Origin of the sequence: Curtobacterium sp. MCLR17_034, assembly GCF_003234485.1 — a bacterium.
In the GTDB taxonomy this organism is placed as follows: Bacteria; Actinomycetota; Actinomycetes; order Actinomycetales; family Microbacteriaceae; genus Curtobacterium; species Curtobacterium flaccumfaciens.
Map to the genome: position 1 here is coordinate 281739 of NZ_QKTH01000001.1, position 56005 is coordinate 337743.

Sequence of the window (56005 nt, forward strand, 5' to 3'; positions counted from 1 at the left end):
CCGTCCGGACCCACCGGACCGTGCAGGTCACGCTGGTGATCAGCTCGTCGGTGTTCGCCGTGTTCACGATGTTCTGGACCGCCCTGACGTTCCTGCTGAGCAGCGACCCCTACGACTTCTCCACCAGCAGCATCGGGTTGGTCGGCCTGGTGGGGCTCGCGGGTGCCGTGGCGGCGCAGCGGGTCGGGCGACTGCACGACCGCGGGCTGTCGGTACCCGTCACCGGGGGAGCGATCGTGCTCCTGCTCGTCTCCCTGGTCGTCGCCGGGATCGGTGCGCACTCGATCGTCGTGGTGCTGCTCGCCGTGCTGCTGCTCGACGTCGCCGTGCAGGCCGCGAACGTGCTCAACCAGACCCGGCTCTTCTCGGTCGACCCGGCCGCGCGGAGCCGGCTCAACACGGCCTTCGTCACCTCGAACTTCATCGGCGGAGCGATCGGCTCCGCGCTGGCGTCGGTGCTGTGGAACGCCGGGGGCTGGACGGCGGTCACGATCGGCGCCGCGGTGCTGGCGGGGTTCGCCGCGACGGTCTGGGTCGTGCACCGGAACCGCGGGCTCGTGGTCGAGCCGGAGCGGGCCTGAGTCAGATCGCCAACTCGACGTCACGGCCGTTGACCGTGACGATGATGCGTGGGTTCTCGGCACCGGTCGCGGTGATGTAGCTCCGGAGGGTGGAGAGCAACATGTCCTCGCGCCGTTCCATCTGCGACACCGCCCCCTGACTGATGCCGAGCTCGTGTGCGATCTCGGCCTGCGTGCGCTTCCCCGCTTCACGCACCATCGCCAGGCTCATCGCGTGGACTCGGTCGAGGTCGTCGGCCTCGGTCTCGAGCACGGCAACGGCGTCCGCGATGTCCGGCTGTCTCAGGAGACGCTCGAGGCGGTCGTTCCCGCGGACGAAGTCCTTCTTGCCCATCATCGTTCCTTCGCTCCGCGTCGTTCCTTCAGCAATATTAGCTGAAGCTGATGCGCAGCCCAGGGCGGGGACCACGGGGCTCAGCGGACCAGGGGGTTCGCGACCTCGAGCTCACCGTGGTCGACGAGCCAGCGCACGGCGTCCAGCACGGTCTCCTCGGCGGTGAACGCCGGCGCGTAGCCGAGCAGACGACGCGCCTTCTCGGTGCTGAAGACCTGGCTGCGGGACAGGTGCTCCCAGCTGGCGTCAGCGTGCTCTGGAGCCGTGGTCTCGCGGAACCGGTCCCACGTGACGGGGTCGAGCCGGGCCTCCTGGCCGAACCACGACGCTGCCAGGTGGGCGTACCCGCGCGCGGTGAGCGCCGTCGGAGCCGTGACGAAGAAGTCCTCACCCGCCGCCGCATCGCGGTGCTCGACCGCGAGCTGGAACGCCTGCGCCACGTCGTCGGCGTGCACGTGGGCCATCGTCTCGGCGCCGAGCCCGGGGACCTCGAGCGGTTCGCCGGCGGACAGCTTCGTCAGCACCGACGTGTCGAGGTTGCCGAGCGGACCGATCGGCGTCCAGCCCGGACCGCTGATGTGCCCGGGGTGCAGCGACGTCGTGACCAAACCGCCTGATGCGGTTTCTTCCTTGAGCATCCGGGCGATGGCGTCCTTCTGGACGCCGTAGTCACCGAACGGCGGGGTCGCGTTCTGCTCGGTGATCGGCAGCACGTGCGACGCCCCCGCACGCCAGATCGAGCCGCAGTGCACCAGGTGCGTACCGGTACCGCGGAGCGCGTCGACCAGCGCTGCGGCGGAGGACTCGGTGAAGCAGACGAGGTCGACGACGGCGTCGGCACCGAGCGCGGCGATGCGGCTGCCGAAGGTGCCGTCGCGGTCCTCCTGCTCGCGGTCGGCGGTGATCCGCTCGACCTGCTGCCACTCCGGGGCGTCGGCGTACGGGGTGCTCGTGCCGCGGGTGACGGCGACGACCCGGTGACCCGAGCGGACGAGACGGGGGACGAGGAACGAGCCGATGTGGCCGGTGGCTCCGATGACGACGATGTGCATGGGGGCCACCGTAGGCCGAGGCGTGCGGATCGTGAGCAGGAATGGTCGGGTGCGGCGGTGCGACCCGACCGTTCCTGCTCACGAAACGCGCCCGCGGCGAGCGCGGCGCCCACGAGCCCGGCCCGCCCGGCGCACGAGCGGAACGCTCAGTCGGCGGTGATGACCTTCACGGAACCGGCGATGGTCGCGGCGTCCTCGGCGAGCGCGACGACGGGGTCGGGCAGGCCCGCACCCCCGAGGGCCTTGCGAGCACCCCAGCCGACGAAGCTGCCGACGAGGGCACCGACGCCACCGAGGATCGCGCCCTCGATGCGCAGGTCGCGCTTGCCGGTGGTGCCGAGGGCGGCACCGGCGAGGGCACCGGACGCGACCCGTCCGAGCAGTGCCGAGGGGGCGATGCGGTTCGGGGTCTTCGGCAGCTTGTCGCCGATGAGCTCACCGATGGCGGAGGCCACGAGCAGCCCACGGCCGACCGGGGTGCTGAAGACCTTCCACTGCTGCCACGAACCCTTCAGCGAAGACCGGTCGTGGTTCAGTGCGAGGACGGCGAGCGGGGTGGCGCTCCGGCCGCCGCTCATGATGCCGAGGACCAGGGTGCGGACCAGGGTGTGCTGCTCGTGCTGCTTGCTCATCGTGACTCCTGTCGTGTTGCCCCCGACGGTACGCACGGTGACCTCGGGTGTTCCGAGCATCGCGGGCGACGGGCGGACGTCGGGCGTTCCCCGGGCGTTCCCCGGGCACGGAGCCGCCCCGAGTAGCGTCCGGCCCATGAGCAACGTCATCGTCTTCGGCGGCCACGGCAAGGTCGCACTCCTCGCCACCCGCATCCTGTCCGAGCGCGGACACACGGTCACCTCCGTCATCCGGAACGCCGACCAGTCCGACGAGATCCGAGCGCACGGCGGCGAACCGCTCGTCGCGGACATCCAGCAGCAGTCCCTGAACGACTTCGCCGAACTCGTCCGCGGGCACGACGCCGTGGTGTGGTCGGCCGGTGCCGGTGGCGGGTCCGTCGACCGGACCTGGGCGATCGACCGCGACGCTGCGGTGCTGTCGATCCAGGGGGCGAAGCAGGCCGGCGTCGACCGGTACGTGATGGTGTCGTTCTCAGGCTCGCAGCTCGACCACGGCGTCCCGCAGGACCAGGACTTCTTCGCGTACGCGCAGTCGAAGATGATCGCCGACGCCGTGCTCCGCGACTCGGGGCTGCAGTGGACGATCGTCGCCCCGAGCACCCTGACCGACGACGAGCCGACCGGCTCCGTCGACTGGGACGGCTCGTCGACCCAGGTGCCGCGCGGTGACGTGGCGCACGTGGTCGCCGACGTGGTCGAGAACCCCGGCACGGCCGGCAACACGTTCCGGTTCAACACGGGGTCGACTCCGGTGGCGGAGTTCCTGCGCGCCGACGCGGACTGACCGAGACCCACAGACGGACGGGGTCGCGGCGGTTCTCCGCCACGACCCCGTCCGTCTCTCTGCAGAACGTCGAGCTCAGTAGAGCGTCGAGATACCCGTCATGTCGCCACGGCCGAGCGTGCGGCCGTCGAGCTCGCAGTAGCCGCCGGACGGCTCCATGACCTGGCCGGTGCCGGTGGCGACGTGGTCGAGGCCGTACAGGTGGCCCCACTCGTGCGTGGCGACGACCTGGGTGTCGAAGCGCGCACCCGAGCAGGTGGCCGTCGAGCTCCACTTGAAGCCGGTGGCGTAGCGCTGGTCGGCCTCGCGGGCGTTGCCGTTGCCGTCGAACCAGACGCACGTGACACCGAGGGTCCCGGTCGGGAGCTTGCCCCAGCCCATCACGTTGTAGCCGTTGTTCCGCGAGCAGCCGCCCTGGTCGGTGAGGTTGGGCTTCTGGGTCGCGAGACGCAGGTAGTCGTTCTTCGCCGTCGACGTGACGGTCCGGTCACACGCCGAGATCGTGCCGTTCCAGGCGTTCGCCCCCTTGCGCAGGGCGTCCTTGGCGTACGTCGACTTCTGCCCGGTCTGGTTGTAGTACCACTTGACCGTGCTCGGCCAGGTGTAGCCGGACGCCTTGTACGCCGTGCTCGTGCACTTCGTGGTCGCAGCGGTCGTCGCGGCGGGGGCGGCCTGTGCCGTCGCGGCCTGGCTCTGCGCACGCTCCTGCTGGACGGCGGGGGCCGAACCGGTCCAGGCCTCGTCGACGCGGACGGCGACACCGGCGGAGCCGTTGTTCGCGATGAGGACGTCGGCGAGCTCGGGCGCCCCGGGGGCGGCCGAGCTGCTCGCCATGACGCTCTCACCCGGCGCGGGGAGCGCGAAGGTGCGTCCGTCCGGCGTCACGACCGTGCCGGACGTCGCCGTGCAGCCGCTCTCGAGCGTCTGCACCGACAGGGTCCCGGGGGCGCAGCTCGCGCCGGCCCCCGGGGTCGCCGCCTGGGCGGGTGCTGCGGTGATGGTGAGGCCGGCGAGGATCGCGACGATCGCCCCGGTGCTCAGCGCGTTCCTGACAGGACGCATGGTTCCCTTCCAGCGGCAGGCGACGTGCCCCCCGCTCCTGATCGGGGTCCATGCTCGCCGATGACCACGCAGCGGGTCCAGGACTGCGCTGCGGGGACACGCCCCCAGTCAGGGGCGGCGGCTCAGGCCATCTGCGCGTAGAAGGGCTCCGGTGCATCAGCGAGCGACGCCTTCACCATCCGGCTCCAGTCGTCGACGAGCACCTCGGCCACGCCACGCTCCACACCGTCGAGTGCCGCACGGGCCACGTCCGTCGGGTCCGTCTTCGGGCCGTCGTAGTCGCCCATCATGTCGGTGTCGGCCGCACCGAGGTGGAGTCCCTGCACGCTGATGCCCCGGTCGGCGAGCTCCAGGCGGACGGCGTTCGTCATGTTCCACTCGGCCGCCTTCGCCGCGGCGTAGCCACCCGCGCCGGGCGCCGCGAACCACGACAGGGCCGACAGCACGTTGACGATCGCGCCGCCGCCGTTCCGCTCGATCACCGGTGCGAAGGCGCGGATCATCGACAGGCTGCCCCAGAAGTGCGTGTCCATGGCCTTCCGGACGATGGTCAGGTCGTCGGTCACCAGGGAGCCCTGCGTCGAGATGCCGGCGTTGTTCACGAGCAGCGTCACGTCCCCCGCGGCTGCGGCCACCGCGTCGACGGAGGCCTGGTCGGTGATGTCGAGGGGCAGCGCGACGACGCCCTCGATGTCCACGAGCTCGGGTCGACGTGCGGTCGCGTAGACCTTCGACGCCCCGCGCTCCAGCAGCTCCAGGGCGAAGCGGCGTCCGATGCCGCGGTTCGAGCCGGTGACGAGTGCGACCGATCCAGCGATGTCCATGGTGTCTCCTCCTGCCGCGCGGGTGTCTCCCGCAGCGGCTCGGCTACGCTAAGACCTCACATCCATGTCAGGGGCAAGCCCGGATCGGAGCACCATGCGCATCGGTGACCTCGCAGCAGAGACCGGCGTCAGCGTCCGCTCGCTGCGGTACTACGAGGAGCAGGGGCTGCTCACCGCGTCGCGCACCGCGAGCGGGCAGCGGGTCTACACGGACGCCGCCGTCGAGCGGGTCCAGCTCGTGCAGCAACTGTTCGCCGCCGGGCTCGCGAGCCGCACGATCGTGCAGCTGCTGCCCTGCGTCGACCGTGGGGAGTCGACGCCGGAGTCGTTCGCGCTCCTCATCGCCGAGCGGGACCGGATCACCGCGCAGCTGGCCGAGCTCGAGGCGGTCCGGGGGCGCCTCGACCAGGTCATCGCGATCACCGAGCACCCCACCGCCGAGCACTGCCCGGCGCTCCGTGACCGGCCTGCGGAGCCGGTCGCGGCCTGAGACGCGACACCGGGACGGACGGGAGGCCCGTGGCGGGTCCGCCACGGGCCTCCCGTCCCTAGCGGGTCGCTGACGACGCCCGCACCACCACCGTGTGGCGCGAGCGCAGCACCCCGGGTGTCGCCGGGGCGCCCTCCTCGAGCTGGGCGACGAGCACTCCGACCGCCGTCGCCGCGACGCGGTCCAGGTCGGCCGACACCGTGGTCAGCGCCGGGGTCGAGTACGCCGACTCCTCGATGTCGTCGAACCCGACGACCGCGACGTCGTCCGGCACGGTCCGGCCCGCGAGCTGCAGGGCACTCATCGCCCCGAGCGCGAGCGCGTCGTTGCAGCAGACGATCCCGTCGACCGGCACGCCGGCGTCGAGGAGCTGCCGCGCAGCCGCCGCCCCCTCGGCCCGGTGCCACAGAGCGGTCGGCACCACCCGCTCGGGCGCGAACGGCAGGCCGTGGTCGTCGAGCGCCTCGCGGTAGCCCCGCAGTCGCTCCTGCGCCGTGCGCACGGGGCCGGACGGGTCGGAGCCGATGAACGCGATCGACCGGCGGCCGGCATCGAGCAGGTGCGCGGTCGCGTCCCGCAGCGCGTCCGCGTTCGACATGGCGATGAACGGCACGGGGGCGTCCGGGATCGGCTCACCGAGCACGATCAGGGGGAACTTCACCTCGAGTGCGGCGGCGTCGCTCGGCCGGACGGTCAGCGGGCTGTAGATGATGCCGTCGATGGAGTGCTCGCGCATCCGGGTGATCGCGTCCGCCTCGCGCACGCCGCTCGCGGTCTGCTCGATGAGCACCGTGTAGCCCACGGCTCCGGCAGCGCGGATGACGGCGTCGGCGAGTTCGGCGAAGTACGCCTGCCGCAGTTCCGGCACCGCGAGCCCGAGCACCTTGGAGCGTCCGGCGCGGAAGTTCCGGGCCGACACGTTGAGCTCGTAGCCGAGCTCGTCGACGGCGGCCATCACGCGATCGCGCGTGCGGACGGAGACGTGTTCGTAGCCGGACAGCACGTTCGAGACGGTCTTCTTCGAGACACCTGCCACGGCGGCGACGTCGCTCATCGTGGGCGGAGAGCGGTGCCCCTGCGCCATCGGGCGCCCCCTCTCACGTGCGGACTGCGTTCGGCAGGAACCTACCGCACCAGCGTGGTGCGGACCGGACGGGAGGCCCGTGGCGGGTCCGCCACGGGCCTCCCGTCCGGTCTCGGCCAGCTCAGGCCCCGGTCTGCTCCGTCGGTGCGGCCACGGGCTTCGACTGGCTCGACCCTCGTTGCCGGAGTGACACGGTGGCGATCACCATCACCGAGATGACCAGGAACTCCGACTGCCAGTTCTGCATCGACTCGAACCAGAACTGGCTCGTGCCGAGGTAGCCCCACCCCGAGACCACGCTGTCGCCGTGCTCGAGCTGCTCCTCGTTGTAGGCCGCAGCGCCACCGATCACGTGCCCCACGACACTGCCGAGGAACAGCACCGCGAACAGGATCAGCAGGGAGTTCTCGTACAGCACGAGCACGATCCCGCCCCGGCGCACCGGCCACGGGGCCTTCGGGTCGTCGGCGTGCTCCCGGGGGTCCTCGTCCTGCGGGCTCTGTTCGTCCAGTGGCTCGGACTCGCTCGACCCCTTCTGGAACAGGAACACCGTGAACACGATGTACGCGCCCATCTGCAGGAACTCGCTCTCCCAGTTCTCGAACGTGGCCTCGGCGAAGTCCCCGCTCGTCAGGAAGCCCCAGAGCGACACGGCTGCCTCACCGTGCTGGAGGGCGTCCGCCGCGGACACCCGCCACCCGGCGAACCCCATGCCGACGAAGCACACGACGAAGACGGCGACGTTCGCGAGGAGCAGGCCGTGCCGTCGCACGCGCTGCCACCCACTCGATCCGTTGTGCAGGCCGAGGGTCACCGGGTCCTCCGTTCGTCGTGTCGAGCCCATCCTGGTCCGGACGCCACGAACGCCTTCGCAGGACCGTCCTGGCCGGATCGCGCTGGTGCGCGAGCCGTTTCCGGACACCTTCCGCACACCGGCTGTCCGACTTTCGCCGTCCGACCCCGGTTCGTCCACGACCGCCGGGGAGCCCGACCTACCGTCGATGCCAGCCCGATCGCCAGGACCGCCGACGCCGGCGAGGACGCAGAGAGGAATGGGCCCGAGCCATGACCACCACGACCACCTTCACCACCGACACCGCACTCGCCCCGAAGCACGCCCACACCGCAGTGGCCCGCCGTGCACGCTGCGTCTCCGAGCGCAGCCCCTTCACCGAGATGCGCGAACAGGCTCGGCTCCGGACGCTCATGGTCGCCGCGACCGCGACCGGGATCGTCTCGGTCACCGCCACGGCATCCGCGGCCGTCGTCGTGATCGGTCTCGGCGCATGAGCCCCGTGGCCCAGCCGTTCGACGACGACGCGATGGACGAACTCCGTGCCCAGCCCCTCGAGTGGCGCCGCCGCGGCCTGACACCCCCCACCGAACTCGAGGCGCTCATCACCCGACGGCTGTCCGGCGTGGTGCGGGGCGTCCCGGCTGACCCGACGTACGCGGACTTCTTCGTGGCAGCGTGAGCAGCACCACCCTCGTGGCCGAACCGACCGCCTCGTCCGGAGCGCCGGTCGGGCTCGGAGCGCTCGATGCGCTCGACACCGTCCGCCACCGGCACGACGAGTGGATGCGCGGGCTGCTGGAGCACGAGGCCGCGTTCGACGACCCCCGGGACCGCTTGCTCGCCGTGTTCACCCACCTGGAGCACCGACTCGTGGCCGACGGGCACCGGGCGTGGTCCGACACGGCCCATGCCGGAGCAGGAGCAGCCGCCGACGGGACCGACCTCGTCGACCTGCTGCACGACCAGCTGCGGCAGGTCGAGGCGCACGTCGCCGAACGCTGCGCGGCCGCCGCGTTGCCGGCGTACCTCGGCCAGGCGCTCACCCTGCTGCTCCACGGAGCCCACGTCGAGGCGACGGTCCACCGCTCGGTGCAACCGGTCCGCACGGCTCGGACCGCTGCGGCGATGTTGCTCGCGGTGCACGAGGGCGACGCCCTGTTCTGACCGCATCTGGACAATCGCACGATGGCCCCGAACCGGGGTGTGAAACTACTGCTCGAGCGACATGAACGACGACACCGAGCAGCCCGCGCGTATCCGGGTCGACGAGCAGGGCACGGACCTCGCAGCCGCGAAGCAGACCCTCGCGACCGCGTACGACGGCATCGAGTGGCACGCCGACACCACGGGTGACGGGTTCGACTACCGGTACACGGCAGCCGGCGACGGCACGATGACGCTCCGCGCCGTGCACTTCGGTGGACGCCTGACGGGCGAGATGCCCGCCGGTGACGACTTCGTCGTGCAGTGGATCACCCGCGGGCTCGGCGTCCTGGGTGACGGCGGCACCGCCATCCACCTGGTGCCGGGACGCCCGCAGATGTGGCCGAACGAGGCGTTCCCGTTCCGCTTCGAGGACTACGACCAGCGGCTCGTCCAGGTGAACCGCGCCGCCGTCGAGGGGGTCGCCGCCGAGCGTGGCCTGTCGCTCCGCCGCTTCGACCACACCGCCCGGATCGACGACGCGGCGATCCGGCAGTGGCGACAGACGGTCCAGCTCATCTCCGCGACGACCCTGGACCGACAGGCGTCCCCGCTGCTGCAGGCCGAGATGGGCCGGCTGGCCGCGGTGTCCCTGCTCGAGCTGTACCCCCGCGCCACCGCCGACCTGCCGCCCGAACTCCTGCTGCCGCAGCACCGTCGGATCCGCCAGGTCGTCGAGTACGTCCACGAGCACGCGCACCTGCCGATCACCAGCACCGACCTGGCCCGGATGGCGCACCTCAGCCTCCGCGCCCTGCAGGCCGCCTTCCAGCGGCTGCTCGGCATGTCGCCGAACGCCTACATCCGCTCGGTGCGGCTCGACCGCATCCGGACCGAGCTGCTGGCGTCCGACCCGGCCACCACGAACGTCGCCGACGTCGCCCGCTACTGGGGCTTCGCCCACGCGGGCCGGTTCTCCGCCGCGTACGCCGACCGGCACGGCGAGTACCCGAGCGAGACGCTCCGCCGCTCCTGACGGCGGTGCGCGCGACTCAGAGTGTGACGCCGGTGGCCGTCGCGAGCGCGTCGAGCAGTTCGGTGCGGAACCGCTGGTCCGCGACCGCCGGGTGCGGTTCCTGCCGCTCCCCGTGGAACCAGTAACCGCCTGTCATGGTTTGGTCTGGGTCGGTCGCGAGCGTCTCCTGCGTGCGGTGTCCGAGCTCGAAGTCGTCCGGAGCGCCGGCCCCGCCCATCTTGGTCGCCACCCAGCCCGGGTCGACGGCGTTGCTCAGCACGCCCGGGCGCCTGAGCGGCACCTCGGCGGCGAGCGCCGTCACGAACAGCTTCGTGTCGGAGTACGAGTTCGTCTCGGAAGCGCCGGTCCAGTCGACGGTGTCCAGGCGCGGACGGCCGCCCCGGTGCATCCCGCTGCTCAGGTACACGTGCCGCTCCGGCGAGCGCAGCAACGCGGTGAACAGGTACGGCGCCACGACGTTGACGGGCACCAGGGAGCGGCCCGAGATCACGCCGGCGTTGTGCACGACGGCGTCGAGCGGGGTGCCGGCGTCGAGTTCCCGGGCGGTGGCGATCACGGCGTCGCGGTCCGCCAGGTCGGCGACGACGAGTTCGGCCCCGCGCTCCACCAGGTCGGCGACCGCCTCGGCGCGGGCCGGGTTGCGTGCGTGGACGACGACGTCGTGTCCGCTGCGGAGCAGCGAGTCGGCGGTTCCCCGCCCGAGGCCGTCGGTGGATCCGGTGACGAGGATGCGTGCCATCCGCCCATCATGCGCCCGACCGCTGCGGCGGGTCCGGCAGGTGGACCGGCAACGGGCGGACTGGAGGCGCGGTGCGGGCCCGCCACGGGCCTCCCGGCTGTTCACGGGCCGGCCACAGGGCCGCGGTACGGTCGCTGCATGAGCAGCTTCCTCGAGCCGATCGACGCCGTCGGCGTCGGTGACGCGACGATCGTGCCGGACGCCACGCGACCGGTCGCGGCGGTCGTCACGGGCGACGACGTGCGGTGGGTGACGTGGCCGGACGCCCCGTTGCCGGACGGTGCGGTCGACGAGGTCGGGGTCCTCGCGACCGACGGGGGCGCCTGGGTCGTCTACGGATCGCTCGAGGAAGTGGGCGACGACCTCGACGAGATGTCCCGGACCGCGGTGCACGTCACGCCGACCGGGGTGACGTGCACGGTCGACCTCGGTGATCGACGCGTGCTCGGGGCGGACGTCGAGGGGCTGTGGATCGGCGACCCGCGTGACGCGTCGATGTGGATGGGTGAGGACGAGGACTCCGAGGACGACGGCCTCGAGGATCCGGAGGACCACGACGGGGACTCGGACGACCCGCTCGACGGCGTCGACCCGGAGACCCTGCCGTGGGCGCCGTCGGAGCCGTTCTGGCCGTCGCCGGAGGAGTGGGCGGCGACGCTGGCGGCCGGCGAGGAGCCGGAGGACGAAGACCCCGAGCTGCTGGACGACGACGACGCGGACGATGACGGCCCCCGCTACTTCTGGAGTGCCGGATCCGACGCCGACGACGAGGACGACTTCCCTCGTCGGTCGGGAGCACCGGCCGTTCCCGCGCCACCCCTGCCGACTCCGCCGACCGAGCTCGTGCTCGTGCGGACCGACGGCAGCCGGACGACGATCGCCGTCGACCACCTGGTCGAGGACGTCCGCCGTACCGGCTCGGTCCTCACCATCCGGTACGCACCGACCGGTCCGCGACTGGAGCCCGACGCGTCCGTGTTCCGGAACGTCGTCTACGTCTCCCGCGAGGTCGACCTCGACGTGACCGGCGGCCTGCCCGCCACCGTGACCACGGGGGACTTGCCGTCCCGCCCCGCGGACGACGAGGACGAGACGTCGTGGGAGGACGAGCAGGACCGACAGGAAACGGCCCTCGCACCGTGGACGGAGCGGTTCGACCTGACCGACGTCGAGGGCGCGCGCTGGCCGCTGCACGACCTGGACGCTGCCGCACGGGAGCGCGCGGTCGCGGACCTCGTGGGCGTGTTCGAGGCACTCGACCAGCCCGACATCCGGTGGACCCGCGACCACCCCGAACCCCGTCGGTCGGTGAGCGACTACCGAGCCGTCGAGGTCACCGTCGAGGGGGAGTGGCCGGCGACCGAGGTCGTGGTGTCGTTCGAGCACCGCACCGTGCCGTACCTGCGGCTCCGTCGGCGCTACCGGGTGTTCGACGACGCCGGGCACGTGCAGGACTGGACGTACGTCGGCGTGCACCTGGACGAGGACATCAGCAGCGGGCACATCGCCGACCGGTCGGACGCGGTGGACGGGGTGCTCGACATCTGAGGGCGCCGCTGCCGGTCAGTGCCTCATCAGACCTCGGCGACGGCCCGCAGCTCGAGCGCCACGGCGTTCAGGTCCTCGATCAGCCCGCCCGCCCGGTCGGCGTACTCGCTCGTCGTACCGGCCGCCGTGCAGCAGGTGTCGGCGCAGCCGTCCCATGCCCCGATGATCCCACCGCACATCGCGGCCCCCTGGTCCTGTACGTTTCCTGTGTAGACATCCCCCTGACCAGAGAGGACGCGGCGCCATGAGTGACGGCACGCCCCAGTACAACCAGCAGAACCCGAACCCCTACGCCGCCGGCGGGCAGCCCTACGGCGCTCCGATGCAGCCGTCGTCCGACCGCTTCAACGTCATGGCGATCGTCGGGTTCGTCCTGGCCTTCGTGGTGAACATCGCCGGCCTCGTGGTGTCGATCATCGCGCTCTCGCAGATCAAGAAGACCGGGGAGCGCGGCCGCGGCCTGGCCCTCGCCGGCATCATCATCAGCGCCCTGTCGCTCGTGTTCGGCATCATCTGGGTGATCTTCGTGATCGCTGTGGTCGCGAACGCTCCGGCGGGCAGCCTGGGCAGTTACTGACACCCAACAGCACCAGACGGGAGGCCCGTGGCAGCTCGCCACGGGCCTCCCGTCTGTCCGGTGTCGGTTCCGACCGCGGCCTCAGCCGATGACGCCGGTGTGCTCCAGCACGATGTTCAGACCGATCAGGATCAGGACGACGCCGCCCGCGATCTCCGCCGGCTTGCCGAAGCGGGCGCCGACACGGCGACCGACCAGGACCCCGACGAACGACAGCACCGCGGTCGTGATCCCGATGAGCAGCACCGCGCCGCCGATCGACACGGGCAGGAACGCCAGGGTGACGCCGACCGCCAGGGCGTCGATGCTGGTCGCGACCGCCAGCACGAGGAGCTCGCGGACCGGCAGCCGATCGGTGTCCTGCTCGGTGTCCTCGTGCTTCGAGAACGCCTCCCACAGCATCTTCCCGCCGATCAGCGCGAGCAGCCCGAACGCGACCCAGTGGTCGAAGGCCGCGATGTACTGCGCGAACGCCGACCCGAGCAGCCAGCCGAGCAACGGCATCACCGCCTGGAACACCCCGAACGTCAGCGCGATCACGATCGCGTGCCGCACGTCGAAGCGCTTCATGTGCAGGCCCTTGCCGAGGGCGACGGCGAAGGCGTCCGCGGAGACGCCGAGCGCGATGAGGAACAGGGCCCAGAACGACATGGGGGCAGCGCCTTTCGAGACGGTCGGATGGAGACTCCGACGTCTCAGGACCTGACGATCCTGGCACGGTCCGGGGCACGAAAAGGCCTGATCAGCGGGATTCGTCGGCCCGAATCCGCGGGTTGGTGGGCCCGGTCCGACAACCCGGCCCACGTCGTCGACGTGACCAGGGGACGCCCTGGAGGCCCGTGGCGGCGCCGCGGTGCGCCTCCAGGCCGTCAGCCAGTCCGTCAGGAACCGGCGGCCGCGTGTGCGGCGACCTGGCTGGCCGTCAGTTCGGTGCCGTAGACGGCGGCGTACCGCATCGACCCGGTGAAGTACGGGTTGTTCGTGGCACCCGGCCACCCGCTCACGACGTCGTAGCCGACGCGGAAGTACCCGGTGAAGTTCTCGGGGCTCTTGAAGGCCGCGTTCGACGTGACGAGCGTGCCGTCGACGTACAGGCGCATCCCGTTGGTGGGCGACATCGTGGCGACGGTGTGGTGCCAGGCGCCGTCGGTGTAGGCCTTCGGCGAGGTGAGGACCTGCGTGGCGCCGTTGTACGTGCCGAACGCGAGCTGGCCGGTCGTGGTCAGGTAGAGCTTCCGGTCGTGCTGGCTCGACGCGCCGGTCTGGCTGCTGCCGAAGCCGATGAGCATGCCGCCGGCGACCGTGGTGCGGAACCAGACCTCCTCGCTGAAGGTCGTGGGGTTGGCGTAGGAGCGCGGGGTGGAGACGTAGCTCGTGGACCCGTTGAGCGCGTAGGCGCTCCCGCTGTCGCGGGGGCAGGCGTTCGGGCTCGGCGTGGTCGCGGTCATGGTGCCCTGGTAGGTGCCGTTCGCGCCACGACCGGACCAGTCGGTGGCCGTCTTCGATCCCGAAGCCTCGGTCAGGCGGTAGGCGAACAGCGCGTTCGCGGTGTCGGCGCCGACGGCACCGGTGCACGTGAAGTACGGGGCGGTCGCCGCCGTGTTCGCGCTGTTGGTCACGCGGGCGGTGTACGCCGAGCGGGTCGGGGCGAACTGGTTCAGCAGGACGACGACGGCCAGGGCGACCACGAGCAGGACGGCGACGACGCGACCGTCGCGCAGGCGACGGAGGATCACGAGGGACGCACCGCCTCGACGCGACCGACCGCCAGGCACGCCACGAGTGGCACGAGGCACACGGCGAACAGGGCGACCCAACCCAGGGGGTCGAGGTCGATGTTCGACATGAGCTGGTAGTGCCCGTTCTTCGTCAGCTCGTGGATGACGACCCGGCCCATCTCGCCGTCGACCAGGTGGACGCTGTTGCCGCCGTGGGCGTCGACGCGGACCGGGAAGATCCCCGACGAGATCACGGTGGCCTCGACGCCGGTCGGGCTCGAGGTGTTCGTGATCGTCGTCACGTTGACGAACGGCTTGAACACGAACGCCGCGTACGCAACGGTGAGGGCGCTGCCCGCGATCCGCAGGCACGTGCGGGTCACCCGGTCGGTGAACGCGCTGGTCAGGGTCAGGATGATCAGCGTGCCGATGAGCAGGATCGGGGCAGCGCGGAGCAGCCAGCCGATGCGCGGGACCAGGAGCGCGGGGGTGCCGATCACGTCGGCCTGGGTGAGCGTCCACGGGTCGGTCGCGCCGTTGACGTCACCGCGGGTGTGGAGCCCGCCGTCCGCGTCGATCGAGACGATGCGGTGCGTGTAGACGACGTCCGGGTTGGCGGAGGTCTCGAACGAGACGATCTCGCCGACGCTGAGCGTGGCGACGTCGACCGGCAGGTCGAGGACGAGGGTGCCGACCGGGGCGGCTTCGCCCATCGAGGGGGTCTCGACGACGAACCAGCGGCCGCCGGCGGAGAGGAACAGGACAGCGGCGGTGAGGAGCAGTGCGGCGATCGCGGCGACCGACCACGCGAGGACCGTCTCGGAGCGGGTGACCTGACGGCCGCGGAGGACCGGGCGGTCGAGCGTGCCGCTGAGCGGGATCGCTGCGGTCTGGCTCATGGGCTCTGCTCCGGGGATTCAGGGGAATGGCGACGCTCGACCGGAGGGGGGTCGGCCGAGCGTCGCCGGTCTGGGGGAAGGGTGATGGGGGTCGGATCAGGCCGTGAAGGTCCAGGTCATCGGGACCGAGGCGGCGAGGCCCTGGTAGGTGTTGCCCGCCGAGGAGTCCAGGGTCACGGCGAAGTTGAACGGGACGCTCGCGCCGGCGGCCGGAGCCTGCGGCATCGTGAAGGCCGACGCCGCCGCACCCTTGAAGCTGGCGAGGGTGCCGCTGAAGACGGTGGTCGAGCCGGAGGTGACGACGAGGTTCATCTTGGCGCAGAGGTCGGTCGCGGTGCCGTTGGCCGAGCCGTTGGCCGACTGGGTGCACGTGGCGCCCGGGTTCAGCGTGAAGGTGCTGGCGTTCGCGGTGCCGGTGTTCTTGATCGAGATCGCGGTGTTGACCGTGTTGCCCGGGGTCATCGTCGTGCTGCCGCCGAACTTGTTGATCGTCGAGCAGGTCGCCGAGTTCGTCGAGACGGAGCCGCCGTCGGTGCTGAGGCAGGTGACGGTCGCGCCGGCGTTCTGCTCCTGCATGATCAGCGTGCCGCTGGCGGCGGTGTTGCTGCTGTTCGTGATGCTCGCGGCGAACCCAGAGAGGGTGCCGGTGAGCGAGAGGGAGAGCAGGACGGCGGCGAAGATACCCGCGAGGAGGGCCACGGGGGCGAAGCGGATCCGCTTCAGTGCGGAGGTGCGGAGCTTGGTGGACACGGGGTACCTCTTCGTTCGGTGGTGGTTGCAGGAAGTCGGGGGGAGCAAGGCGTTCGGGCTGTTTTGCTTCAATGGTTAAGATAGTCACTGATTCACCAAGTTGACCACTCGTATACTTACCCCAGTGCGGGGGACGCACCTTGTCCCCCGGTCCCCGACACGGAAGAAGGCCCTCGTGGCAGCAGCACCGAACGACGACGACGCGGCCGATCTCATGGCCGCGTTCACCGCCGTCGTGCGTGCGAACGCGAGCCTGGTGAGTCAGCTCAGCGCGCGTGCAGGCGTGCACGAGAACGCCCTCCGCGCCCTGGTGCTCATCAGTGACACCGGGTACTCCACGCCGACCGAGGTCGCCGGGTACCTCGGACTGACCTCGGGCGCGGTGACGAACATGATCGACCGGATGAGCGCCGCCGGCCTGCTCGAGCGCGCACCGAACCCCGCCGATCGCCGGGGCTCACTGCTGCGGCTGCTATCCCCGGGCGATGTCGTCGTGTCGGACTACCAGGAGCGGTACGCCGCGATGCTCCGGGCCGTCGACGGGGCGCACAAGGGTGAACTGCACGAGGTGCTCAACGACCTGGCGACGAGCCTGTACGAGCAGGCTGCCGCTGCGTCCTGATCTCGCGCGTGGGACCGCGCGTCTACCTCGTGTGGATCGCCCGCTCCTCTGTCGAGGTGAGGCCGGCACGGCGTTCCCGATCCGTCCCGCGGGCACGCTCGTCCTCGAGCACCCGCACGACGGTGTCCCGGAGGGGTCGGGTCACCCCGCCGGCGTCCCTGAACGCCCCCGCGGAGCGCTGCGAGAACCCGCCCTCCGACACCGGGATCCACAGGGGGAGCGATCGGGGGCCGGCCCAGTAGGCCACGTCGTGCGCGAGCAGGACGTCGTCGTCGACCGCGACCAGCTCGTCGTCGAACCCGGTGACCTCCGCCACGCACCGGAAGAAGACCTGCATCGGCACCGGAGCGCCCACCGCGTTGACCGTGCCGACGAACCCGTCGCGCCCGGCCCGGACGAGCCAGGCAGCGAGGTCCGCGACGTCGATCAGCTGGACGAACCGCTCCGCCGTCGTCGGCACCAGCACCGGCCCACCGCGGTCGAGGCGTGCCGGCCAGTACCCGAACCGGTCACTCGGGTCGCCGGGGCCGACGATCAGCCCCGGGCGTGCGATGAGCAGCCGTGACCCGAGCCGGAGCCGCGTCATGCGCTCGGCGAGGACCTTCGCGTCGGCGTACTCGGACGGGTCCTTCGGCTCCACCAGCAGGGCGGACTCGTCGGCGCCCGGTTCGTCGTTGTCCGCGTACACCGAGACCGTCGACACCAGGGTCCAGTGCGCGGCCCGGTCGGCGAGGGCGTCGAGCGCCGGGGCGACGAGTTCGGGGGCGCTGGCGAGCTCGATGACCTCGTCCCAGTTCCCGGTGGCCTGTTCGTACGCGCCGGCCAGGGCTCGATCCGCCTGGACGAAGCGCGCTCCCTCCGGAACGTTGCCGGTCGTGCCCCGGGCGAGGCAGGTGACGTCGGCGCCCTCGGACAGCAGCTCGTCGACGATCGTCCGCCCGAGCCAACCGGTTCCGCCGAGTACCAGGACGCGTCGCACGCGCTGCGTCATCAGACGGGCTGGAGGGGTCGTCGTTCACCGTCGGGGAGCTCGACCCGGATGCGATCGCCCGGCCGGACCGTGCCACCGGTGAGCACGACGCTCATCACCCCGCCCTTGCGCTCGACCGTGCCGTCCTCGGCACGCCCCAACACGGCACGGAGGAGCCCCGGCTCGAAGCCGTTGATCTGCTGGCACGGGTTCCGCAGGCCCGTGACCTGCACGGAGGCGTCGTCGCCGAGGTGCAGCACTGCTCCCTCGGGCAGCCCGAGCAGGTCGATGCCACTGGTCGTGACGTTCTCGCCCATCTGTCCCGGTTCGACACTGAACCCGGCCTCGGCGACCTCGTCGAACAGCTCGGCGTGCAGCAGGTGGACCTGGCGCAGGTTCGGCTGGGAGGGGTCACGGGCGACCCGGGAGCGGTGCTGCACGGTCGTGCCGGCGTGGGCATCACCCTCGATGCCCCACCCCGCCACGAGCGTCACCGCGTCGACCAACGGCTTGCTGAACCGGTGCTCGCCGTCCTTGCTCACCGCGACCACGCGCGGCTGGTCCATGTCGTCCCCGCTCATGGGGCCGATTCTGCCCCATGGTCACGGTCGCGCGGGTGCAGCGTCGGTCAGTGGCGCTCGCGCGGGCCGGTTCAGCGGCGCTTGCGCAGCGCGTTCGTCGCCCACAGCGAGACAGCGATGAGCACGGGCTGGAACAGCAGGCGGACGAAGCGCTTGGTGTCGGTGTCCAGGCCGAACCCGTGACGGTGGTGCATCCACTGCGCGATGTTGCCGGGGAAGACCGCGAGGAAGAACACCGCGACGACCCACCCGACGGTCACCTGACGCCGAGCCAGGAGCATCAGCGCAGCCCCGAGGGAGATCTCCACCACACCGGAGGCGATCACCGTGACGTCCGTCGGCAGCGGCACGAACTTCGGCACCTGCGCCTGGAACTCCTCGCGGGCCACCGTCAGGTGACTGATGCCGGCCCAGGTGAGCATCGCACCGAACAGGATGCGGACGATGGTCCGGGGGCGGGTGGAGCGGACTGCGGGGGTGCGGGTTGCCATCGGGGTGGTGCCTTTCACGGTCGTGGTGGGGTTCGGTGGAGTGGGGGGCGAGGTCAGCGGCTGCGGAGGACGCGGCGTCGGCGTGCGGCCTCGAACGTGATCGCGGCAGCGGCGGAACCGAGCGTGAGGATCCGCGCGACCGGACGGCCGCGGGTCGAGGTGAGCAGCCGCAGCACGCCGGCGAGTGTGAGTGCGGCAGCACCGCCGGTCGTGCTCGTCACCGAGCCGTCTTCGCGGTCGATCACGAGCCGGGTCCCGCCGAGGGCTGTCACCGTGATGGCGGAGCCGGTGCCGACCAGGTCGTTCACGGATGCACGGCGAACCCCCGCGGTGGCGAGTCCGAGCCCGGACAGGACTTCCAGGCCAGGGATGCCGAGCGCGTGTGGGACGCCCGGCTCGAATCCACGTCGCTGCATCTGATGGGCTCGAGCGCGCAGCGGGGTGCGGCGAACCGTGGCGATGCCGTGCCCGGCGAGCAGGCCACCGGTGACGAGGTCGATCCAGCTGGTGAGTTTCACGTTGCGCTCCATTAGGTTGTGCACAACCTAACACGTCGATGCCAAAGACGGTCGGAGGGCCAGTAGGTTCGTCTGGTGCCATCACGAGTGTCCGGGTTCGCCGGCGACCTCCGCCTCCGCCTGACGATCGCCTCCCTCGTCGTGATCGCCGCGCTCTACCAGTGCTTCTGGAACCTGGCCGGCTCGAACATCACCGGCGACGAGAACATCTACCTGCAGAGCGGGTGGCAGTACGTCCACGGAGACTTCGCCGCGAACCGCGAACACCCGCCGACGGCCAAGTACCTGTTCGGGCTCGTGCAGCTCCTCACCGGGCAGGGTCCGATCGGGCCGCGGATCCTCGTCGGCGTGCTCACCTTCGCGGTCGGCGTGGTCCTGTACCTGTGGCTGCGTCGCGAGATCGGGTACTGGGGTGCCCTGCTGGCGGCGTCGCTGTGGTGGCTGACTCCGCGTGGTGGTGCGGGTGCCCGGGTCGACCGGCTCGCCCTGCTCGACCCGGTGATGACGGCCTTCGCCGTGTTCGCGATCGTCGCCGCGTGGTGGTGGATCCGCAGCGAACGGGCCTGGTGGCTCGCTCCCGTGTCCGGCGTGCTCATGGCTGCCTCGGTCACGTCCAAGCTGTCGACCATCGTGCTGCTCCCGGCGTTCCTGCTGCTCCCGGTCGTGTTCAAGGCATGGCGGAAGGGCCTCGTCGGCGGCGTGCTCTGGGTCGCCGCCTTCACGGTGACGTTCGTCGCTCTGTACGTCCCGATGGGCATCCGTTCCGCGATCCAGTACATGGTCGCGTTCCAGGAGGGGCAGAACACCAACGGGCACCCGATCACGATCGATGGGCAGATCTACACGTTCGCACCGTGGTGGGCGAGCTTCCGGTTCTTGCTCGACGGCACGGGCAAGGCGATGCTCGTCGTCCTCGCGATCGGTGTGCTCGCTGCCCTGGTCGTGCGGGCGGACCGCCTGGTCGCGTACGTGGCCGCATCCCTGGTACTGCTCGTCGTGTTCTACGTCGTCGTCGCCAAGATCGCGCTGCCGACCTACTACACCGCGTGGATGCCGTTCCTGCTGGTCCTTGCCGCCATCGGCTTCGCACGCCTCGCCACCGTCCCCCCGAGGGCACTGACCGTCCCGGTCGTGCTGGTCCTCGTCGCGACGCTCGTCGTCCCCTCGTTCCGGGTGAGCCAGGCCGTCGCGCGGGCGCACCCGACCGGGATCGCGCTGTTGCCCGGGTACCTCGAGGAACACGATGTGCCCGACGGTCGGATCCTGTTCGTGTCGGCGACTCCCACGCTCTTCCAGCCGTACGTCGGCGACCACGGCACCAACCGACTCGACCGCGGCCCCTACGTCGCCATCGTCGTCGGACGCGACCGGCGGCTCCCCGCACCGGAGGCCGTGACCAACCTGCTGCAGGACGACGCCTCGTCCTTCACCACGGGCAGGCTCGACGGCCTGCGCGTGTGGGTCCCGAAGGACGGCCGCATCCGCGAGGACAACGGGGTCCTCACGATCGCCCGCTAGTCGATGCGACGTTGGCGAGGCGTCGCGCGCCCATGTCGACGGACTCACTACTTGTCGCCAACTCGGCTCACGAGTCTCGGCATCGCCACGCGTGTCTCTCGATCTGCCCGAACATCTTGTCGCCGTTTCGACGGCTCTACGGCGGTCGCGGTAGCCGATCCCCTACTGGGTCGTGGTTGGCGCCGGTGGTCCTGCTTCGGGCCCGAGGAGTGTCTCGGTCCCGACGAAACCGACCGGATCGTCCTCGTCAATGAAGCGCACCGGGAACCTGTCGGACACGGGCAGCGATCCGACGGCCCCGGTGTCGGTCCGGAACCACACAGTCGGAACCGGCCGCTCGCCCACCCGCGCCGCTCGCGTCGCTTCTGAAGCGAGGGACGCCCATTCCGCCTCGTGCACCGCAGACACCTCGAAGCTCTGTGGGCCGATCCTCATCACTCGCACCGACTCATCCTCCTCGTATCCCGCATTGTCCCGCTGAACGGTCGGCTGATGAGACTCCGCGCGGTGGGTTGCTGTGCTCAGGATCAGACGTGGGGCGAGGTGGTCGCGCCACTCCGGGGGGGGCACGTCCTGGTAGCGTCCGCAGGCTTGCCGAGGACGTCATCGACCAGGGTGTTGACCTCGCCAACACGGCCTCATCGGCAGCGTCTTGCATCCCATTTCCCGCCCCGCGCAGCGGCGCCGTGCCTGCGGCCGTTCTTCGGCCCTTTGTTGAACCGGGAGCTTGCTGTCTATACCCAGCTACGCAGGCCCGGTCGAGGGTTGTACCGCTCAACGGCCGTCAGCGGGCATACGCCGATCCCATTCGTCCGCGCGGCTGCGATCACTCACGATTGCCCCCATTCTGACGTCGACACAGATGTTGCAACGGTTCACAATGTGCGCGGGCGTCACCGCGGTCCCATCACGCGGCGGAGTGCTGTCGGGCCGCACGCCGGACGCTAGGCGGCGGTCGGTGTGCCGTGCGTCGAGCGTTCGTTCTCGATGCCGGTGCCCGCGTGACGGCGAGGACCCTCGTGTGCGTCCGCGCGTCCCTCTGCGTCACCGCGGGTGGAGATGAACGCGACGAGTGCGAACGCGAGGTATCCGAACGTTCCGATCGTCGCGATCAGAAGCGGCAGGTTCGAGGTCCCCGCGACCGAGTTATCGATTCCCCCGCTTGCGAGGATCGTCGTCGGGTCGGTGAACGCGTGCAGCAGGATTGGCCAGATGATGTGGCCAGTGACACGCAGGGTGATGTACATGCAGACTCCGAACGGGATCGCGTACAGCACCTCGATCACGACGGAACCTACAGCCTGACCTCCCAGCGCGTTGGCGGAGTGCAGGAGGCCGAAGATGATCGACGACAGCGCCATCACCGCCCATTCTTTGTACCCGTGCCGTCGCAGGAGCACGACCACGAATCCGCGGCAGAGGACCTCCTCAGCGAAGCCGATGAAGAGGCCTGTGAAGAGGATGGTAAAGGCCACGCTGGGGGTGTAGCGGGAGTAGTCGGTGCCGATGAGGTGGAACACGATCGGGATGAGGACAAGGATCGGGGCGAGCCACATCCACCAGCGTCCACGGACGGGCTGAGCGCCGAACAGCGGTCGCGGAATCCATCGGAGACTGAGGCCGAACAGGACCAGGACGACGCTGCCGAAGATAAGTGCAGCAGTCAGGCCCAGGAAGACACTCCTCGGATTCGCGAGGGGGTCACTGGGATCGACCGAGTCAGCGAAGAGCGGTGCGAGCACGAAGCTGGAGAAGCCTTCGTACAAGCCGATATATACGATGGCTGCGAGGACGGCTTTCCAGAACCCCCCTCGGTCCCAGAATCCCCGCCAGCCGGCCGTCGGCGGCACTTCGTTCGACAGCTGCTGCTTGTTCATGACTGCTTTCCGTTCCCTACGCGGATGGTGCAGATGGGCAGGCTTGCGTCGAACTAGTGCTGCGCGGTCAACCCATGAAGAGCACGCAGCGGTTGCGTGCGGGGCCTGAGCGGGAGTGCCTGATCGCATTCCCCCGAGAACTTCCTGTACTGCTCGAAAGGTACAGCGAACGCGGCTCGTTGCCTAGTGCTCGACGAGCAAAACTCTTGCCCGTGCGCTCAGGCCTGTGGCGGCCGACCTTGATCGATCGTGCCGAGGAGGTCCCTGAGCCCGAGACTGCCGATGGTCTTCGATTCGAACTCGAGTGTCACACCGGTGGCGTCGTCGGTGAGTTCGATGACCGACACGGTGCCGCGGTGGTGCCTGCGCACGGTGAGCTGAGACCGATCGATGTGCGCAACGGGATGAAGGTCCTTCCATCCCCCAAGAAGCGCGGTTGAGCTCCGGCCGAGGACGTAGAGCCGGGTCGCCGAGAGCGCGAGCACGATGGACGGGTAGCTGCCGCGCCGAGCGCTGTTTGCTCGCTGGGCGAGGAGTCCACCGGTCACACCCCAGGCGGTGGCGTTGGTGGCGGATCCGCCGAGCTCGGACCCTGCCACCGCGCCCAAAACGCTGGCGAACGTCGACCCTCGTGGCATCACGACCGCAACGTCCAAAACCTCATCGTCCGGGATGGCAGCTTGAGCGCCCGCGCGGGCGCTGTCCTCCTGTGACATGTGCTGCTCCGTCTCCTGGTCGATCACCCCGCGCGACAGCCGCGCTGACGGTGAACCGCACGCTATCTGAAGCACTGGTCCAGCGGTTGACTCTTCGTCGTGTTCGCCGGGAAGAGTTCACACGAGGCACCGTTCGAGTTCGTGCCCCGTGTCGTCGAGAACCCGGGGTCCCGCTCCTGCGTCGCCTGTTCGACGCCCCCGTTGGACCCAAACCTACTGAACCATCGAGCGGTTGCGGGCTATCTGACCTGTCTCGATAGCCGGTCCTCCAGTCGGCTGACGAGTACCGCAGACGACGCCGACTCCTACCGCCCTGCGTCGAGGCCAACGCTGTCTCACATGGGTGGTCCGCGAACTTTCGCAAGTCACCCCCGCCTTACGGACGCCTCGGGACGAACGAAGGCTCAGTCGCCTTGCGGTCGGATCAACCCGTTCGCGCTGCCAAACAACGTGTCCATCTCCGTATTTCAGACACGTTGAGTGGCAGTCGGACAAGTTAGCTGGCGGACGACAGCCCACGCTGTCGACAGGCTCGCTACTTGTCGCCAACCCCGGTTCATGAGACTCGCAGTCGGCGCGCGTGTCACTCGACTTGACCAGACATCTTGTCGCCGTCTCGACGGCGCTACGACGGTCTTGATAGGGGATCGGCTACCGGACGCCGTCGGCCTCGGTTGAGCGGGTGAGGAGTTCCGTGAGACGTTCGCGGAGCGCTTCTCGGGTCGCGGCGTCGAACGCGAAGCCAGCGGGCGCCTCGTGCATCCACAACCCGTCCGCCGCGAGCCGCACGATGAGGTGGTCGATCGGCATCGAGGCCGCGGCGGCTGCATCGCCGACGGTCCACCGGTTGAGGACGGTCCGCCAGGACGCAGCGTGCGTCGGCGTGAACGTCGCCTCGAGCAGGAGCATGAGTTCCGCTGTCGAGGCGGACCGCATGGACACTGCCACGTACGCCGCGAGACGCTGCTCCCGTGTCGAGGTGTCGAACGGCACCTCAAGGGCATCGAGGAGCTGCTGTTCCCAGCGAGCGGCTTCGTGTTCGTGGAGCGCTTCGAGGAGGGCTTCCCGGGTCGGGAAGTGGTACAGCAGGCCGCCCTTGGTGAGGCCCGACTCGACAGCAACGGAGTCGAACGTGACCGCAGTGATCCCCGAGGACTCGACGATCCGTGCCGCCGATTCGAGAACGAGGGTGCGTTTGCTCTCGCGCATGAAGAGGCCCTTCCAGGTCAGTGGTCTGCGTCCAGGATGGTCGCGTTCGATCCCGGTCCGTGTCTGCGGAGAAGGATTCCGGTGACGATGGCACCAACACCGAGTACCGATGCGACGATAACCATCACCACGAAGTAACCCGTGTCGTACGCGCTGCCGGCGGCAATGAGGATGCTGCGGCCATCGTCCGAAGCTCGTGCGGCTTCCGCCGCGGCGGACAGACTCTCACGCGCTTGATCAGCGTTCACGGTGCCGCTCGGGAGCCGCACGAGTGCGGAGTAGATCGCGGTCACGATGCTGCCCAGGATCGCGACAGCGCTGAGGTTCCCCACTTCGTACGACACTTCCTCGATGGAAGAAGCCATGCCGGCACGTCGGGCGGGCACGTTGCCGACGATCGCCGTGGACGCGACCGACATCGTCGCGCCGGAGCCGGCGCCGAGGACGATCAGCCCCAGGAACAGCCAGCCGTTCAGAGAGTGGAAGGACACCGAGATGATCACCACACCGACGGCGCTGAGCGCCAGTCCGCCCGCGATGAGGGGAAGTAGACCGACCCGGTGGAGCATGAAACCGCCAGCGAGCGAGGTGGTGAGGGTCCCCACGGCGATCAGCGCCACGAGCAGACCCGCGTGGAACGGGGTCATGCCCTCGAGGAGCTGGAACCGCTGCGTCGTCACGAGTTGGACGCCCGCGAACGCGAACATGCCCAGGCCAGCCCCGAGAAGCCCAGAAGAGAACGCGGGGTTCCGGAAGATGGTGAAGTCGAGCAACGGATACGGCAACCGGTCCTGACGGCGAGTGAACAGCACGGCACCGATGACCGCGGCGGCCAGCGCCCCACCGATCACGAGCGCCGACGGGGGACGATGTGCGATTTCCTTGATCGCAACGACTGCCCCGACGAGCGTGATCATCGCGTACACCGACGAAAGCAAATCCCACTTCTTTGTCGGATCAGGGTCGTTCGGCGGCGCGAGGAACAGGGCGGCGACGAGGGCAATGACGGCGACAGGTACGTTGATCAGGAACACTGACCCCCACCAGAAGTGTTCGAGCAGCAGACCGCTGACGATCGGCCCCAGCGCACCGCCGAGCACCGCGACGCTGCCCCACACCGCGATCGCCACGTTGCGCTCACGGTCGTTCGTGAATGCCACCCGGATCAACGCCAACGTCGCCGGCATCATCGATGCCGCACCAACCGCCAGGATCGCTCGTGCTGCGATCAGGACCTCCGGGTTCGGCGAGAACGCAGCAACCAGTGACGCCATCCCGAAGATGCTCATCCCGATCAGGAACATCCGCCGGTGCCCGACGCGGTCGCCGAGCGTTCCTGCTCCCAGCAGCAGACCCGCCATGACCAGCGGGTACGCGTTGATGATCCACAGACCCTCGTTCGCGGTGGCGCCGATCTCCTCGGTCAGGGTCGGTAGGGCCGTGTAGAGGATCGAGTTGTCCAAGGAGATCAGCAGCAACGACGCTGTGACCACGGCGAGCAGCGTCCATCTGCGACGCGAGGAGAGGTGCATCCTCCAAACTATACCGGATGAAAGGTTTAGTTTGCTTCCGCGGTGAAGAGGCTTCGTCGACCACCGGGCTCCGCCCTCTCCGGTGACCGCGTCGGAAGGGGGTCGGTCACCGGACGCGGCGGCATCGCAATGAACGCGAAGCCGACTGCCATGCCGAGGTTGCAGCGGGGCTGAGGTACCCACCCCCAGCGGCATCGGTCTCACATGGGCAGTCAGCGATGCGGAGTCGCTGCACGAGTTGACCGACGGTCGCGTTGAGTGGCGGACCGACGGGTCTCAGCTCGTGATAGGGGCGACAAGTCAAACGCGAAGGAGACAAGTTGCGTGCGCGGCGACAACGCGCCTACTGCGGCATGTCGACGAACCGCGAGAACATCCCGTGGAACGCCACGGTGATGGTGTCCGTCGGTCCGTTACGGTGCTTCGCCACGATCAGGTCCGCCTCACCCTGACGCGGGTTGTCCTTCTCGTACGCCGACTCACGGTGCAGCAGGATGACCATGTCAGCGTCCTGCTCGATGGAGCCGGACTCACGGAGGTCGGAGATCGCCGGCTTCTTGTCGGCACGCTGCTCCGGACCACGGTTCAGCTGCGACAGGGCGATGACCGGAACCTGGAGCTCCTTGGCCATCAGCTTCAGGGCACGCGAGAACTCGGAGACCTCTTGCTGGCGGCTCTCGACCTTCTTGCCCGAGGTCATCAGCTGCAGGTAGTCGATGACCACGAGCTTCAGGTTGTGCTGCTGCTTGAGTCGACGGCACTTGGCGCGGATCTCGACGAGCGTCATGTTGGGGGAGTCATCGATGAAGAACGGGGCGTCGTTGATGCGACCGCGGGTCTGCGCGATGGTGGTCCAGTCGCGGGAGTCCACGGTGCCCTTGCGCATGTTCTGCAGCGGCACGCTGGTCTCGGCGGAGAGCAGACGCATGGCGATCTCGGCGCGACCCATCTCGAGCGAGAAGAACGCGGCGGTCTGGTCGTGCTTGATCGCGGCGGCGCGGCACAGGTCGAGCGCCAGCGTCGACTTACCGAGGGCCGGTCGGGCGGCGACGATGATGAGCTGTCCGGGGTGGAAGCCGTTCGTCAGGCCGTCGAGCTGCGCGAACCCGGTCGGCACGCCCGTCATCTGGCCGTCGCGGCCCTTGGCGGCCTCGATCTCGTCGAGCGCGGCGGAGATGGCGTCGGTCAGCGGGACGTAGTCCTCGGTCTGCACACCACCGGCGACGTTGTAGACCTCGGCCTGCGCACTGTTGACGAGGTCGGTGACCTCACCCTCGGACGCGTAGCCCATCTGGACGATGCGGGTGCCGGCGTCCACCAGGCGGCGGAGCACCGCCTTCTCGGCGACGATGCCGGCGTAGTAGCCGGCGTTCGCGGCGGTCGGCACCATGCTCGTGACGCTGTGCAGGTACTCGGCGCCGCCGGCGCGGGACAGCAGTCCGGTCTTGGTCAACTCGTCGGTGACGGCGATGACGTCGGTGGGCTCACCGTGCGAGTAGAGCGACAGGATGGCGTCGAAGATGACCTCGTGCTTGGGGACGTAGAAGTCCACGCCTCGGGCGGTCTCGATGACGTCGGCGACGGCGTCCTTCGACAGGAGCATGCCACCGATGGTCGACTGCTCCGCGAGCATGTCGTGCGGCGGGGTGCGTTCCATGCCGCGCTCCGCGTAGTCCTGCGGTGCGGGCTCAAGATGTGCGATCGACACACGCTCTCCTCTGTTGACGACACGGACCTGGACCGGCGGGACAGCACCCACCGGCGGGAACCCGCACCCCTGTTTCTACCCCCGGCAACCGACATCCCCGAGTCGCTGGGCCAACGTACGGCCCCAGAGTTATCCCCAACAAACGGCCCTGTGGATAACTCTGTGGAGAGCCTGCGGAACACGCCGGAGTGCTGTGTGGAGAACTGTGGACGGGCCTGTGGAAAAAGACCCGTACGAACACACTTTCGACCACCTGACCTGGGCTTTTCTGTTACACACGGTGTGTGGAAAAGTGGGGTTCAAGCACCCCTTGAAGGTTCCGATTTGACACGTTTCCACTGTGTAAAACGACTTGACAAGGACCCCTCCTGTGGGAAGAGTTCTCGGCCTGTTCCCAGCCAGCGCGACCCCGTCTGAACCGTAACCAGCCAGCCCGAGTCGAGCCGCGCCTCCAGGCCCGTGACCATGTCGGCGACAGTCGTGGGACAAGCCGCGCGACCGCCCCCGGAACGCAACGACGGGCAGGCCTCCCGGAGGAGACCCGCCCGTCGTGGAGCGGAACGTCAGTGCTACTTGGCAGCGACGACCTTGAGCGAGATCACGGCAGTGATGTCCTCGCGCAGGCGCACGGTGGCCTCGTGGTCACCGACGGTCTTGATGGTCGCGGGGACCTCGACCTTGCGCTTGTCGAGCGAGCCGACGCCCTGCGCCTGGACGGCGTCAGCGACGTCGCCCGGACGGACGGAGCCGAACAGACGACCGTCCTTGCCGGCCTTGACCGACAGGGTGATGGTCGCGTTCTCGAGCTTCATCTTGAGGTCCTGTGCCTCTTCGATGGTGGCGAGCTCGCGCGCGGTACGCGCGGCACGGATCGACTCGACCTGCTTCTCGCCGCCCTTGGACCACGCGACAGCGAAGCCCTGGGGGATGAGGTAGTTGCGGGCGTAGCCGTTCTTGACGTCGACGACGTCACCAGCGGAACCGAGGCCGGAGACCTCGTGGGTGAGGATGAGCTTCGACATGTGTCGACCTCCGATCAGCGGCCGGAGCCGGCGTAGGGGAGGAGCGCCATCTCACGGGCGTTCTTCACGGCACGGGCGATGAGGCGCTGCTCCTGGACGGAGACGCCGGTGATGCGACGGGCGCGGATCTTTCCACGCTCCGAGATGAACTTGCGAAGGGTCGCAACGTCCTTGTAGTCGATGACGCCGACCTTGATCGACTTCGCGGGAGCAGCGTTCTTGCCGCCCTTGCCGCGAGGCTTCCGGCGGTCGCCGGTGCTCTTTCCAGCCATAGTGATTTGTCCTTAGAAGAAAAGTTGTGTGTCCGTCGGAACCGGGAGGGTCAGTCCGGAACTCGCAGTTGCCGCTGTCAGGCGGCGCTGCGTGCTCCGATCAGAACGGGGTCTCGTCGTCGAAGTTGCCGCCGGGGGTGCTCCACACGTCGTTCGACTGTGCGTTGCCGCCACCCTGCTGGCCGCCCTGGGGAGACCAGGGCGCGTCCGACTGACCGCCACCGTTGTTGTTCCAGTTGCCGCCGCCGTTGCCTGCGGGGGCGCTGGCGCCGCCGCCGACCTGGCCACGACCGCCGCCACTGCCACCCGCTGCGCGGGTGATCTGTGCGGTCGCGTAGCGGAGCGACGGGCCGATCTCGTCGACCTCGAGCTCGATGCTCGTGCGCTGCTGGCCCTCACGGTCCTGGTAGGAACGCTGACGCAGACGACCCTGCGCGATGACGCGCGAGCCCTTCGTCAGCGACCCCGCCACGTGCTCGGCGAACTCGCGCCACACACTCGCGCGGAGGAACAGCGCATCGCCGTCCTTCCACTCGTTCGCCTGACGGTCGAACGTGCGAGGGGTCGACGCGATGGTGAAGTTCGCCACGGCGAGCCCGTTCTGCGTGTAGCGCAGCTCGGGGTCCGCGGTGAGGTTGCCCACCACCGTGATGACGGTTTCGCCGGCCACGGGTTACTCGGCGCTCGCGGTCGCGGTTGCGGAGGCGTTGGCGGCCTTGCGGGCCGCGCGAGCCTCGTCACGCTGCTTCTGGGCGGCGACCTGCGCGATGCCCTCTTCAGCGCGGAGGACCTTCGTGCGGAGCACGGCCTCGGAGAGACCGAGCTGACGGTCGAGCTCCTTGGCGGCCTCGGGCGACGACGTGAAGTCGACGACGGCGTAGATGCCCTCGGACTTCTTCGCGATCTCGTAAGCGAGCCGGCGACGGCCCCAGACGTCCACGTTGTCGACGGTGCCACCCGCGTTGCGGATCACGGCCAGGAACTTGTCCAGGCTGGGAGCGACGGTGCGCTCATCGATCTCGGGGTCGAGGATCGCCATCAGTTCGTACTGGTGCATGCGGAACCCACCTCCTCTGGTCTCAGCGGCCCCGGGCGGTTCCCGGGGCAGGAGGGTTGATGCATGTGCCCCAGACCACGCAGGTGCGCGAGGGGCAACCTGGGTAGCCTACCGGACTGCCTGGAGGCGCGCCACCGGCCTGTGGAGAGCGGTCCCGCCCGTCAGGCGGTCGCGTCTCAGGCGCCGCGTCGCCTCAGGTGCTGGTGTCGCCTCAGGCGCCGGTGTCGCCTCGGGTGCTCCACCACTCGCGCAGGCGCTCCTCGGCCGTCTCCGGTCCGAGGGGCCCTTCGTCCATCCGGGCCTCGAGCAGGAACCGGTAGGCCTCGCCCACGGCACGCCCCGGCGGGATGTCGAGGATCCGCATGATGTCGTCGCCGGTCAGGTCCGGGCGGATCGACTCGAGCTCCTCTTGCTTGGACAGCACCTTGATGCGGTCCTCGAGGTCGTCGTAGGCGAACGCCAGCCGGTCGGCCTTGCGGCGGTTGCGGGTGGTGACGTCCGACCGGGTGAGCTCGTGCAGCCGTTCGAGCTGGGGTCCGGCGTCACGGACGTACCGGCGGACGGCGGAGTCGGTCCACGCACCCTCGGTGTACCCGAAGAAGCGCAGGTGCAGCTCGATCAGGCGGGACACCGCGGCGATGGTGTCGTTGTCGAAGCGGAGCGCGCGGAGTCGCTTCTTCGCCATCTTCGAACCGACCAGGTCGTGGTGGTGGAAGCTCACGGCGCCGCCGGGCTCGAGCTTGCGCGTCGCGGGCTTGCCGATGTCGTGCAGCAGCGCCGCGAGCCGGAGCACGGTGTCCGGGGGATCGCCGGCGTGCCGCTCGGCCTCGTACCCGATGGCCTGCTCGAGCACGGTGAGCGAGTGCTCGTAGACGTCCTTGTGGTGGTGGTGCTCGTCGACCTCGAGCCGCATCTCGGGCAGCTCGGGCAGGAACCGCTCGGCGAGGCCGGTCTCGACGAGCAGCCGGAGGCCGGGGACCGGGTCGTCCGTGTTGAGCAGCTTGACGAGCTCGTCGCGGACCCGCTCGGCGGACACGATGTCGATCGATGCGACGAGTTCCTGCATCGCGGCCCGCACGTCGTCGTCGACGGTGAAGCCCAGTTGGGACGTGAACCGTGCGGCGCGCATCATCCGCAGGGGGTCGTCGCGGAACGAGACGACCGCGGTCTGGGGCGTCCGGAGCCGTGCGGCGAGCAGGTCCTCGACGCCGCCGTGCACGTCGACGAGCTCGCGGTCCGGCAGCCGCAGGGCCATCGCGTTGACGGTGAAGTCGCGACGGAGCAGGTCGTCCTCGATGGTGTCGCCGAACGCGACCTCGGGCTTGCGGGTCTCGCCGTCGTAGACGTCGCTGCGGTACGTGGTGATCTCGACCTGCTCGCCGGCGACCCGTGCGGCGATGGTGCCGAACTGGCGACCGACGTCCCAGGTGGCACTCGCGATGGGTTCGACGATCCGCAGGATCTCGTCAGGCCGGGCGTCGGTGGTGAAGTCCAGATCGGTCACCGGACGGCCGAGGAACGCGTCACGGACGGGGCCGCCGACGAGGGCGAGTTCGTGCCCGGCGTCGGCGAAGGCCCGAGCGAGGAGGTCGACGGGCTCGGTGGTGGCGAGTGCGTCGAGTCGTTCGACGGCCTGGGCAACGGACTGCATGACGGTGCTCATCCTCCCAGATCGAGGCCCCGAGTTCTCCACAAGCCGCGCGCGCACGGGACCTGTTCATGGTCACGCCTCATACACTCGTGCTCGGCCCGAACCGACCCCGTGGCCCGCTCCCCGTATGCAGATGCTCCGCACCACGCTCGCCGCAGCCGCGTCGACCCTCGTCGCGCTCGGCCTGGTCGTCGCGCCCGTCGCCACCGATCACGCCTCGGCCGCCACGGTGTCCGCAGCCAAGAGCCACGTCGCCGATCCGGCCGCCGCAGACGCGGGCAAGGCGACCATCTCGATCGCCCCCGCGAACCGTGGCGTCGTCCAGCGCGACCAGGACCTCACCCTGTCGGTCACCGTCACGAACGACACCGACGCGGCGCTGCCGGCCGGCACCGCGGAGTTCGACATCTTCCGCTCGGTGAGCACGCGCGACGTCCTGGCGAGCTGGCTCAGCGACACCACCACAACCGGTTACCTCGGTGCCCCGATGGACTCCGTGGACATCCCGGCGATCCCGGCGCACCGTTCGATCACCATCGACTCGGTCGAGATCGTCTCCGGCAACGTGGCGCTCGGCGGGTACTCCTCGTTCGGCGCCCGCCGCATCGCGGCCGAGTACACGGCGGGCGACGCATTCGCCGTCGACCGCTCCGCCATCACCTGGTACCCGGACTTCGAACAGGCCCCGGTCAGCGTCTCGGTCGCGATGCCGATCACCGTGCCGAAGTCGACCGACGGCATCCTCACCGCCCCCGTGCTGGCCGCCGCGACCTCGGTCGACGGCACGCTCACGCAGCAGCTCGACGCCGCCGAGGACCACAACGTCGCCGTGGCGGTGGACCCGCGGATCATCGCCTCGATCCGGATCCTCGGCGACAACGCCCCGTCGAGTGCGATCACCTGGCTGCAGCGTCTCGAAGCACTGCGCAACGAGACCTTCGCGCTGCCCTACGCCGACGCCGACGTCTCCGGCCTGCGCCAGGCCGGGTCCGACGGCATCCTGTCGCCGATCTCCCTCGACCAGTCCGTCAAGTCCGAGAACTTCCCCGGCGCCGAGACCCCGGCACCGACTCCGACGGCCACTCCGGGGCAGACCTCGTCGCCGGCCCCCACCGAGGCCTCGAGCGACGGCACCACGACCGACGACGGTGCCGACCAAGCGCAGAAGACGCTGCCGACCACGGAGTCCCTGCTCGACTTCCCGTACTCGATGGACTCGATCGCCTGGCCGACCGAGGGCACGGTGTCCTCCTCCGACCTGCCCGCCCTCGAGCGTGCCGGCACGAAGACCACCATCGTCTCGAGCGGCAACACCTCGGCCGGCGCGGACACCACCATCACCGCGTCCGAGAAGATCGGCGACGACCACGTGCTCGTCTCCGACCAGTCGATGTCGTCGATGCTCCGCCGGGCCGCCGCCGCCACCGACCGGCAGACCTGGTCGTCGACGATGTCCGAGCTCACCGCGACGCTGGCCACTTCGGCCCGTGCCGCCACTGCCACGGGGCCGATCCTGCTGACCCTCGGGCGTGAGTGGCCGTCCGACTCCACCCGGCTCAGCCAGGCGTTGGACGCCCTCGAGAGCACCGCCTGGGTCGCCCCGGCCGACCTCTCCACCGCCTCGAAGGCCGTCGCCGGGTCGCTCACGCTCGCCAGCGCGTCCACCGGCGAGGCCCGCATCGACCAGCTGCAGCGACTCGTGCGGGGGGAACAGGGGCTCTCCGCGTTCGCGACGATCCTCGGCGACCCGAACCAGCTCACCGCGCCCGCCCGGCTCCGTCTGCTCGCGCTTGCCTCGAACGCGTGGCGCGACGACGACCAGGGCCTCGCCGCCGCGGTGGAGGCCCGCACGGCCGCCTGGGCGAAGAGCACCACCGAGGTCGGCATCGTCGACTCGAGCAGCCTCACCCTGCTCGGCGACCGGTCGTCCCTGCCGGTGTCGATTCGCAACAGCTCCGCCTACCCGGTCACGGTGCACCTGTCCGTGCAGCCGTCCAACTCGGCGCTGCGGGTCGTCCGCAACGACATCGTCGTCGAGATCCAGCCCGATTCCTCCACCCGCGCGACCGTCCCCGTGCAGTCGGTCGCGAACGGCAAGGTCGAGTTGACGATGTCGCTCTCGAGCCCGACCGGCGTCGCCGTGGCCCAGCCCGCGACCGTCGAGCTGAACGTGCAGGCGCAGTGGGAGACGGTCATCACCGCGGCCGCCGCGATCGCCCTGATCGGCATCTTCGGCTTCGGCATCTTCCGCAGCATCCGCAAGCGCATCCGCCGCCGCAACGGAGAACTCGACGACGAGGACGACGACGACCCGAACCGCCCCCTGGCGGTCCAGCCGACGGTCGGGGGCGCGCAGGCCTCCACCACCCGGTCTGGAGGCACGGATCACCGCTCCGGAGCGGCCCCCGCACCCAGCGTGGCCGCGTCCACGGCCGGCACGGCCACCGGAGCGGTGGCCGCAGCCCCAGCTGCAGCGGCGACCACGGCGGTGGACCAGGGCCCCCTGCAGGACGCCATCGCGCGCGCCGGAGCCGAGCCGGGCCTCCCGTCCGACGCCGTACGCAACACCGTCGCCGACGACCGCGACCCCGAGGAGCCGACCATCAGCACCAGCCAGCCCCAGCCCGACGTCGACGCCGAGCCGGTCGCCGAGCGCAGCCTCGGCCGGGCGAGCGCGATGCTGGCCGCCGGCACGATGCTGTCGCGCATCCTCGGCTTCGCGAAGACCTTCGTGCTGGCGTACGCGATCGGGCAGACGCAGTCACCGGCGGCGGACGCGTTCGCGGTGTCCAACCAGCTCCCGAACAACATCTACGCGCTGATCGCGGGTGGCCTGTTGTCCGCCGTGCTCATCCCGCAGATCGTGCGTGCGATGAAGCAGCACACCGACGGTGGCACGGCCTACGTCAACAAGATCGTGACGCTCGGCGGATCCCTGTTCATCGTCATCGCCGTCGTCGCGACCCTCATCGCCCCACTGCTCGTGCAGGTGTACGCGCAGACGGCGTCAGGCGAGGGCAAGGGGTTCACGCCCGGTCAGATCGACCTCGCAGTGGCGTTCGCGTTCTGGTGCCTGCCGCAGATCCTCTTCTACGCGATGTACTCCCTGCTCGGCGAGGTCCTCAACGCGAAGCAGGTGTTCGGCCCGTTCACGTGGGCGCCGCTCATCAACAACGTCATCTCGATCGCCGGGCTCGTCGTCTTCATCGCCATGTTCGGTGGCAGGGCCGCGAACTCCGGCGTCGACGACTGGACTCCGCTCAAGATCGCCGTCCTCGCCGGCAGTGCGACCCTGGGCGTGCTCGCTCAGGCCGCCTTCCTGCCGTTCTTCTGGCGCCGGGCGGGCCTGAGCTTCCGACCTGACTTCCGCTGGCGTGGCGTCGGCCTGAAGTCGACGGGCACGGCGGCCGGGTGGCTCTTCGCGATGATCCTCGTCACCCAGCTGGCCGGCATCGTGCAGTCGCGCGTCGCATCGCTGGGTTCCGGTGCCGCGGGCAACGCGGTGCTGCAGAACGCCTGGCTGCTCTTCATGCTGCCGCACTCGATCATCACGGTCTCCATCGCGACGGCGTACTTCACACGGATGAGCCACGACGCGGAACGCGGCGACCTCGACGCCGTGCGGAAGAACCTTTCGCTCTCGCTGCGGATCGTCGGACTGTTCACCGTCTTCGCCTCGATCGCGCTGATGGTCGTCGCCGTGCCGTTCGGACGCATGTTCTCCAACACCTTCGACGGGGCGCTGTCGATCGGCGCGGTCCTGCTGGCCTACATGCCGGGGCTCGTGCTCTTCAGCATGCTGTTCATCATCCAGCGTGTCTTCTGGGCGATGCACGACCACCGGACGCCGTTCCTCATGCAGTGCGTCCAGTCGGTGCTGTTCGTGATCGGTGCTCTCGCGGTCAGCACGCTCCCGAACGAGACGATCGGCGTCGCGATCGCAGCGTGCACCACCCTCGCGGGCACCGCGCAGACGATCGTCGCCCTGGTGCTCGTCCGCAAGCGGCTCGGTGGCATCGAAGGACCCGTGGTCACCCGTTCGCACGTGCAGTTCGTCATCGCCGCGCTCATCGCGGGCGTCGTGGGACTCCTCGTCGTGAACTTCTTCGGGTCGTTCTCGGCGAGCGGCTTCGCGATGGCCGACTTCACCGGAGCGGCCATCACCCTCGTCCTCGCCGGCGCGGTGATGGCGGCCGTGTACTTCGGAGCCCTCGTCGTCGCGAAGAACGGCGAGATCGGCAACGCCGTCCGGATGCTCCGCAGCAAGCTCGGCCGCTGATCCCTGCCGGGCACCGCACGCTCACGGGGCGTGTGGAATGCCTCGCCGGTACGATGGGTTGACCCGGTCAGACGCAACGGAAGGGCAATCAGGCATGCGCCAGCTCATCATCATCGGTTCCGGCCCGGCCGGGTTCACCGCCGGCATCTACGCAGCGCGCGCAGAGCTCAAGCCGCTCATCGTCGCCTCCAGTGTCGAGACGGGCGGTGAACTCACCAAGACGACCGAGGTCGAGAACTTCCCGGGCTTCCCCGAAGGGATCCAGGGCCCCGACCTCATGATCAAGATGCAGGAACAGGCCGAGAAGTTCGGTGCCGAGGTCCTGTACGACGACGCCGTCTCCGTCGACCTCACCGGCAAGGTCAAGAAAGTCACCGTCGGCTCCGGCGAGACGTACGAGGCCCTCGCGGTCATCTACGCCACCGGCTCGGCCTACCGTCACCTCGGGCTCCCCGACGAAGAGCGCCTGTCCGGCCACGGTGTCTCGTGGTGCGCGACCTGCGACGGCTTCTTCTTCCGACAGAAGAACATCGCCGTCGTCGGTGGTGGCGACTCCGCGATGGAAGAGGCGACGTTCCTCACCCGCTTCGCCGACAAGGTGACGGTCATCCACCGCAAGGACTCCCTGCGTGCGTCGAAGATCATGCAGGACCGTGCGATGAACGACCCGAAGATCGAGTTCGCCTGGAACAAGGAGGTCACCGGCATCACGGGTGACACCGCGGTCGAGGGCGTCACGCTCAAGGACACCGTGACGGGCGAGGAGTCCGAGCTCGCGCTGGACGGCCTGTTCATCGCGATCGGCAACGACCCGCGCACGCACCTGATCCACGGCCAGATCGACATCGCGCCCGAGGGCACGATCGCCGTCCAGGGCCGTTCGTCGAAGACCAACCTGCCGGGTGTCTTCGCCGCCGGTGACGTCATCGACCCGTCCTACCGTCAGGCCATCACGGCTGCTGGTTCGGGCACGGTCGCCGCGCTCGACGCCGAGAAGTACCTCGCCGAGCTCGACGACGCACTGACGGACGAGGCCGAGGGCGTCGCCCCGACCGAGCCCGCCATGGTCGACGTCATCGCCGCCCGGGCCTGACCCGCCTCGGAATACCACGACGGCATCGCCGTTGTACCCCCTGAACGACTTCTCGAAGGAGCACACATGTCCAACGCCAAGGCTGTCACCGACGCCACCTTCTCGGACGAGGTCCTCAAGTCCGACAAGACGATCCTGGTCGACTTCTGGGCCGAGTGGTGTGGCCCGTGTCGCGCGGTCTCGCCGATCCTCGACCAGATCGCCGAAGAGCACGCCGGCAAGATCGAGATCGTGAAGCTCAACGTGGACGACAACCCCCAGTCGGCCATGAACTACCAGATCACGTCGATCCCGGCGATGAAGGTCTTCAAGGGCGGCGAGGTCGTCAAGACCGTCATCGGCGCCAAGCCGAAGCCCGCGCTCGAGGCCGACCTCGCCGAGTTCCTCGCGTAGGTCGCCCCACCCGAACGGCCCCGCTCTCCCCGGAGAGCGGGGCCGTTCTCGTCCGGAGCCACCGGATGACGATCGGCCCCGTCGCGGAACCCTGGTTCCCCGGGCCGATGTCGTAGTGTGGCGGGAATGTCCCACTGAACGGAGCACTCGATGACGAACGGCAACAGCCTCGACCCCTGGTACGACTCCTACGCCCAGCGCACCGCCGGGCTGAGCGCCTCCGAGGTCCGAGCCCTGTTCGCCGTCGCCTCGCGCCCCGAAGTGGTCTCGTTGGCCGGCGGCATGCCGTTCGTCTCCGCGCTCCCCAGAGAGCTCGTCACGGGCTCCCTGGACCGTGTCATGAACGAGCACTCCGCCATGGCGCTCCAGTACGGCGGCGGACAGGGGCTGCGGTCCCTCCGTGAGCACATCGTGGACGTCATGAGCCTCGAGGGCATCCGTGCCAGCGCCGAGGACGTCGTGGTCACCACGGGCTCGCAGCACGCCCTCGACCTCGTCACACGACTGTTCATCGACCCGGGTGACGTCGTGCTCGCCGAGTCACCGTCGTACGTCGGCGCGATCGGGGTCTTCCGGTCGTACCAGGCCGAGACGGTGCACGTCACGACCGACGAGCTCGGTCTCGTCCCCGAGGCGCTGCGCGAGGCGATCGCGAACCTCCGCACCCAGGGCAAGCGGATCAAGTTCCTCTACACGATCCCGAACTTCCACAACCCCGCCGGCGTCACCATGAGCCGCGAGCGCCGCATCGAGGTGCTCGACATCTGCCGGTCGAACAACATCCTCGTGCTCGAGGACAACCCGTACGGGCTCCTCTGGTTCGACGAGCCCGCGCCGCAGGCGATCCGATCGATCGACGAAGAGGGCGTGGTGTACCTCGGCTCCTTCTCGAAGACCCTCGCACCGGGCTTCCGCGTCGGCTGGGCACTCGCACCGCACGCCATCCGCGAGAAGCTCGTGCTCGCCAACGAATCAGCTGTCCTCGCGCCGAACTCCTTCGGCCAGTACGTCGTGAACGCGTACCTCGACGCCGCGGACTGGAAGGGTCAGGTCGACACCTTCCGGGGCATCTACGCCGAGCGTCGTGACGCCATGCTGTCCGCACTGGGGGAGTTCCTGCCCGACCTGTCCTGGACGAAGCCGAACGGCGGCTTCTTCGTGTGGCTGACCCTGCCCGAGTCACTCGACTCCAAGGGCATGCTGCCGCGCGCGGTCAAGGAGCTCGTGGCCTACACGCCCGGCACGGCCTTCTACGCCGACGGACGCGGAGGCGGACACATCCGTCTGTCGTTCTGCTACCCGACCCCGGAGCAGATCCGGGTGGGCGTCAAGCGTCTGGCCAACGTCGTCAACGACGAGCTCGAACTGATCGAGACGTTCGGCCCGACCACCCGCCCGAACACGGTGGTCCGCGAGACGTCGTCCGTCAGTGCACCGCCCCCGAACATCTCCTGATCAGCGCTTTTCCTCGGTACTGATCGCACAGCACCGCAGTTCCACACCGGAGGACCCCGCATGGCCGAGCTCACCCGTCGTCACGTCGTCGTCGTCGCCGGAGGCATCTCGCACGAACGCGATGTCTCCCTCCGCTCCGGTCGTCGGGTCGCCGACTCACTGACCGGCTACGGCTGGCAGGTGGACCTGCGCGACGCCGACGCGATGCTCCTGCCGGCTCTCACCGAATCACGCCCGGACGTCGTGTGGCCGGCGCTGCACGGCGCCTCCGGAGAGGACGGGGCCCTGCGGGGCATCCTGGAGGCTGTGGACATCCCGTTCGTCGGCTCACGTTCGACGTCGGCTCGGTTGGCATGGGACAAGCCCACGGCGTCAGCGCTGGTCGCCCGCGCCGGCGTCCGTACCCCTCGTTCGGTGACGCTGTCCCACGACGTCTTCCGTGAGCTCGGTGCCGTCGGTGTCCTCGAGGCCATCGCAACCGAGCACCCGGTGCCGCTCGCGGTGAAGCCGGCGCGCGGCGGGAGTGCGCAGGGCGTGACCCTCGTCGACGACGTCAAGGACCTGCCCCGGGCCATGGTGACGGCGTACACGTACTGCGACGACGTCGTGGTCGAGCAGCTCATCCGGGGGACCGAGGTCGCCGTAGGGATCATCGACACCGGCGACGGCCCCGTGGCGCTCTCCGTCGTGGAGATCGTGCCGCGCAACGGTATCTACGGCTTCGAGGCGCGCTACAACGCGGGGGAGACGACCTTCTACACCCCCGCACGACTGTCCGACGAGTTCGCCGGAGCGGCCTCGGAGGCTGCGGTGGCCGCGCACGTAGCTCTGGGACTCCGGCATCTGTCCCGCGTCGACCTGATCATCGACGGGGCCGGGACGCCCTGGTTCCTCGAGGCGAACGTGCTCCCCGGGCTCACCGAGACGTCACTGCTGCCGCAGGCGCTGTCCGCGTCCGGGTTCGACCTCGGCTGGACCTACGCCGAGCTCGCCGAGCAGGCCATCCGGGACCACCGCGCCTGATCGGTCCCGACCGATGTTCCACGTGGAACACCGGCACATCGTGTCCCGCCTGCTGTGCGGCCGAGCCTCGATGTTCCACGTGGAACGTCGCTTCACTGGCCGAAGCAGGGTGTATCGAGCAGACGGACGCTCGGCGCTTCCGCCATGTTCTACCGGAACAGCACCAGGTGCCAGAGGCCCGGGCTCTTCCGCGATGGCGCGATCAAACCGTTCGCACCGACGTCGATGAGGCGGTCACGCACCATCCAGGACCGCGGTGCCGCCCCGGCCTCGGCAATGGCCTGACGGCGATGCCGGACGCCTCGACGTCGATCGCGACGATGTCCAGCGAAGCAGGCCGGGCGTCATTGTGGGCGATCATCGCGGCACGCACCCCCGTCAACTGAAGAACTGAGGTGCAGCGTTGTCTCGTCCGCTCTGGAGTAGCGGCCGGCGGAACGCGATCCCGCGAGAGCGAACTCCCGAAACCTAGGGTCGACCGCGCGGAAGAACGTCTCTCGAACCGCCAGCATGAAGGGCAAGCCGATGGTGGTCACGTCACCACCATCTCACCTGAGGCCCACCACCCTCATTGCTGGAGCAGCCGCTGGGCACGCTGTGTTGCAATCAGAGCTGCCGGATGGAGTCGCAGGTGACCCAACCCCAGCCGGGGCGTCCCAGGGGGTCACAGCGCCGCACAGAGCCGCATGAAGCTGGTTCAGCCCTCGAGGGCATCCACCCCGAGCTCACCGAGGATCCGATTGAGGTCGTCGCCGTTCGCGAAGTCGATCGTGACGGAACTCTTGCGAGCACCGACTGCGATCTTCACCCGCGTGTTCAGGCGGTCGCCGAGCCGCTCAGCGAGATCGTTGAAGTGCGCCTGACGCTTCGACGGTTCGGTCTTCGGCTTCGCCGGCGGCGTCTTCGTGGAGAGTTGCTGCGCGATCGCCTCAGCAGCACGGACGGACAGGTCCTCGTTGACGATCTTCTCGGCCAGGTACTCCATCGCCTCGGCGTCCGGAGCGGCGAGGATGGCACGAGCGTGTCCGGCAGAGAGCACGCCTGCGGCCACTCGCCGCTGCACGGGGGAGGGGAGCCGCAGGAGTCGGATCGTGTTCGTGATCTGCGGGCGCGATCGACCGATGCGCTGTCCGAGCTGTTCCTGGGTGATCCCGAAGTCCGCGAGGAGCTGCTGGTACGCCGACGCCTCTTCCAAGGGGTTGAGCTGCGCCCGGTGGAGGTTCTCGAGCAGCGCGTCGCGCAGCATCGCGTCGTCGGGGGTGTCCTTCACGATCGCCGGGATCGTGCTCAGGCCGAGTTCCTTTGTGGCCCGCAGACGGCGCTCACCCATGATGAGCTCGTACTGGGGCTCGGTGCCCGTTGCGCCAGGGATCGGCCGGACGACGATGGGCTGCAGGACACCGATCTCGCGGATCGAGTGCACGAGCTCCTGGAGCTCCTCCTCGCGGAACTCCTTCCGCGGCTGTTGCGCGTTCGGGATCACGTCCAGCGGATTGAGGTTTGCGAGACGAGCCCCCGGCACGGCCACCAGCTCGTCTGCCGTCGGAGCGGATGCCGGCGATCCACCGGTCGGGAAGAACACGTCGACGGGACGGTCCTGCTGATCGGTCGCCGTCGGGATCAGGGCGCCGATGCCTCGGCCGAGTCCGGTTCGCTTCGGTGCCATCAGTGCTTCGCTCCTCGTGCTGCGATCTCGGCGGCCGCTTCCAGGTAGGACAGCGACCCGGTGGAGTTCACGTCGTACGCGACGACGCTCTGGCCGTAGCTCGGTGCTTCGCTCACGCGGACGGAGCGGGGGATCATCGCCTTGAGGACCTGGTCACCGAAGTGCTCCCGGACGTCATTCGCCACCTGGTTCGCCAGGTTCGTGCGGCCGTCGTACATGGTCAGCAGGATCGTGGAGACCCGGAGGTTCGGATTGAGGTGTCGCTCGATCAACTCGATGTTCCGCAGCAGCTGGCTCAGTCCTTCGAGCGCGTAGTACTCGCATTGGATCGGGATCAGTACCTCTTGCGCGGCAACGAAGGCGTTGATCGTCAACAAGCCCAGCGACGGCGGGCAGTCGATGAAGACGTAGTGGTACGGCTCGTCCAGCGACTGCAGGTACATGTCGAGCGCGGTCCGGAGACGCTGCTCACGTGCCACCAGTGACACGAGCTCGATCTCTGCCCCGGCGAGGTGAATGGTGGCCGGCACACACCACAGGGTGTCCGACTCGGGGGAGGCCTGCACGGTGTCGGCCATCGGTGCCTCATCGACGATCACGTCGTAGATGCTCGCGACCTCCGCCTGGTGATCCACGCCAAGCGCGGTTGACGCGTTGCCCTGCGGATCCAGGTCGATGACCAGGACACGAGCGCCGCCATGGGCGAGGCCCGCTGCCAGGTTGACGGTCGTCGTCGTCTTGCCGACGCCACCCTTCTGGTTCGAGACGGTGATGATCCGTGTCTCAGAAGGGAGCGGGAACTGCTGCGTGGCGATCGCGCGGCGGCGACGGTTCAGGTCGGCGATCTCGCGAGCGAGCGGTGTCGACGCGTCGTAGTCGGTCGATGAACTCAACGAGTGCCTCTTCCCCGGTTCGATGTTTCACGTGGAACGCGGAGCCACTGGCGGCCGGATGACCCGGCCCGAGCCGCAGCGTCAGTCAACTGTAGCCCGGAAGACGCGGGTGGTCTCGTCGACCACACCTTCTCCGAGCTCGAGCACCTCGACATCAGAGAGGCGCTTCCGAAGGATGACCTTCCGGGCCTTCTCGATCTCTTCGTCGACCCGCGCACCCTTCATCAGGATGAGCTGGCCGCCGGAGCGGACCAGCGGCACCGTGAGGGGGATGAGCTTCGACAGGGCGCTGACGGCGCGTGCGGTGACCTGGTCGACCACGACGTCGTCCGCTACGTCCTCAGCACGGCCGCGGAGCACCGTGACGTTCTGCAAGCCGAGCCGACCAGACTCACTGCGAAGCCAATCCGTCCGGCGCTCCATCGGCTCGATGAGGACGAACTCGACGTCCGGACGTGCGATCGCGAGCACGAGACCCGGCAATCCTGCTCCTGAACCGACGTCGGCAACGCGACCCCGGGCCTCCAGGAGGGGTGCGAGCAACGCGGAATTGAGGATGTGTCGCGTCCAGAGGCGGGGCAATTCGAGCGGGCCGATCAGGCCCAGCTCCTCACCCCGCCGCGCGAGCTCGTTGGTGAACGAGCGCGCAACCTCGATCTGGTCACCGAAGAGTGGTGCAGCCGCCGCGGGCTCAGCCTCGAGCACCGGGGCTGCATCGGTCGGGACGGGTGCGTCCGTCATCGGGTGACGACCGTGTGGCGGTCCCGACCCTCACCCTCGGACTCCGAGTGGAAGCCCTTCTCAGCGACCAGATCGTGCACGAGCTTGCGTTCGTACGACGACATCGGGGGGAGCGCAGCCGACGACGAACCGGCTTCGATGCGCTCGACAGCCGTGTCCACGAGCCGCTGGAGCTCGTCAGCACGGGCGTCCCGCGAGCCACCGACGTCGAGGATGAGCCGGCTGAACTCGCCGGTCTCGGCCTGCACGGCGATCCGGGTGAGCTCCTGCAGCGCCGTCACGGTGTCGGGCTTCGACAGCACGCGGAGTGCCTCGCCGTCATCGGTGACGGACAGGTACACCCGACCGGCGCGTTCCTCGATCTCGATGTCGCCGTCGAGGTCGCAGATGTCGAGGAGTTCCTCGATGTAGTCCGCTGCGATGTCCGCCTCGTCGCGGGCGTCCTCGGTCTCGGTGTCCGTCGTCTCGACGGCGCCTGCGGTGTCCTGCTCGGCCACTTACTTCTTCCCGTTCTTCTTCTGGCGCTGCTTGCCGACCGGCTGCTGACGCTGGGTGGTGACGCGCACGGGCTCGATCTCCGTCGCACCGGCGCCGGCACCGGCCTCGGCCAGAACCGGGGTGGCGGTCCCGCGACGCTGTGCCTTCTTGGCCAGGCGGGCTTCACGAGCCAGAGCGGCTTCGGAGCCGGGGGTCGGCATGCTGCGGATGACGAAGTACTGCTGCGCCATCGTCCAGAGGTTCGAGGCCAGCCAGTAGAACATGACACCGAGGGGGAAGCTCAGACCCGAGATCACGAAGACCAGCGGGAGGATGTACAGCATCATCTTCTGCTGGCGGTACATCGGAGACTCCTTGGTCTCCGGCGACATGTTCTTGGCGACGAGCTGCAGCTGCGTGATGAACTGCGACGCTGTCATCACGACGATCATGAAGCCCGCGATCGCACGGACCTCCCACCCGGAGGCGTTCGTGAACGTCTCGTGCAGGGGAGCACCGAACAGGGCCGCGTTGCCGAACGACGCCGCGAGGTCGTTCGTCAGCAGGCCGATGCCCGTCTTGTTGATCTGGGCCTCGTGCAGCACCGAGTACAGCGAGAAGAAGATCGGCATCTGCAGCAGCAGCGGCAGGCAGGAGCTGAGCGGGTTGGTCCCGGTCTCCTTGTAGAGCGCCATCGTCTCGCGGCTCATGGCCTCACGCGAGAACTGGTCCTTCTTGCCCTTGTACTTGTCCTGGATCTTCTTGAGCTGCGGCGCGACCTCGAGCATGCGGCGCTGCGACTTGATCTGCCGGACGAAGATCGGGATCAGCGCTGCGCGGACGACGAACGTCAAGAAGATGATCGAGAGCACCCACGTGATGCCCTCGTTCGGGTCCATGCCGATGTTCTCGAAGATCCAGTGGAAGCCGACGAGGATGGCCGAGACCACCCATTTGAGCGGCCAGAGGACGAATCCGATGATGTCCATGGGGACGGCTACGCCTTTCGAGTGCGCTGGGGGAGCAGGACCGGCCGGGCCGTTCCGACCGCGGGGTGCGGCTGCTGCGGGATCGGCGCGAGGACGAACCCGAACCGGTTGACGACGAACGGGTGACGGCGTTCCTTGACGTCGTCGATGCCACCAGCAGCCCAGGGGTTGCAACGGGCGATGCGCCAGGCGCCCATGGCGGATCCGCGGACGACGCCGTACTGCTGGATCGCGTCGAGGGCGTACCGGGAGCACGACGGGTGGTAGCGGCAGACGTTGCCGTACAGCGGAGAGATCACCGCACGGTAGGCCCGGAGCACGACGACGCACGCGTTGCGTGGGAGCAACGCGATGACCCAGGCAAGCCGGGTCCACAGAGTGCGGTTCATGCTGCCTTCTCCACCCCGCGCGCGAAGGAGCGCGTGACGTCTTCGAGCAGGGTAGGCCATCCGGCCTGCGATGCGGCTGGCAGTACACGGACCACCACGTCGAAGCCCTGTGGGGTCTCGTCGAGCAGGTCGTGCGCGATCGCCTTGAGCCGCCGCCTGATCAGGTTCCGTGTCACGGCGTTCCCCACCGTCTTCGCGACGATGAAGCCGAACCGCGTCGGTCCGTTGCGGTCGACCGGCTGACGGACCACGGACACGACGACGTGCGCCGTGGCGCTCTTGCGACCACGACGCACGACGTTCCGGTAGTCATCCCCGCGCACGATGCGGTTGGCGCTGGCCAACACTGCGACGCCGGGGTCAGACCGAGGACCGGATCAGGCGATGAGCCTGATCAGGCCGAGAGCTCGGTACGGCCCTTGGCGCGGCGCGCCGACAGGATGGCGCGGCCGGCACGCGTCCGCATGCGGAGGCGGAAGCCGTGCTTCTTGGCGCGGCGGCGGTTGTTCGGCTGGAAGGTGCGCTTGCTCATGATGTTCTCCACACGGCTGCTCGCGGCGAGCCGTCACGTATGTGTAGCCGTCCGGGTGTCGAACGACGCAGATGGGCGCGACCAAAGGGCCGCAGTCAACTGGTTAACGGTACGTGACAGCGGCGAGCAGGTCAAACCCCGCCCGGACCGGTTGCGTCGGCGCCGTCGGGTCTGCCGCTGCTCGAGCCCATTCTCCACATTGGGGACAACTTCCGTTCGGTGGGACTCGGTCCGGTCCTTTACAGTGGTGTGATCGATCGCCCCGATGGCCGGTACGACAGGGAAGTACTCCTGTCGGACGGCTCGAGGTGGTCGTGGACAACACTGTGGACAACCCTGTGGGAACCTCCGCGGCAACGAGGCGTCGACGAAGCCCCCGGAGCCACCGACGATCCGCCGGCGACGACCTGGTCCCGAGTGCGGTCGCCGAGGACGCCACGGCATGTCCGACCCCGCAGGACGCACCCTCGTCCGGCAGCGAACGCACGACACGACCCCTGGAGACGAGCGCGACATGACGATGCCGGCCGACCCCGTCGAGGACCTCTGGTCATCCGTACTCGGACTCCTCGCCGAGGACCCCCGCATCACGCCGCAGCTCCACGGGTTCCTGAACCTGGTCGAGCCGAAGGGCGTGCTCGCCGGCACCCTGTACCTCGAGGTCCCGAACGACCTGACCCGGGGCATGCTCGAACAGCGCATCAGGATCCCGATCACCGAGGCGGTCGGTCGCATCGGTGACGACTCGGTCGCGAACTTCGCCATCACCGTCAACCCGGACATGGCGTCGGAGCCGCGGGTTGACCCGAACGTCCCCGAGTACGCCGAGCCCGTGCAGGAAGCCGTCGAGCAGAGTGCCGCACCGCGCCAGTACATCGAGGCGCCGTTCGTCCCGAGCCAGATCGACTCTCCCGGCACCAGCGGTCGGCCCGAGTCGCGACTCAACCCGAAGTACAACTTCGACAACTTCGTCATCGGCTCGTCGAACCGGTTCGCCCACGCGGCAGCGGTCGCCGTGGCTGAGGCACCGGCCAAGGCCTACAACCCGCTCTTCATCTACGGGGACTCCGGGCTGGGCAAGACCCACCTGCTCCACGCCATCGGGCACTACGCCGAGAGCCTCTACCCGGGGATCCGCGTCCGGTACGTGTCGAGCGAGGAGTTCACCAACGACTTCATCAACTCGATCGCGAACAACCGCTCGAACCAGTTCCAGCAGCGGTACCGCGACATCGACATCCTGCTGATCGACGACATCCAGTTCCTGCAGGGGAAGGACTCCACGCAGGAGGCCTTCTTCCACACGTTCAACACGCTGCACGACCACAACAAGCAGGTCGTCATCACGTCCGACGTCGCGCCGAAGCACCTGACCGGGTTCGAGGACCGGATGCGATCGCGCTTCGAGTGGGGCCTGATCACCGACGTGCAGGCGCCCGAGCTCGAGACGCGCATCGCGATCCTCCGCAAGAAGGCACAGTCCGACCACCTGCAGGTGCCCGACGACATCCTCGAGTTCATGGCGTCGAAGGTGTCGAGCAACATCCGCGAGCTCGAGGGCACCCTGATCCGGGTCACCGCGTTCGCGAGCCTGAACCGGACGGCCGTGGACATGGCCCTGGTGCAGACAGTCCTCAAGGACCTGATCACCCTCGACGAGGACAACGTCGTCGCGCCGACGGACATCATCAACCACACCGCGGAGTACTTCAAGCTCTCCGTCGACGACCTGTACGGGTCGTCCCGCTCCCAGGCGATCGCCACGGCACGACAGATCGCGATGTACCTGTGCCGTGAGCTGACGAGCCTGTCCCTGCCCAAGATCGGGCAGCTGTTCGGCAACCGCGACCACACCACCGTGATGTACGCGAACAAGAAGATCACCGAGCTGATGAAGGAGCGTCGGTCGATCTACAACCAGGTCACCGAGCTCACCAGCCGCATCAAGCAGGACCGCCGTTACCGCTGAGATCGGCCCGTTCCCGGCCCCATCCACCATCTGAGACGGTTCCATGGGCCGGACTTCTCACAGTGTGGATAGCCTGTGGATAACTGTGGAGGACACGCCGCCCGGTTGTACACAGGTGGGGGGTCACCTGTGGAGACTGGGGATGGAAGTGGATAGATGAGATTCATTCATCCCGTTAACGCTCACACACCGCTCACAAGTCACAACCGTGTAGTTCCCTACTGCGGAGCGGGATGCACAGGGTTATCCACAGTGTGCACAGGCGTTAACACCATTACTCCTGGTTAACGATCAATCTCTGCGGGACAACCTTGTGGACGGCGGGATGACAAGAAATCCAGCCCCCGTCCGCCTGTGCCAGAATGGGGCGGCCGGACAGTCCAAGCCGATCGACAGGGGTTCCAGCTGTGAAGTTCGAGGTCAACCGGGACGTCTTCTCCGAAGCCGTCTCCTTCGCAGTGAAGCTCCTCCCGCAGCGCACGACCCTCCCGATCCTGTCGGGCGTCCTGATCCACGCCGACGGAGATCGTCTGACGCTCTCGTCGTTCGACTACGAGGTGTCGGCGCAGACGTCCATCTCGGCCCAGATCGACGAGCCGGGCACGGTCCTGGTCTCCGGTCGACTGCTCAACGACATCGCGAGCCGACTCCCGAACGCCCCCGTGTCGTTCACCACCGAGGACGCCAAGATCTCCGTCTCCTGCGGATCGGCGCACTTCACGCTGCTGTCCATGCCCGTCGAGGAGTACCCGACGCTGCCGGAGATCGGCCCGCAGACCGGTGTGATCCCCGGCGACGCGTTCTCCGAAGCGGTGTCCCAGGTCGCCGTCGCCGCCAGCCGCGACGACGTCACCCCCGTCATCACGGGCGTGCAGCTCGAGGTCGGCGACAACGACCTCTCCCTCATCGCCACGGACCGCTACCGCGTCGCCGTCCGCACCATCGCGTGGGACTCCGGCCGAATCGGCTCGGACCCCCTGCACGCACTGGTCCCGGCCCGCACCCTGCAGGAGGTCGGCCGCACGTTCGGTTCGGCGTCCACGGTGTCGGTCTCGATCAGCGGCAACTCCGACCGCGAGCTCATCGCGTTCCACGCCGACGACAAGACCGTGACGTCGTTGCTCATCAAAGGCAACTACCCGCCGGTCCGCCGGCTCTTCCCCGAGACCGTCAACGACCACGCGGTGATCAACACCGCGGAGCTCGTCGAGGCGGTCCGACGGGTCTCCCTCGTCCTGGAGCGCGAAGCGGCGCTCCGGTTCTCCTTCACGGTCGACGGGCTCACGCTCGAGGCGATCGGATCCGAACAAGCGCAGGCGTCAGAGTCGATCAGTGCGTTGTTGACCGGCGAGGAAACGGTGGTCTCGTTGAAGCCCGCCTTCCTCCTGGACGGACTGAACGCGGTGCACTCCGAGTTCGTCCGCATCTCCTTCACCAAGACGGAGAACCCCAACAAGCCGGGCCCGGTGCTGATCACCGGCCAGACTTCGCAAGAGGCCGCAGCGACCGATGGATACCGGTACCTGCTGCAGCCGAACCTGCTGCTGCGATAGGCGCAACAGGCAACCTGCGCTGGCGCACACCACCGGCAGCATCAGCGCGACGACGAACAGAAGAGGAAATCATGCACATCGGTCTTGTCGGCCTTGGTCGCATGGGCAACAACATGCGTGCCCGTCTCCGCAACGCAGGGATCGAGGTCACCGGGTACGACGCGAACCCCGCCGTCTCGGACGTCGCCGACCTCGGCGCCCTCGCCGCTGCCCTCCCGGAGGGCAAGCGTCTCGTGTGGGTCATGGTCCCGCACGGCAAGATCACCGACGACGTGATCACCGACCTGGCCGGCGTCCTCGGCGAGGGCGACCTGGTCATCGACGGTGGCAACTCGAAGTGGCTGGACGACACCACGCACGCCGAGCAGCTCGCTGCGCGCGGCATCCGCTACATGGACGCCGGCGTCTCCGGTGGCGTCTGGGGCAAGGACAACGGCTACGGCCTCATGGTCGGCGGTGACGCCGCGGACGTCGAGTTCGCGATGCCCGTGTTCGACGCGCTGCGCCCCGAGGGTCCCCGTGAAGAGGGCTTCTCGCACGCCGGCCCGATCGGCGCCGGCCACTACGCGAAGATGGTCCACAACGGCATCGAGTACGCGATCATGCAGGCGTACGGCGAGGGCTACGAGCTCCTCGAAGCCAAGGACCTGATCACCGACGTCCCCGCCGTGTTCGCCGGCTGGCAGCGCGGAACGGTCGTCCGTTCCTGGCTGCTCGACCTGATGGTGCTCGCGCTGAACGAGGACCCGAAGCTCGACGAGCTCGAGGGCTACGTCGAGGACTCGGGTGAGGGCCGCTGGACGCTCGAAGAGGGCATCGAGCTCGCCGTGCCGATGCCGGCGCTCTCGGCGTCGATCTTCGCGCGCTTCGTCTCGCGTCAGGGCAGCGCCTCGCCGACGATGAAGGCCGTCGCGGCGCTCCGCAACCAGTTCGGCGGTCACGCCGTCAAGAAGTCCTAGGACTTCCCGGGGGAACCCGGACTCGGCCCGCGTGCACGTCGACCATCTCCAACTGACCGACTTCCGGAACTACCGGGAGGCGGACGTCGACCTCGCACGCGGGCCGAACCTGTTCGTCGGTCGCAACGGACAGGGCAAGACCAACCTGGTCGAGGCGATCGGGTACCTGTCCACCCTCGGCTCGCACCGCGTCCCAACCGACGCTGCTCTCGTCCGTCAGGGATGCGACGCCGCGATCGTCCGGGCACGGCTCGCCCACGAGGACCGCAGCATCCTCGCCGAGGTGCAGATCAACCGCACCGGTGCGAACCGTGCGCAGGTGAACCGCTCCGCGATCAAACCGCGCGAGCTGCCGCGCTACTGCACGAGTGTGCTCTTCGCCCCGGAGGACCTCGCCCTCGTGCGGGGCGAGCCGGCCGGGCGACGCCGGATGCTCGACGAGCTGCTCGGCCAGATCGCACCGCGGATGCAGGGCGTGCTCGCCGACTACGACCGCACGCTCCGCCAGCGGAACACCCTGCTGAAGTCGGCCCGTGCCACCGGCGCGAAGGCGAACGCCCTGTCGACGCTCGACGTCTGGGACGACCGGCTCGTCGGACTCGGCGCGGAGATCGTCGCGGCCCGTGACCACCTGACCCGGCGGCTCGCTCCCTTCGTGGCCGAGGCCTACGCGACCGTCGCCGGCGAGCACCACGACGCCTCGATCACCGGCGTCCTGTCGATCCGCGGTGGCGACCCCGAGTCCGCGGCAGCCACCGACCCCGTGCTCGGGACCCCCGACGAGCCCGTCACGGTCGCGTCGGCGGCCGAGGCCTTCGCGGCCGCGCTCGAGCGTCGTCGCCGGGACGAACTCGACCGCGGGCTCACCCTCGTCGGACCGCACCGGGACGACGTTCTGTTCCAGCTCAACGGGTTACCAGCCCGCGGGTACGCGAGCCACGGCGAATCCTGGTCCTTCGCGCTGGCCATCCAGCTCGCGAGCGCCTCGATCCTGCGCGCCGAGTCGAACCTGGGTGACCCGATCATCATCCTCGACGACGTCTTCGCCGAACTCGACGAATCGCGGCGGGAACGGCTGGCGAACGCCGTCGCCGACTACGAGCAGGTGCTCATCACGGCCGCGGTGTTCAACGACGTGCCCCCGAAGCTGGCGGCGCACACCGTGCGGATCGAGGCGGGCACGATCGTGACCGACGAGGCGGACGCGACCCGGGCCTCCAGTCCGGCGACGGACGCGACGGACGCGACGGACGCGACCGACGTGACCGACGAGGCGGACGCGACCGACGCGACCGAGCCGACGGATGCGGACAGCAAGACGGACCCGACCGAAGCCGACGCCTGATGCCGAAGCCCCGCAAGCCCACCGAACCCTCGCAGGTGTACCGCCACCTGCGCGCGGTGTTCGGTGACCCGTCCAAGCGCGGCACCGATGCCCGCCGCCGCCGTGTCCGCGAGTTCGACGCCGACACCGTGCCGTACGGGCGCGGCCGTGAGCCGAAGGGCCTCGCGGACATCGTCGGTTCGCTCGCCCAGGAACTCGGTTGGACCGAACCCCTCGCCCGCTCCGAGCTCTTCGTGGACTGGCCGAGCGTCGTCGGCGAGGAGCTGGCGAAGCACTCCCGACCGGTGACCATCGAGGACGGCGCACTCGTCATCCGGTGCGACTCGACGGCCTGGGCGACCCAGCTCCGACTGATGCGTGCGACGGTCACTACGACCATCGCGGAACGGCACCCCGAAGCCGGGGTCGAGTCGATCAGGGTTTCCGGCCCGGACGCCCCCACGTGGAAACGCGGCCCCAGGACGGTCCAGGGGCGCGGTCCTCGCGACACCTACGGTTGAGGCGACGAAATCATCCTGGAGTGCCAGAAAAGCCCGTCTGCGGGGCAGATGAGCCCTCGAAAGAGGGGGCTCTGCGGTAGACTGGGAGGTGCAGTGCGCGGGCGTTCCGCGCGCAGGCAGGAGCACGCTCGACATGGCAGCAGAATCTGAAGACGACCGGCAGAACCCGCTCGGCGCGGAGACCCCGCAGAGCGAACCGTCCTACGGCGCAGACCAGATTCAGGTGCTCGAGGGGCTCGAGGCCGTCCGCAAGCGCCCGGGTATGTACATCGGTTCGACCGGCCCTCGCGGCCTGCACCACCTGGTCCAGGAGATCGTCGACAACTCCGTCGACGAAGCCCTCGCCGGGTACTGCGACACCATCGACGTGAGCATCCGTGAAGACGGTGGCGTCCGCGTCGTCGACAACGGCCGTGGCATCCCGGTCGACGTCCACGCGGCCGAGGGGGTCTCGACCCTGCAGGTCGTCCTCACCGTCCTGCACGCCGGCGGCAAGTTCGGCGGTGGCGGGTACGCCGTCTCCGGCGGTCTGCACGGCGTCGGTTCGTCCGTCGTGAACGCGCTGAGCTCCGAGCTCGACGTCGAGGTCCGTCGCCAGGGCCACGTCTGGCGCCAGAGCTACACCGACGGTGTCCCCGTCGCGCCCGTCTCCAAGGACGAAGAAACCGACGAGACCGGCACGACGATCACGTTCTGGCCGAACGCCGAGATCTTCGAGTCCGTCGTCTTCGACTACGAGACCCTGCGCACGCGGTTCCAGCAGATGGCCTTCCTGAACAAGGGCCTGCGGATCAACCTCCGCGACGAGCGCGCCCCGGAAGAAGGGGAAGAGGCCCGCAACGACACCTTCATGTACGAGCGTGGTCTCGCCGACTACGTCGAGTACATCAACGCGCAGAAGAAGGCCGACCTCGTCCACCCGGACGTCATCGGCTTCGAGTCCGAGGACCCGGAGCGCAAGATCGCGCTCGAGGTCGCGATGCAGTGGAACACCTCGTACCAGGAGAGCGTCCACACCTTCGCGAACACGATCAACACGCACGAGGGCGGCACCCACGAAGAGGGCTTCCGTGCAGCACTGACGACCCTCGTCAACCGCTACGCGCGCGAGACGAAGATCATCAAGGAGAAGGACGACAACCTCACGGGTGACGACATCCGTGAAGGGCTGACGGCCGTCATCTCCGTGAAGCTCGGCGAGCCGCAGTTCGAGGGGCAGACGAAGACCAAGCTCGGCAACACCGAGGCGAAGTCGTTCGTGCAGCGCGTCGTCGGCACCGAGCTGACCCACTGGTTCGAGAGCAACCCGACGCAGGCACGCGACGTCGTCCGCAAGGCGATCCAGGCGTCGCAGGCGCGGCTCGCCGCCCGCAAGGCGCGCGAGACCACCCGCCGCAAGGGGCTGCTCGAGTCGGGCGGCATGCCCGGCAAGCTCAAGGACTGCCAGTCGAAGGACCCGACCGTGTCGGAGATCTTCATGGTCGAGGGCGACTCCGCCGGCGGTTCCGCCGTGCAGGGCCGCAACCCGATGACCCAGGCGATCCTGCCCCTGCGCGGCAAGATCCTGAACGTCGAGAAGGCCCGGCTCGACCGCGCCCTCGCCAACCAGGAGATCCAGTCGATGATCACGGCGTTCGGTGCCGGCATCGGTGAGGACTTCGACCCGGACAAGGCCCGGTACCACAAGATCGTGCTGATGGCCGATGCCGACGTCGACGGCCAGCACATCACCACGCTGCTGCTCACGCTGCTGTTCCGCTACATGCGTCCGCTCATCGAGCACGGCTACGTGTACCTCGCGCAGCCGCCGCTCTACCGCCTGAAGTGGTCGAACTCGGCGCACGAGTACGTGTTCAGCGACCGGGAGCGCGACGCCCTGATGCAGGCCGGCCTCGCAGCCGGTAAGCGCATCCCGAAGGACAACGGCATCCAGCGCTACAAGGGCCTCGGCGAGATGGACTACAAGGAGCTCTGGGACACCACGATGAACCCGGACACCCGCACGCTCCTGCAGGTCACGCTCGAGGACGCGGCTGCGGTGGACAGCACCTTCTCGACGCTGATGGGTGAGGACGTCGACGCGCGTCGCCAGTTCATCCAGCAGAACGCCAAGGACGTCCGCTTCCTCGACATCTAACGGCCAGGAGGCGCGGCGTGAGCCGCGTCGACCAGTCCTGACCACCTGTGGTCGCGCCCGGTGCGACCAACGGAACCACAGCCTCCAGGCTGTCCAGAAAGGGAACGAAGCCACATGGCTGACGACAACGAGAACGGCGCCGACGAGCAGCCCGAGATCGTCCACGGCGACAGCGGGGACATCGTCGTCTCCGGTGACCGCATCTCGCAGGTCGACCTGCAGCTCGAGATGCAGCGCTCGTACCTCGACTACGCGATGTCGGTCATCGTCGGTCGTGCCCTGCCGGAGGTCCGCGACGGCCTCAAGCCGGTGCACCGCCGTGTGATCTACGCGATGTTCGACGGCGGCTACCGCCCGGACCGTGCGTTCTCGAAGTGCTCCCGCGTCGTCGGTGACGTCATGGGCCAGTTCCACCCGCACGGTGACTCGGCGATCTACGACGCCCTCGTCCGCCTGGTGCAGCCGTGGTCGCTCCGGTACCCGCTCGCGCTCGGCCAGGGCAACTTCGGTTCGCCGGGCAACGACGGCGCCGCCGCTCCGCGGTACACCGAGACGAAGATGGCGCCGCTCGCGCTCGAGATGGTCCGCGACATCGACGAGGACACCGTCGACTTCCAGGACAACTACGACGGCCGCACCCAGGAGCCGGCGATCCTGCCGGCCCGGTTCCCGAACCTGCTCGTCAACGGCTCGGTCGGCATCGCGGTCGGCATGGCCACGAACATCCCGCCGCACAACCTGCGCGAGGTGGCCGAGGGTGCCAAGTGGGCGCTCGACAACCCCGACGCCACCCGTGAAGAGCTGCTCGCCGCGCTCATGCAGCGCATCAAGGGCCCGGACTTCCCGACGGGTGCGCAGGTGCTCGGTACCAAGGGCATCCAGGACGCTTACCGCACCGGCCGTGGCTCGATCACGATGCGGGCCGTGGTCTCGGTGGAGGAGATCCAGGGTCGCACCTGCCTCGTCGTCACCGAGCTGCCGTACCAGGTCAACCCGGACAACCTGGCGATCAAGATCGCCGAGCTGGTCAAGGACGGCAAGCTCGCCGGTGTCGCCGACATCCGTGACGAGACCTCCGGCCGCACCGGGCAGCGCCTGGTCATCGTGCTGAAGCGTGACGCCGTCGCCAAGGTCGTGCTGAACAACCTGTACAAGCACACCCAGCTGCAGGAGAACTTCGGCGCGAACATGCTCGCGATCGTCGACGGGGTGCCCCGCACCCTGCCGCTCGACGGCTTCATCTCGGCGTGGGTCGCCCACCAGGTCGACGTCATCGTCCGCCGCACGCAGTTCCGGCTGCGCGAGGCCGAGAAGCGCGCCCACATCCTGCGCGGCTACCTCGCTGCGCTCGACGCCCTCGACGAGGTCATCGCGCTGATCCGTCGCTCGCCCGACGTCGAAGAAGCCCGCACCGGGCTGATGGACCTGCTGTCCGTCGACGAGATCCAGGCGCGCGCGATCCTCGAGCTGCAGCTCCGTCGTCTCGCCGCCCTCGAGCGTCAGAAGATCCACGACGAGGCCGAAGAGCTCGAGCGCAAGATCGCCGACTTCCAGGACATCCTCGGATCGGAGAGCCGCCAGCGCTCGATCATCCGCGACGAGTTGAGCGAGATCGTCGACCGCTTCGGCGACGACCGCCGTACCGAGATCATGTTCGGCTACGACGGCGACATGTCGATGGAAGACCTGATCCCCGAAGAGGAGATGGTCGTCACCATCACCCGCGGTGGCTACGTCAAGCGCACGCGCAGCGACCAGTACCGCTCGCAGCACCGTGGCGGCCGAGGTGTCCGCGGGGCCCAGCTTCGCGCCGACG

At 68.9% G+C, this 56005-nt stretch carries 58 protein-coding genes (2 of these 58 only partly in view); 23 read left to right on the forward strand and 35 right to left on the reverse strand.

Going from position 1 to position 56005, the window contains the following annotated elements; translation table 11 throughout:
• Positions 1–581: the 3' portion of an MFS transporter gene (locus DEI98_RS01410; RefSeq protein WP_111099661.1), read on the forward strand. 613 nt of this gene lie to the left of the window's left edge; 581 of the gene's 1194 nt are visible here — the last part of the coding sequence; the start codon falls outside the window, past its left edge; the stop codon is at positions 579–581.
• 1 nt (position 582) lies between these two features.
• On the opposite strand, the gene DEI98_RS01415 is transcribed toward DEI98_RS01410, so the two are convergent.
• The 3 genes from DEI98_RS01415 to DEI98_RS01425 form a co-directional block, all read right to left on the reverse strand.
• The gene (locus tag DEI98_RS01415) at positions 583–915 is read right to left on the reverse strand and encodes a sigma factor-like helix-turn-helix DNA-binding protein (RefSeq protein WP_111099662.1); all 333 of its coding nucleotides are present in this window, start codon (positions 913–915) and stop codon (positions 583–585) included.
• Positions 916–995: 80 nt separating this feature from the next.
• Positions 996–1967, reverse strand: a complete 972-nt coding sequence (locus DEI98_RS01420) for an NAD(P)-dependent oxidoreductase (RefSeq protein ID WP_111099663.1) — start codon at positions 1965–1967, stop codon at positions 996–998.
• Positions 1968–2113: 146 nt separating this feature from the next.
• Positions 2114–2599, reverse strand: a complete 486-nt coding sequence (locus DEI98_RS01425) for a DUF4126 family protein (protein ID WP_163342984.1) — start codon at positions 2597–2599, stop codon at positions 2114–2116.
• Between the two features lie 136 nt (positions 2600–2735).
• Between DEI98_RS01425 and DEI98_RS01430 the strand changes: the two genes are divergently transcribed.
• Complete coding sequence (locus tag DEI98_RS01430; RefSeq protein WP_111099664.1) at positions 2736–3386, forward strand: NAD(P)H-binding protein; 651 nt, start codon at positions 2736–2738, stop codon at positions 3384–3386.
• Positions 3387–3461: 75 nt separating this feature from the next.
• Here DEI98_RS01430 and DEI98_RS01435 read toward each other — a convergent pair whose 3' ends face one another.
• Both DEI98_RS01435 and DEI98_RS01440 read right to left on the reverse strand, forming a co-directional pair.
• On the reverse strand, positions 3462–4448 hold the full coding sequence (locus tag DEI98_RS01435) for a matrixin family metalloprotease (RefSeq protein WP_111094104.1): 987 nt from the start codon (positions 4446–4448) through the stop codon (positions 3462–3464).
• 122 nt (positions 4449–4570) lie between these two features.
• Positions 4571–5272: an SDR family oxidoreductase gene (locus tag DEI98_RS01440; RefSeq protein ID WP_111099665.1), complete on the reverse strand. Its 702-nt coding sequence runs from the start codon at positions 5270–5272 to the stop codon at positions 4571–4573.
• A 94-nt stretch (positions 5273–5366) separates the two neighbouring features.
• Here DEI98_RS01440 and DEI98_RS01445 point away from each other — a divergent pair, with 94 nt between their 5' ends.
• Positions 5367–5762, forward strand: coding sequence for a MerR family transcriptional regulator (locus DEI98_RS01445; RefSeq protein ID WP_071404104.1), 396 nt, complete (start codon positions 5367–5369; stop codon positions 5760–5762).
• A gap of 58 nt (positions 5763–5820) precedes the next feature.
• On the opposite strand, the gene DEI98_RS01450 is transcribed toward DEI98_RS01445, so the two are convergent.
• The gene (locus DEI98_RS01450; RefSeq protein ID WP_181437892.1) at positions 5821–6816 is read right to left on the reverse strand and encodes a LacI family DNA-binding transcriptional regulator; all 996 of its coding nucleotides are present in this window, start codon (positions 6814–6816) and stop codon (positions 5821–5823) included.
• Between the two features lie 151 nt (positions 6817–6967).
• Positions 6968–7660 (reverse strand): DUF6766 family protein, encoded by a 693-nt coding sequence (locus DEI98_RS01455; RefSeq protein WP_258370702.1) that lies wholly within the window; start codon positions 7658–7660, stop codon positions 6968–6970.
• A gap of 251 nt (positions 7661–7911) precedes the next feature.
• Here DEI98_RS01455 and DEI98_RS01460 point away from each other — a divergent pair, with 251 nt between their 5' ends.
• The 4 genes from DEI98_RS01460 (at position 7912) to DEI98_RS01475 (ending at position 9821) form a co-directional block, all read left to right on the forward strand.
• The gene (locus DEI98_RS01460) at positions 7912–8136 is read left to right on the forward strand and encodes a hypothetical protein (protein WP_110865347.1); all 225 of its coding nucleotides are present in this window, start codon (positions 7912–7914) and stop codon (positions 8134–8136) included.
• Positions 8133–8321 carry a hypothetical protein gene (locus tag DEI98_RS01465; RefSeq protein WP_111099667.1) on the forward strand — a complete coding sequence of 63 codons (189 nt, stop codon included), beginning with the start codon at positions 8133–8135 and terminating at the stop codon, positions 8319–8321. Before DEI98_RS01460 ends, DEI98_RS01465 begins: the two co-directional genes overlap by 4 nt.
• A complete protein-coding gene (locus DEI98_RS01470; RefSeq protein ID WP_111099668.1) occupies positions 8318–8806 on the forward strand; it encodes a hypothetical protein in 489 nt (162 codons plus the stop codon). The genes DEI98_RS01465 and DEI98_RS01470 overlap by 4 nt, the downstream gene beginning before the upstream one ends.
• A gap of 61 nt (positions 8807–8867) precedes the next feature.
• The gene (locus tag DEI98_RS01475; protein ID WP_111099669.1) at positions 8868–9821 is read left to right on the forward strand and encodes an AraC family transcriptional regulator; all 954 of its coding nucleotides are present in this window, start codon (positions 8868–8870) and stop codon (positions 9819–9821) included.
• 16 nt (positions 9822–9837) lie between these two features.
• Here the strand turns inward: DEI98_RS01475 and DEI98_RS01480 are convergent, their stop codons facing one another.
• Positions 9838–10560, reverse strand: a complete 723-nt coding sequence (locus DEI98_RS01480) for an SDR family NAD(P)-dependent oxidoreductase (RefSeq protein WP_111099670.1) — start codon at positions 10558–10560, stop codon at positions 9838–9840.
• A 138-nt stretch (positions 10561–10698) separates the two neighbouring features.
• On the opposite strand from DEI98_RS01480, the gene DEI98_RS01485 reads away from it, so the two are divergent.
• Complete coding sequence (locus tag DEI98_RS01485) at positions 10699–12108, forward strand: hypothetical protein (protein ID WP_111099671.1); 1410 nt, start codon at positions 10699–10701, stop codon at positions 12106–12108.
• 26 nt (positions 12109–12134) lie between these two features.
• On the opposite strand, the gene DEI98_RS18455 is transcribed toward DEI98_RS01485, so the two are convergent.
• Positions 12135–12287: a hypothetical protein gene (locus DEI98_RS18455; protein ID WP_181422756.1), complete on the reverse strand. Its 153-nt coding sequence runs from the start codon at positions 12285–12287 to the stop codon at positions 12135–12137.
• A 65-nt stretch (positions 12288–12352) separates the two neighbouring features.
• Between DEI98_RS18455 and DEI98_RS01490 the strand changes: the two genes are divergently transcribed.
• The gene (locus DEI98_RS01490) at positions 12353–12685 is read left to right on the forward strand and encodes a DUF4190 domain-containing protein (RefSeq protein ID WP_111099672.1); all 333 of its coding nucleotides are present in this window, start codon (positions 12353–12355) and stop codon (positions 12683–12685) included.
• 81 nt (positions 12686–12766) lie between these two features.
• Here the strand turns inward: DEI98_RS01490 and DEI98_RS01495 are convergent, their stop codons facing one another.
• The 4 genes from DEI98_RS01495 to DEI98_RS01510 all read right to left on the reverse strand — a co-directional run bounded on the left by DEI98_RS01495 (position 12767) and on the right by DEI98_RS01510 (position 16052).
• On the reverse strand, positions 12767–13336 hold the full coding sequence (locus tag DEI98_RS01495; RefSeq protein WP_027466883.1) for a manganese efflux pump MntP family protein: 570 nt from the start codon (positions 13334–13336) through the stop codon (positions 12767–12769).
• 230 nt (positions 13337–13566) lie between these two features.
• Positions 13567–14421: a LamG domain-containing protein gene (locus DEI98_RS01500; protein ID WP_111099673.1), complete on the reverse strand. Its 855-nt coding sequence runs from the start codon at positions 14419–14421 to the stop codon at positions 13567–13569.
• On the reverse strand, positions 14418–15302 hold the full coding sequence (locus tag DEI98_RS01505) for a S26 family signal peptidase (RefSeq protein WP_111099674.1): 885 nt from the start codon (positions 15300–15302) through the stop codon (positions 14418–14420). Before DEI98_RS01505 ends, DEI98_RS01500 begins: the two co-directional genes overlap by 4 nt.
• A 96-nt stretch (positions 15303–15398) precedes the next feature.
• A complete protein-coding gene (locus DEI98_RS01510; RefSeq protein WP_111099675.1) occupies positions 15399–16052 on the reverse strand; it encodes a hypothetical protein in 654 nt (217 codons plus the stop codon).
• 175 nt (positions 16053–16227) lie between these two features.
• Between DEI98_RS01510 and DEI98_RS01515 the strand changes: the two genes are divergently transcribed.
• Positions 16228–16674 (forward strand): MarR family winged helix-turn-helix transcriptional regulator, encoded by a 447-nt coding sequence (locus tag DEI98_RS01515; protein WP_309147101.1) that lies wholly within the window; start codon positions 16228–16230, stop codon positions 16672–16674.
• A gap of 22 nt (positions 16675–16696) precedes the next feature.
• Here DEI98_RS01515 and DEI98_RS01520 read toward each other — a convergent pair whose 3' ends face one another.
• The 4 genes from DEI98_RS01520 to DEI98_RS01535 form a co-directional block, all read right to left on the reverse strand.
• Complete coding sequence (locus DEI98_RS01520) at positions 16697–17665, reverse strand: NAD-dependent epimerase/dehydratase family protein (RefSeq protein WP_111099676.1); 969 nt, start codon at positions 17663–17665, stop codon at positions 16697–16699.
• The gene (locus DEI98_RS01525) at positions 17665–18225 is read right to left on the reverse strand and encodes an MOSC domain-containing protein (RefSeq protein ID WP_228516464.1); all 561 of its coding nucleotides are present in this window, start codon (positions 18223–18225) and stop codon (positions 17665–17667) included. Before DEI98_RS01525 ends, DEI98_RS01520 begins: the two co-directional genes overlap by 1 nt.
• A gap of 71 nt (positions 18226–18296) precedes the next feature.
• The gene (locus DEI98_RS01530) at positions 18297–18716 is read right to left on the reverse strand and encodes a MauE/DoxX family redox-associated membrane protein (RefSeq protein WP_111099677.1); all 420 of its coding nucleotides are present in this window, start codon (positions 18714–18716) and stop codon (positions 18297–18299) included.
• 53 nt (positions 18717–18769) lie between these two features.
• Positions 18770–19234, reverse strand: coding sequence for a hypothetical protein (locus tag DEI98_RS01535; RefSeq protein ID WP_146243381.1), 465 nt, complete (start codon positions 19232–19234; stop codon positions 18770–18772).
• 75 nt (positions 19235–19309) lie between these two features.
• Here DEI98_RS01535 and DEI98_RS01540 point away from each other — a divergent pair, with 75 nt between their 5' ends.
• Positions 19310–20752, forward strand: coding sequence for a glycosyltransferase family 39 protein (locus tag DEI98_RS01540; RefSeq protein ID WP_181437893.1), 1443 nt, complete (start codon positions 19310–19312; stop codon positions 20750–20752).
• A gap of 944 nt (positions 20753–21696) precedes the next feature.
• Here the strand turns inward: DEI98_RS01540 and DEI98_RS01550 are convergent.
• The 10 genes from DEI98_RS01550 to DEI98_RS01595 all read right to left on the reverse strand — a co-directional run bounded on the left by DEI98_RS01550 (position 21697) and on the right by DEI98_RS01595 (position 31796).
• Complete coding sequence (locus DEI98_RS01550) at positions 21697–22629, reverse strand: CPBP family intramembrane glutamic endopeptidase (RefSeq protein WP_111099681.1); 933 nt, start codon at positions 22627–22629, stop codon at positions 21697–21699.
• A gap of 218 nt (positions 22630–22847) precedes the next feature.
• Positions 22848–23345: a hypothetical protein gene (locus DEI98_RS01555; protein WP_146243382.1), complete on the reverse strand. Its 498-nt coding sequence runs from the start codon at positions 23343–23345 to the stop codon at positions 22848–22850.
• A 651-nt stretch (positions 23346–23996) separates the two neighbouring features.
• A complete protein-coding gene (locus DEI98_RS01560; RefSeq protein WP_111099683.1) occupies positions 23997–24554 on the reverse strand; it encodes a TetR/AcrR family transcriptional regulator in 558 nt (185 codons plus the stop codon).
• A 17-nt stretch (positions 24555–24571) separates the two neighbouring features.
• Positions 24572–26086, reverse strand: a complete 1515-nt coding sequence (locus DEI98_RS01565) for an MFS transporter (RefSeq protein ID WP_111099684.1) — start codon at positions 26084–26086, stop codon at positions 24572–24574.
• A 343-nt stretch (positions 26087–26429) separates the two neighbouring features.
• Positions 26430–27794 (reverse strand): replicative DNA helicase, encoded by a 1365-nt coding sequence (dnaB, locus tag DEI98_RS01570; RefSeq protein WP_031260130.1) that lies wholly within the window; start codon positions 27792–27794, stop codon positions 26430–26432.
• A gap of 569 nt (positions 27795–28363) precedes the next feature.
• Positions 28364–28816 (reverse strand): 50S ribosomal protein L9, encoded by a 453-nt coding sequence (rplI, locus tag DEI98_RS01575; protein WP_027466901.1) that lies wholly within the window; start codon positions 28814–28816, stop codon positions 28364–28366.
• Between the two features lie 14 nt (positions 28817–28830).
• On the reverse strand, positions 28831–29088 hold the full coding sequence (gene rpsR, locus DEI98_RS01580; protein WP_017887834.1) for a 30S ribosomal protein S18: 258 nt from the start codon (positions 29086–29088) through the stop codon (positions 28831–28833).
• Positions 29089–29188: 100 nt separating this feature from the next.
• Positions 29189–29758, reverse strand: a complete 570-nt coding sequence (locus DEI98_RS01585) for a single-stranded DNA-binding protein (RefSeq protein WP_027466902.1) — start codon at positions 29756–29758, stop codon at positions 29189–29191.
• Positions 29759–29761: 3 nt separating this feature from the next.
• The gene (rpsF, locus tag DEI98_RS01590) at positions 29762–30145 is read right to left on the reverse strand and encodes a 30S ribosomal protein S6 (RefSeq protein WP_027466903.1); all 384 of its coding nucleotides are present in this window, start codon (positions 30143–30145) and stop codon (positions 29762–29764) included.
• 211 nt (positions 30146–30356) lie between these two features.
• Entirely contained in the window at positions 30357–31796 is a 1440-nt protein-coding gene (locus tag DEI98_RS01595; RefSeq protein WP_111094187.1) for a CCA tRNA nucleotidyltransferase, read from the reverse strand.
• 127 nt (positions 31797–31923) lie between these two features.
• Between DEI98_RS01595 and DEI98_RS18815 the strand changes: the two genes are divergently transcribed.
• The 5 genes from DEI98_RS18815 (at position 31924) to DEI98_RS01620 (ending at position 40039) form a co-directional block, all read left to right on the forward strand.
• A complete protein-coding gene (locus DEI98_RS18815) occupies positions 31924–36075 on the forward strand; it encodes a DUF6049 family protein (protein WP_220037046.1) in 4152 nt (1383 codons plus the stop codon).
• Between the two features lie 94 nt (positions 36076–36169).
• Positions 36170–37168, forward strand: coding sequence for a thioredoxin-disulfide reductase (gene trxB, locus DEI98_RS01605; RefSeq protein ID WP_110863691.1), 999 nt, complete (start codon positions 36170–36172; stop codon positions 37166–37168).
• A 66-nt stretch (positions 37169–37234) separates the two neighbouring features.
• A complete protein-coding gene (gene trxA / locus DEI98_RS01610; protein ID WP_017887828.1) occupies positions 37235–37561 on the forward strand; it encodes a thioredoxin in 327 nt (108 codons plus the stop codon).
• A 150-nt stretch (positions 37562–37711) separates the two neighbouring features.
• Positions 37712–39016, forward strand: a complete 1305-nt coding sequence (locus DEI98_RS01615; protein WP_071404124.1) for a PLP-dependent aminotransferase family protein — start codon at positions 37712–37714, stop codon at positions 39014–39016.
• Positions 39017–39076: 60 nt separating this feature from the next.
• Entirely contained in the window at positions 39077–40039 is a 963-nt protein-coding gene (locus DEI98_RS01620) for a D-alanine--D-alanine ligase (RefSeq protein ID WP_111099685.1), read from the forward strand.
• Positions 40040–40736: 697 nt separating this feature from the next.
• Here DEI98_RS01620 and DEI98_RS01630 read toward each other — a convergent pair.
• The 8 genes from DEI98_RS01630 to rpmH all read right to left on the reverse strand — a co-directional run bounded on the left by DEI98_RS01630 (position 40737) and on the right by rpmH (position 45726).
• A complete protein-coding gene (locus DEI98_RS01630) occupies positions 40737–41705 on the reverse strand; it encodes a ParB/RepB/Spo0J family partition protein (RefSeq protein WP_111099686.1) in 969 nt (322 codons plus the stop codon).
• Complete coding sequence (locus tag DEI98_RS01635) at positions 41705–42598, reverse strand: ParA family protein (protein WP_269149421.1); 894 nt, start codon at positions 42596–42598, stop codon at positions 41705–41707. The genes DEI98_RS01630 and DEI98_RS01635 overlap by 1 nt, the downstream gene beginning before the upstream one ends.
• A gap of 81 nt (positions 42599–42679) precedes the next feature.
• Positions 42680–43339 carry a 16S rRNA (guanine(527)-N(7))-methyltransferase RsmG gene (gene rsmG, locus DEI98_RS01640; protein ID WP_111099687.1) on the reverse strand — a complete coding sequence of 220 codons (660 nt, stop codon included), beginning with the start codon at positions 43337–43339 and terminating at the stop codon, positions 42680–42682.
• Positions 43336–43836: a R3H domain-containing nucleic acid-binding protein gene (locus DEI98_RS01645; protein WP_111099688.1), complete on the reverse strand. Its 501-nt coding sequence runs from the start codon at positions 43834–43836 to the stop codon at positions 43336–43338. Before DEI98_RS01645 ends, rsmG begins: the two co-directional genes overlap by 4 nt.
• On the reverse strand, positions 43837–44805 hold the full coding sequence (gene yidC, locus DEI98_RS01650; protein ID WP_111094121.1) for a membrane protein insertase YidC: 969 nt from the start codon (positions 44803–44805) through the stop codon (positions 43837–43839).
• Positions 44806–44813: 8 nt separating this feature from the next.
• Positions 44814–45194 (reverse strand): membrane protein insertion efficiency factor YidD, encoded by a 381-nt coding sequence (gene yidD / locus DEI98_RS01655; protein WP_017887819.1) that lies wholly within the window; start codon positions 45192–45194, stop codon positions 44814–44816.
• Entirely contained in the window at positions 45191–45541 is a 351-nt protein-coding gene (gene rnpA, locus DEI98_RS01660) for a ribonuclease P protein component (protein ID WP_110863685.1), read from the reverse strand. Before rnpA ends, yidD begins: the two co-directional genes overlap by 4 nt.
• Before the next feature lie 47 nt (positions 45542–45588).
• Positions 45589–45726 (reverse strand): 50S ribosomal protein L34, encoded by a 138-nt coding sequence (gene rpmH / locus DEI98_RS01665; RefSeq protein WP_022889115.1) that lies wholly within the window; start codon positions 45724–45726, stop codon positions 45589–45591.
• 514 nt (positions 45727–46240) lie between these two features.
• Between rpmH and dnaA the strand changes: the two genes are divergently transcribed.
• The 7 genes from dnaA to gyrA form a co-directional block, all read left to right on the forward strand.
• Complete coding sequence (dnaA, locus tag DEI98_RS01670; protein ID WP_071404155.1) at positions 46241–47695, forward strand: chromosomal replication initiator protein DnaA; 1455 nt, start codon at positions 46241–46243, stop codon at positions 47693–47695.
• A gap of 407 nt (positions 47696–48102) precedes the next feature.
• The gene (gene dnaN, locus DEI98_RS01675; RefSeq protein WP_111099689.1) at positions 48103–49248 is read left to right on the forward strand and encodes a DNA polymerase III subunit beta; all 1146 of its coding nucleotides are present in this window, start codon (positions 48103–48105) and stop codon (positions 49246–49248) included.
• A 71-nt stretch (positions 49249–49319) separates the two neighbouring features.
• Positions 49320–50207, forward strand: a complete 888-nt coding sequence (gnd, locus tag DEI98_RS01680; protein ID WP_110863683.1) for a phosphogluconate dehydrogenase (NAD(+)-dependent, decarboxylating) — start codon at positions 49320–49322, stop codon at positions 50205–50207.
• Between the two features lie 31 nt (positions 50208–50238).
• Entirely contained in the window at positions 50239–51552 is a 1314-nt protein-coding gene (gene recF, locus DEI98_RS01685; RefSeq protein WP_111099690.1) for a DNA replication/repair protein RecF, read from the forward strand.
• Positions 51552–52052: a DUF721 domain-containing protein gene (locus DEI98_RS01690; protein WP_111099691.1), complete on the forward strand. Its 501-nt coding sequence runs from the start codon at positions 51552–51554 to the stop codon at positions 52050–52052. The genes recF and DEI98_RS01690 overlap by 1 nt, the downstream gene beginning before the upstream one ends.
• Positions 52053–52185: 133 nt before the next feature.
• Positions 52186–54189: a DNA topoisomerase (ATP-hydrolyzing) subunit B gene (gyrB, locus tag DEI98_RS01695; protein ID WP_071404134.1), complete on the forward strand. Its 2004-nt coding sequence runs from the start codon at positions 52186–52188 to the stop codon at positions 54187–54189.
• A 114-nt stretch (positions 54190–54303) separates the two neighbouring features.
• On the forward strand, positions 54304–56005 hold the 5' portion of the coding sequence (gene gyrA, locus DEI98_RS01700; RefSeq protein ID WP_071404135.1) for a DNA gyrase subunit A. Its footprint extends 956 nt past the window's final position; the window shows 1702 of its 2658 coding nt (coding positions 1–1702); the start codon lies at positions 54304–54306; its stop codon lies beyond the right edge, outside the window.

What these genes read in the sequence shown, in the direction of transcription:
- DEI98_RS01445 (WP_071404104.1), top strand. Translation starts at nt 5,367, where the DNA reads ATGCGCATCGGTGACCTCGCAGCAGAGACCGGCGTCAGCGTCCGCTCG.
- DEI98_RS01435 (WP_111094104.1), bottom strand. Translation starts at nt 4,448, where the DNA reads ATGCGTCCTGTCAGGAACGCGCTGAGCACCGGGGCGATCGTCGCGATC.
- DEI98_RS01415 (WP_111099662.1), bottom strand. Translation starts at nt 915, where the DNA reads ATGGGCAAGAAGGACTTCGTCCGCGGGAACGACCGCCTCGAGCGTCTC.
- DEI98_RS01550 (WP_111099681.1), bottom strand. Translation starts at nt 22,629, where the DNA reads ATGAACAAGCAGCAGCTGTCGAACGAAGTGCCGCCGACGGCCGGCTGG.
- DEI98_RS01440 (WP_111099665.1), bottom strand. Translation starts at nt 5,272, where the DNA reads ATGGACATCGCTGGATCGGTCGCACTCGTCACCGGCTCGAACCGCGGC.
- DEI98_RS01460 (WP_110865347.1), top strand. Translation starts at nt 7,912, where the DNA reads ATGACCACCACGACCACCTTCACCACCGACACCGCACTCGCCCCGAAG.
- rpsR (WP_017887834.1), bottom strand. Translation starts at nt 29,088, where the DNA reads ATGGCTGGAAAGAGCACCGGCGACCGCCGGAAGCCTCGCGGCAAGGGC.
- DEI98_RS18815 (WP_220037046.1), top strand. Translation starts at nt 31,924, where the DNA reads ATGCAGATGCTCCGCACCACGCTCGCCGCAGCCGCGTCGACCCTCGTC.
- DEI98_RS01475 (WP_111099669.1), top strand. Translation starts at nt 8,868, where the DNA reads ATGAACGACGACACCGAGCAGCCCGCGCGTATCCGGGTCGACGAGCAG.
- DEI98_RS01430 (WP_111099664.1), top strand. Translation starts at nt 2,736, where the DNA reads ATGAGCAACGTCATCGTCTTCGGCGGCCACGGCAAGGTCGCACTCCTC.
- DEI98_RS01520 (WP_111099676.1), bottom strand. Translation starts at nt 17,665, where the DNA reads ATGACGCAGCGCGTGCGACGCGTCCTGGTACTCGGCGGAACCGGTTGG.
- DEI98_RS01555 (WP_146243382.1), bottom strand. Translation starts at nt 23,345, where the DNA reads ATGTCACAGGAGGACAGCGCCCGCGCGGGCGCTCAAGCTGCCATCCCG.
- DEI98_RS01630 (WP_111099686.1), bottom strand. Translation starts at nt 41,705, where the DNA reads ATGGCACCGAAGCGAACCGGACTCGGCCGAGGCATCGGCGCCCTGATC.
- DEI98_RS01565 (WP_111099684.1), bottom strand. Translation starts at nt 26,086, where the DNA reads ATGCACCTCTCCTCGCGTCGCAGATGGACGCTGCTCGCCGTGGTCACA.
- gnd (WP_110863683.1), top strand. Translation starts at nt 49,320, where the DNA reads ATGCACATCGGTCTTGTCGGCCTTGGTCGCATGGGCAACAACATGCGT.
- DEI98_RS01615 (WP_071404124.1), top strand. Translation starts at nt 37,712, where the DNA reads ATGACGAACGGCAACAGCCTCGACCCCTGGTACGACTCCTACGCCCAG.
- DEI98_RS01420 (WP_111099663.1), bottom strand. Translation starts at nt 1,967, where the DNA reads ATGCACATCGTCGTCATCGGAGCCACCGGCCACATCGGCTCGTTCCTC.
- trxB (WP_110863691.1), top strand. Translation starts at nt 36,170, where the DNA reads ATGCGCCAGCTCATCATCATCGGTTCCGGCCCGGCCGGGTTCACCGCC.
- dnaA (WP_071404155.1), top strand. Translation starts at nt 46,241, where the DNA reads ATGACGATGCCGGCCGACCCCGTCGAGGACCTCTGGTCATCCGTACTC.
- DEI98_RS01525 (WP_228516464.1), bottom strand. Translation starts at nt 18,225, where the DNA reads ATGAGCGGGGACGACATGGACCAGCCGCGCGTGGTCGCGGTGAGCAAG.
- DEI98_RS18455 (WP_181422756.1), bottom strand. Translation starts at nt 12,287, where the DNA reads ATGTGCGGTGGGATCATCGGGGCATGGGACGGCTGCGCCGACACCTGC.
- DEI98_RS01480 (WP_111099670.1), bottom strand. Translation starts at nt 10,560, where the DNA reads ATGGCACGCATCCTCGTCACCGGATCCACCGACGGCCTCGGGCGGGGA.
- DEI98_RS01530 (WP_111099677.1), bottom strand. Translation starts at nt 18,716, where the DNA reads ATGGCAACCCGCACCCCCGCAGTCCGCTCCACCCGCCCCCGGACCATC.
- DEI98_RS01465 (WP_111099667.1), top strand. Translation starts at nt 8,133, where the DNA reads ATGAGCCCCGTGGCCCAGCCGTTCGACGACGACGCGATGGACGAACTC.
- gyrB (WP_071404134.1), top strand. Translation starts at nt 52,186, where the DNA reads ATGGCAGCAGAATCTGAAGACGACCGGCAGAACCCGCTCGGCGCGGAG.
- DEI98_RS01450 (WP_181437892.1), bottom strand. Translation starts at nt 6,816, where the DNA reads ATGAGCGACGTCGCCGCCGTGGCAGGTGTCTCGAAGAAGACCGTCTCG.
- DEI98_RS01595 (WP_111094187.1), bottom strand. Translation starts at nt 31,796, where the DNA reads ATGCAGTCCGTTGCCCAGGCCGTCGAACGACTCGACGCACTCGCCACC.
- DEI98_RS01495 (WP_027466883.1), bottom strand. Translation starts at nt 13,336, where the DNA reads ATGTCGTTCTGGGCCCTGTTCCTCATCGCGCTCGGCGTCTCCGCGGAC.
- rpsF (WP_027466903.1), bottom strand. Translation starts at nt 30,145, where the DNA reads ATGCACCAGTACGAACTGATGGCGATCCTCGACCCCGAGATCGATGAG.
- rpmH (WP_022889115.1), bottom strand. Translation starts at nt 45,726, where the DNA reads ATGAGCAAGCGCACCTTCCAGCCGAACAACCGCCGCCGCGCCAAGAAG.
- DEI98_RS01620 (WP_111099685.1), top strand. Translation starts at nt 39,077, where the DNA reads ATGGCCGAGCTCACCCGTCGTCACGTCGTCGTCGTCGCCGGAGGCATC.
- rplI (WP_027466901.1), bottom strand. Translation starts at nt 28,816, where the DNA reads ATGTCGAAGCTCATCCTCACCCACGAGGTCTCCGGCCTCGGTTCCGCT.
- yidC (WP_111094121.1), bottom strand. Translation starts at nt 44,805, where the DNA reads ATGGACATCATCGGATTCGTCCTCTGGCCGCTCAAATGGGTGGTCTCG.
- DEI98_RS01690 (WP_111099691.1), top strand. Translation starts at nt 51,552, where the DNA reads ATGCCGAAGCCCCGCAAGCCCACCGAACCCTCGCAGGTGTACCGCCAC.
- yidD (WP_017887819.1), bottom strand. Translation starts at nt 45,194, where the DNA reads ATGAACCGCACTCTGTGGACCCGGCTTGCCTGGGTCATCGCGTTGCTC.
- DEI98_RS01425 (WP_163342984.1), bottom strand. Translation starts at nt 2,599, where the DNA reads ATGAGCAAGCAGCACGAGCAGCACACCCTGGTCCGCACCCTGGTCCTC.
- trxA (WP_017887828.1), top strand. Translation starts at nt 37,235, where the DNA reads ATGTCCAACGCCAAGGCTGTCACCGACGCCACCTTCTCGGACGAGGTC.
- DEI98_RS01505 (WP_111099674.1), bottom strand. Translation starts at nt 15,302, where the DNA reads ATGAGCCAGACCGCAGCGATCCCGCTCAGCGGCACGCTCGACCGCCCG.
- rsmG (WP_111099687.1), bottom strand. Translation starts at nt 43,339, where the DNA reads ATGACGGACGCACCCGTCCCGACCGATGCAGCCCCGGTGCTCGAGGCT.
- DEI98_RS01560 (WP_111099683.1), bottom strand. Translation starts at nt 24,554, where the DNA reads ATGCGCGAGAGCAAACGCACCCTCGTTCTCGAATCGGCGGCACGGATC.
- DEI98_RS01490 (WP_111099672.1), top strand. Translation starts at nt 12,353, where the DNA reads ATGAGTGACGGCACGCCCCAGTACAACCAGCAGAACCCGAACCCCTAC.
- DEI98_RS01485 (WP_111099671.1), top strand. Translation starts at nt 10,699, where the DNA reads ATGAGCAGCTTCCTCGAGCCGATCGACGCCGTCGGCGTCGGTGACGCG.